Annotated in this window: 34 protein-coding genes; 17 read left to right on the forward strand and 17 right to left on the reverse strand. The window is 73.8% G+C overall.

Annotated features, from left to right (window positions below; genetic code table 11):
- Positions 1–61: 61 nt before the first annotated feature.
- Complete coding sequence (locus tag K7787_RS24750; protein WP_223003000.1) at positions 62–871, reverse strand: Fpg/Nei family DNA glycosylase; 810 nt, start codon at positions 869–871, stop codon at positions 62–64.
- 563 nt (positions 872–1,434) lie between these two features.
- Complete coding sequence (locus tag K7787_RS24755) at positions 1,435–1,920, reverse strand: ribose-5-phosphate isomerase (protein WP_027758391.1); 486 nt, start codon at positions 1,918–1,920, stop codon at positions 1,435–1,437.
- Between the two features lie 216 nt (positions 1,921–2,136).
- Between K7787_RS24755 and K7787_RS24760 the strand changes: the two genes are divergently transcribed.
- Positions 2,137–3,630 carry an amino acid permease gene (locus tag K7787_RS24760; protein WP_043260832.1) on the forward strand — a complete coding sequence of 498 codons (1,494 nt, stop codon included), beginning with the start codon at positions 2,137–2,139 and terminating at the stop codon, positions 3,628–3,630.
- Between the two features lie 124 nt (positions 3,631–3,754).
- On the opposite strand, the gene K7787_RS24765 is transcribed toward K7787_RS24760, so the two are convergent.
- Complete coding sequence (locus tag K7787_RS24765) at positions 3,755–4,339, reverse strand: biotin transporter BioY (RefSeq protein WP_164388603.1); 585 nt, start codon at positions 4,337–4,339, stop codon at positions 3,755–3,757.
- 588 nt (positions 4,340–4,927) lie between these two features.
- On the opposite strand from K7787_RS24765, the gene K7787_RS24770 reads away from it, so the two are divergent.
- The 7 genes from K7787_RS24770 (at position 4,928) to K7787_RS24800 (ending at position 12,950) form a co-directional block, all read left to right on the forward strand.
- Positions 4,928–6,139: an ROK family transcriptional regulator gene (locus tag K7787_RS24770; protein ID WP_223003001.1), complete on the forward strand. Its 1,212-nt coding sequence runs from the start codon at positions 4,928–4,930 to the stop codon at positions 6,137–6,139.
- A 333-nt stretch (positions 6,140–6,472) separates the two neighbouring features.
- On the forward strand, positions 6,473–7,540 hold the full coding sequence (locus tag K7787_RS24775; protein ID WP_223003002.1) for an ABC transporter substrate-binding protein: 1,068 nt from the start codon (positions 6,473–6,475) through the stop codon (positions 7,538–7,540).
- A gap of 5 nt (positions 7,541–7,545) precedes the next feature.
- Positions 7,546–8,433: an ABC transporter permease gene (locus K7787_RS24780; protein WP_223003003.1), complete on the forward strand. Its 888-nt coding sequence runs from the start codon at positions 7,546–7,548 to the stop codon at positions 8,431–8,433.
- The gene (locus K7787_RS24785) at positions 8,409–9,143 is read left to right on the forward strand and encodes an ABC transporter ATP-binding protein (RefSeq protein WP_223003004.1); all 735 of its coding nucleotides are present in this window, start codon (positions 8,409–8,411) and stop codon (positions 9,141–9,143) included. Before K7787_RS24780 ends, K7787_RS24785 begins: the two co-directional genes overlap by 25 nt.
- Positions 9,140–10,489, forward strand: coding sequence for an LLM class flavin-dependent oxidoreductase (locus tag K7787_RS24790; protein WP_223003005.1), 1,350 nt, complete (start codon positions 9,140–9,142; stop codon positions 10,487–10,489). Before K7787_RS24785 ends, K7787_RS24790 begins: the two co-directional genes overlap by 4 nt.
- Positions 10,490–10,520: 31 nt before the next feature.
- Positions 10,521–11,423, forward strand: coding sequence for a TauD/TfdA dioxygenase family protein (locus K7787_RS24795; protein WP_164390370.1), 903 nt, complete (start codon positions 10,521–10,523; stop codon positions 11,421–11,423).
- A gap of 123 nt (positions 11,424–11,546) precedes the next feature.
- Positions 11,547–12,950 (forward strand): amino acid permease, encoded by a 1,404-nt coding sequence (locus K7787_RS24800; protein ID WP_223003006.1) that lies wholly within the window; start codon positions 11,547–11,549, stop codon positions 12,948–12,950.
- Between the two features lie 434 nt (positions 12,951–13,384).
- Here the strand turns inward: K7787_RS24800 and K7787_RS24805 are convergent, their stop codons facing one another.
- On the reverse strand, positions 13,385–14,053 hold the full coding sequence (locus K7787_RS24805; RefSeq protein ID WP_009188624.1) for a mycothiol-dependent nitroreductase Rv2466c family protein: 669 nt from the start codon (positions 14,051–14,053) through the stop codon (positions 13,385–13,387).
- Between the two features lie 168 nt (positions 14,054–14,221).
- Between K7787_RS24805 and pepN (K7787_RS24810) the strand changes: the two genes are divergently transcribed.
- Both pepN (K7787_RS24810) and K7787_RS24815 read left to right on the forward strand, forming a co-directional pair.
- Entirely contained in the window at positions 14,222–16,804 is a 2,583-nt protein-coding gene (gene pepN, locus K7787_RS24810; protein WP_223003007.1) for an aminopeptidase N, read from the forward strand.
- A 460-nt stretch (positions 16,805–17,264) separates the two neighbouring features.
- Positions 17,265–18,311, forward strand: a complete 1,047-nt coding sequence (locus K7787_RS24815) for a hypothetical protein (protein WP_223003008.1) — start codon at positions 17,265–17,267, stop codon at positions 18,309–18,311.
- 213 nt (positions 18,312–18,524) lie between these two features.
- Here K7787_RS24815 and K7787_RS24820 read toward each other — a convergent pair whose 3' ends face one another.
- The gene (locus tag K7787_RS24820; protein ID WP_164388390.1) at positions 18,525–18,983 is read right to left on the reverse strand and encodes an NUDIX hydrolase; all 459 of its coding nucleotides are present in this window, start codon (positions 18,981–18,983) and stop codon (positions 18,525–18,527) included.
- Positions 18,984–19,378: 395 nt separating this feature from the next.
- Here K7787_RS24820 and K7787_RS24825 point away from each other — a divergent pair, with 395 nt between their 5' ends.
- Positions 19,379–22,681, forward strand: a complete 3,303-nt coding sequence (locus K7787_RS24825; RefSeq protein ID WP_223003009.1) for a S8 family serine peptidase — start codon at positions 19,379–19,381, stop codon at positions 22,679–22,681.
- Between the two features lie 67 nt (positions 22,682–22,748).
- On the opposite strand, the gene K7787_RS24830 is transcribed toward K7787_RS24825, so the two are convergent.
- Complete coding sequence (locus K7787_RS24830) at positions 22,749–23,534, reverse strand: hypothetical protein (RefSeq protein WP_223003010.1); 786 nt, start codon at positions 23,532–23,534, stop codon at positions 22,749–22,751.
- Positions 23,535–24,372: 838 nt separating this feature from the next.
- Positions 24,373–24,918: a sigma-70 family RNA polymerase sigma factor gene (locus tag K7787_RS24835; RefSeq protein ID WP_169439347.1), complete on the reverse strand. Its 546-nt coding sequence runs from the start codon at positions 24,916–24,918 to the stop codon at positions 24,373–24,375.
- Positions 24,919–25,294: 376 nt separating this feature from the next.
- Between K7787_RS24835 and K7787_RS24840 the strand changes: the two genes are divergently transcribed.
- Together K7787_RS24840 and pepN (K7787_RS24845) are read left to right on the forward strand one after the other, a co-directional pair.
- Positions 25,295–26,311: an aspartate-semialdehyde dehydrogenase gene (locus K7787_RS24840; protein WP_009188630.1), complete on the forward strand. Its 1,017-nt coding sequence runs from the start codon at positions 25,295–25,297 to the stop codon at positions 26,309–26,311.
- Positions 26,312–26,473: 162 nt separating this feature from the next.
- Positions 26,474–29,053, forward strand: coding sequence for an aminopeptidase N (gene pepN, locus K7787_RS24845; protein ID WP_164391778.1), 2,580 nt, complete (start codon positions 26,474–26,476; stop codon positions 29,051–29,053).
- 221 nt (positions 29,054–29,274) lie between these two features.
- Here pepN (K7787_RS24845) and K7787_RS24850 read toward each other — a convergent pair whose 3' ends face one another.
- From K7787_RS24850 to K7787_RS24875, 6 genes are all read right to left on the reverse strand, one after another.
- Complete coding sequence (locus K7787_RS24850) at positions 29,275–30,210, reverse strand: LysR family transcriptional regulator (protein WP_164391775.1); 936 nt, start codon at positions 30,208–30,210, stop codon at positions 29,275–29,277.
- A gap of 19 nt (positions 30,211–30,229) precedes the next feature.
- The gene (locus K7787_RS24855) at positions 30,230–31,111 is read right to left on the reverse strand and encodes a DMT family transporter (protein WP_223003018.1); all 882 of its coding nucleotides are present in this window, start codon (positions 31,109–31,111) and stop codon (positions 30,230–30,232) included.
- Positions 31,112–31,781: 670 nt separating this feature from the next.
- A complete protein-coding gene (locus tag K7787_RS24860; protein WP_043261312.1) occupies positions 31,782–32,285 on the reverse strand; it encodes an ATP-binding protein in 504 nt (167 codons plus the stop codon).
- 291 nt (positions 32,286–32,576) lie between these two features.
- The gene (locus K7787_RS24865; protein WP_009190718.1) at positions 32,577–33,344 is read right to left on the reverse strand and encodes an enoyl-CoA hydratase/isomerase family protein; all 768 of its coding nucleotides are present in this window, start codon (positions 33,342–33,344) and stop codon (positions 32,577–32,579) included.
- A 146-nt stretch (positions 33,345–33,490) separates the two neighbouring features.
- Positions 33,491–34,750 (reverse strand): L,D-transpeptidase, encoded by a 1,260-nt coding sequence (locus K7787_RS24870; RefSeq protein ID WP_223003011.1) that lies wholly within the window; start codon positions 34,748–34,750, stop codon positions 33,491–33,493.
- A gap of 211 nt (positions 34,751–34,961) precedes the next feature.
- Positions 34,962–36,149 (reverse strand): L,D-transpeptidase, encoded by a 1,188-nt coding sequence (locus K7787_RS24875; RefSeq protein WP_050790767.1) that lies wholly within the window; start codon positions 36,147–36,149, stop codon positions 34,962–34,964.
- 961 nt (positions 36,150–37,110) lie between these two features.
- Between K7787_RS24875 and glgX the strand changes: the two genes are divergently transcribed.
- The gene (glgX, locus tag K7787_RS24880; RefSeq protein ID WP_223003019.1) at positions 37,111–39,294 is read left to right on the forward strand and encodes a glycogen debranching protein GlgX; all 2,184 of its coding nucleotides are present in this window, start codon (positions 37,111–37,113) and stop codon (positions 39,292–39,294) included.
- 34 nt (positions 39,295–39,328) lie between these two features.
- Here glgX and K7787_RS24885 read toward each other — a convergent pair whose 3' ends face one another.
- Genes K7787_RS24885 through K7787_RS24900 form a run of 4 tightly spaced genes read right to left on the reverse strand, consistent with a single transcriptional unit; the run spans position 39,329 to position 42,884 of the window.
- Positions 39,329–39,970, reverse strand: a complete 642-nt coding sequence (locus tag K7787_RS24885) for a response regulator (protein ID WP_169439502.1) — start codon at positions 39,968–39,970, stop codon at positions 39,329–39,331.
- Positions 39,960–41,210 carry a sensor histidine kinase gene (locus tag K7787_RS24890; protein ID WP_223003012.1) on the reverse strand — a complete coding sequence of 417 codons (1,251 nt, stop codon included), beginning with the start codon at positions 41,208–41,210 and terminating at the stop codon, positions 39,960–39,962. The genes K7787_RS24885 and K7787_RS24890 overlap by 11 nt, the downstream gene beginning before the upstream one ends.
- A gap of 25 nt (positions 41,211–41,235) precedes the next feature.
- A complete protein-coding gene (locus tag K7787_RS24895; RefSeq protein WP_223003013.1) occupies positions 41,236–41,985 on the reverse strand; it encodes an ABC transporter permease in 750 nt (249 codons plus the stop codon).
- Positions 41,982–42,884 carry an ABC transporter ATP-binding protein gene (locus K7787_RS24900; RefSeq protein ID WP_223003014.1) on the reverse strand — a complete coding sequence of 301 codons (903 nt, stop codon included), beginning with the start codon at positions 42,882–42,884 and terminating at the stop codon, positions 41,982–41,984. The genes K7787_RS24895 and K7787_RS24900 overlap by 4 nt, the downstream gene beginning before the upstream one ends.
- Positions 42,885–43,092: 208 nt before the next feature.
- Here K7787_RS24900 and K7787_RS24905 point away from each other — a divergent pair, with 208 nt between their 5' ends.
- From K7787_RS24905 to K7787_RS24915, 3 genes are all read left to right on the forward strand, one after another.
- The gene (locus tag K7787_RS24905) at positions 43,093–45,048 is read left to right on the forward strand and encodes an ABC transporter ATP-binding protein (RefSeq protein ID WP_223003015.1); all 1,956 of its coding nucleotides are present in this window, start codon (positions 43,093–43,095) and stop codon (positions 45,046–45,048) included.
- Positions 45,045–46,907 carry an ABC transporter ATP-binding protein gene (locus tag K7787_RS24910; RefSeq protein WP_223003016.1) on the forward strand — a complete coding sequence of 621 codons (1,863 nt, stop codon included), beginning with the start codon at positions 45,045–45,047 and terminating at the stop codon, positions 46,905–46,907. Before K7787_RS24905 ends, K7787_RS24910 begins: the two co-directional genes overlap by 4 nt.
- Positions 46,908–46,976: 69 nt before the next feature.
- Positions 46,977–48,728 carry an ABC transporter transmembrane domain-containing protein gene (locus tag K7787_RS24915; RefSeq protein WP_223003017.1) on the forward strand — a complete coding sequence of 584 codons (1,752 nt, stop codon included), beginning with the start codon at positions 46,977–46,979 and terminating at the stop codon, positions 48,726–48,728.
- Positions 48,729–48,963: the final 235 nt, after the last annotated feature.

The raw sequence follows: 48,963 nt of genomic DNA on the forward strand, positions 1-48,963 counted from the left end.
GGGGCCGGAGGGCGGGGCCGGGCGGGGGTCCCGAGGGCGGGGCCGGGCGGGTGGGCGTGGGTCAGGGGCGCTGGCAGGTGGGGCACCAGAAGAGGTTGCGGGCGGCGAGGTCGGCGGTGCGGACCTCGGTGCCGCAGATGTGGCAGGGCAGGGCGGTGCGGCGGTAGACGTACACCTCGCCGCCGTGGTCGTCCACGCGGGGCGGGCGGCCCATCGCCTCGGGGGTGTGCTCGGGGCGGACGGTGTCGATGCGGTTGGCGCGGACTCCGTCGCGCATGAGGGCGACGAGGTCGGCCCACATCGCCTGCCACTCGTCGGCGGTGATGTCCCGGCCGGGGCGGTACGGGTCGATGCCGTGCCGGAAGAGGACCTCGGCGCGGTAGACGTTGCCGACGCCCGCGATGACCTTCTGGTCCATCAGCAGGGCGGCGATCGTCGTACGGCTGCGGCGGATGCGGGCGTAGGCGGCGGCCGGGTCCGCGTCGGGGCGCAGGGGGTCGGGGCCGAGGCGGTCGTGTATCGCCTGCTTCTCGGCGCCGGTGATCAGGGCGCAGGTGGTGGGGCCGCGGAGGTCCACGTACGCGGTGGTGTCGGCGAGGCGGAGGCGGACGGTGTCCGTGGGCGGGGGCGCGGGGGCGTCGCCGAAGGTGACCTTGCCGAAGAGGCCGAGGTGGATGTGGACCCAGTCCGCTTCCCGGAAGCGGAGGAAGAGGTGCTTGCCGTGGGCCTCGGTACGGGTGAGTTCGCCTCCGGTGAGGAGGGCGGCGGCGTCGGAGAACTTGCCCTGGGGGCTGGTGACGGTGGGGCGGCTGCCCTGGAAGCGGGCGGCGTAGTCCTGGGCGAGGCGGTGGATGGTGTGCCCTTCTGGCACGGTGCGGTGTCCTTTTCTGCCGTGGTTGTTCGCCCACCCGCCCGCCCGACTCGGTGGGGTGGGAGGGCACCGTCCCGGGGCTCCGCCCCGGACCCCCTTCGCCCACCCGCCCGCCCGACTCGGTGGCGGCAGAGGGCGCCGTCCCCCGGGGCTCCGCCCCGGACCCCCCTCTCCCACCCACCCACCCGACTCGGTGAGTGAAAAGGTGAGCATTCCGGGGCTCCGCCCCGGCCCCCGGCGGGGGCTCCGCCCCCTGCACCCCCGGGCGTCCCGGAGGGGATCGGGGTGCCCCCCGGGACGCCGCCCGGAGGGGTCCCAGAGACCCGGCGGTCCCGGAGGGGGCCGGGGCGCAGGGGGCCCGGGGGTCCCGGAGGCCCGGCGGTCCCGGGGTGCAGGGGCCCGGAGGCCCGGCGGTCGCGGGACCCGGGGGCCCCTCCGGGGGGCGTCCCGGGGTGCTCGGTGCGAGGGGTCCCGAGGGTGCTCCGAGCAGGGCTGCCCGGGGGCACGCCGAGAGGCGCCCCGCGAGGGGTGCCCGTTGTTCGTCGGGCGGGTGGCCCGGAGGGCTACTGCTGGGGGTGGTGGGGCGGGATCGGGGGGAGGTCGCCTGTCGTCTCGTAGGACGTGAGCATGTCGATGCGGCGGATGTGGCGCTCGTCGCCCGAGAACGGGGTGGCGAGGAAGGTCTCGACGAACTTCGTCGCCTCCTCCTGGCTGTGCATGCGCGCGCCCACGGCGACGACGTTCGCGTTGTTGTGCTGGCGGCCGAGGGCCGCCGTCTCCTCGCTCCAGGCGAGGGCCGCGCGGACCCCCTTGACCTTGTTCGCGGCGATCTGCTCGCCGTTGCCCGAGCCGCCGATCACGATGCCGAGGGAGTCCGGGTCGCCGGCCGTGCGCTCGGCGGCGCGGAGGCAGAAGGGCGGGTAGTCGTCCTGGGCGTCGTAGATGTGCGGCCCGCAGTCGACGGGCTCGTGTCCCGCCGTCTTGAGCCACTCGACGAGGTGGTTCTTGAGTTCGAAGCCCGCATGGTCGGAGCCGAGATACACGCGCATGCTCCGAGTGTGTCACGCCGGGTCGGGGGCAGACGCCTCGGGTGGTGACATAACACACTCCTCACGGGAATGTGAGCGAAACTACAGACCTCAAGGAAACCTCAAGTAACAATTACGTTTCGAAGGTTCACGAATTCCTTGGCCTCGGATTCACTGGACCGACTCGTACACCGCTCGTACGGGAACTCGCTCACCCGGCGTAAGGAATAACCGTCCATGACCTCGCAGTCGACCCTGCCGAAGGCTGGAAACGGCCAGCCAAGCCCCGACGGACACGGCTCGGGACTTCAGGCCGGACTCAAGAACCGCCACCTTTCGATGATCGCCATCGGCGGCGTCATCGGCGCCGGCCTCTTCGTCGGCTCCGCCACCGGCATCGCCACCGCCGGCCCCGGCATCCTGCTGTCGTACGCCCTCGTCGGCACGCTCGTCGTCCTCGTGATGCGCATGCTCGGCGAGATGTCCGCCGCCAACCCGACCTCGGGCTCCTTCTCCGCGCACGCCGACCGCGCGCTCGGCAACTGGGCCGGTTTCTCCATCGGCTGGCTCTACTGGTTCTTCTGGGTCGTCGTGCTCGCGGTGGAGGCCACCGCCGGCGCCAAGATCCTCTCCGACTGGGTCCCCGGCGTCCCGCAGTGGGGCTGGGCCCTCATCGTGATGGTGGTGCTGACCGCCACCAACCTGATCTCCGTCGGCTCCTACGGCGAGTTCGAGTTCTGGTTCGCCGGGATCAAGGTCGTGGCGATCGGCGCGTTCATCGTCGTCGGCCTGCTCGCCATCTTCGGCGTGCTGCCCGGCGTCCACACCGACCAGGCGTCCTTCAGCAACCTGACGGACCACGGCGGGTTCCTGCCGCACGGGCCCGGCTCCATCCTCACCGGTGTGCTGCTCGTCGTCTTCTCCTTCATGGGCAGCGAGATCGCCACCCTCGCGGCCGGCGAGTCCGAGGACCCGCAGCGCGCGGTCACCAAGTCGACCAACAGCATCATCTGGCGCATCGGCGTCTTCTACCTCGGCTCGATCCTCGTCGTCGTCTCCCTGATCCCCTGGGACGACAAGGCGGTCACCGACAAGGGCTCCTACGTCGCCGCCCTGGACTCGCTCGGCGTCGCGCACACCGGTCAGATCATGAACTTCATCGTGCTGACCTCGGTGCTGTCCTGTCTCAACTCCGGTCTCTACACCGCCTCCCGCATGGCGTTCTCGCTCGGCGAGCGCGGTGACGCGCCCAGGGCGTTCGCGCGCACCACCGGGCGCGGTGTGCCGAGGACCGCGATCCTCGTGTCGGTGGCCTTCGGCTTCGTGGCCGTGTTCTTCAACTACAAGTTCCCGGACACCGTCTTCCTCTTCCTGGTCAACTCCTCCGGCGCCGTCGCCCTGTTCGTGTGGCTGGTGATCTGCTTCTCGCAGCTGCGGATGCGGCGGATCATCCAGCGCGAGGCGCCCGAGAAGCTGGTCGTGAAGATGTGGCTGTACCCGTACCTGACCTGGGCGGCGGCCGCGGTGATCGTCTTCGTCCTCGGGTACATGCTGACCGACACCGAGCACGACGGGCGCGAGACCGTGCTGCTGTCGCTGCTGGTGGCGGCCGTGGTGCTGGCGATCGCCTTCGTCAAGCAGAAGCTCGACCGCGACCGCCGGGCGGCGACCGCCGGGGCCGTGGCCGCCGAGGCCGTGCCCGCCGGGGCCGAGGAGATCTCGGCCGACTGACGCACGCCGACGCTCCCTGACGGAGCATGCATCGGTACGAAGCAGTGGAGGGAGCCCCCGGCCGGGGGCTCCCTCCACTGCTTCGTCCGGTACCGCTCAGCTGCTTCGTCCGGTATCGCTCAGCTCAGCGCTTGCCGGCCAGCTTCCAGGCCGTGGGCAGCGCGCCCATCGCCAGCGCGGCCTTCAGGGCGTCGCCGATCAGGAACGGGGTGAGGCCCGCGGCGATCGCGGCGGACGCGGACATCCCGGTGGACAGGGCCAGGTAGGGCACGCCGACGGCGTAGATGACCGCCTCGCCGAGGATCATGGTGCCGGCCGTGCGCCAGACGCCGCGGTCCGCGCCGCGGCGGGCCAGCGCGCCCACGACGGTGGCGGCGAGCAGCATGCCGAGGACGTAACCGAAGGACGGGGCGCCCGCGCCCGAGCCGCCCTGAGCGAACCACGGCACGCCCGCGACGCCCGCGACCGCGTACAGGACGAGGGAGAGCAGGCCGCGGCCGGCGCCGAGCGAGGTGCCCACCAGCAGCGCGGCGAAGGTCTGGCCGGTCACCGGGACCGGGGAGCCCGGCACGGGGACGGCGATCTGCGCGGCGATCCCGGTGAGCGCGGCGCCGCCGAGCACGAGAGCGAGGTCCCGGACACGGGAGGCGGGCAGCAGGTCGGCGAGGACCTGCCCGGTGCGGGCGGGGGCAGCGGCGGCGGTGCTCATGGGGACTCCGCGGGGTGAGGGACAGTCGGGGAACACCGTGACGCTATCCCAGCGCACCGTGACGGATCACCGTCAACGCTCGACAAAGGGCCGCGCGCGGCGTTGGTCGGCTCCGTACAAAGGCGACCGGTTACACCCGGCCCGGAGTGACGCCGGTCACTGAGGTGGAGTGGCCGAGACGACGTACGTCTCGTCCGTCCCTTCTGTAGGGACCCGCCAAAGCCGTCGGCGAGGAATCGGTGGGGGCGGGCGCGAGACCGGCCGGGGGCCGGGGAGGGACCGGTCGGGGACCGACGACGGACCGGTCGGGGCCGATGACGGACCGGCCGGGGGCTGATGACGGACCGGTCGGGGGCCGGCGCGTGGCCGGTGGCCCGTCTCGCCCGTCGGTCGCCGTCTGGGCACCGCGGGGAGCGTTTGCTAGCTTCGAACGCATGGTTGCCCAGGCCCGGTACTTCTCGTCGCGTCGCTATGTCGACCTGCGACGCCAGGGCACGGCCACCTGTCGCCGCCCCCGGTAGGGGCGGGCTCCGCGCGCCCCTGCCTCCTCGCAGGCGCAGCGTCGGCCCCGTCCCCGGGAGATCCCCCATGCCCCGTACCGCGGCACCCACCCACACCCCCGTCCTGTCCTCCCCCGTTCCCCGGCTCGCCGATCCCGACCGGCGGCGCACCAGTGCCAGCGTCGTGCTGCGTTCGGTGCTGGCGCACGGGCCGGTGGCGCGCAGCACCATCGCCCGGCTGACCGGGCTGTCCCCGGCCTCCGTGACGGACCACTGCGCCCGGCTGGCCCGGCTCGGGCTGATCCGGGAGGCCGCCGTGCCCCGGCAGTCGGGCGGGGTGGGCCGGCCGCATGTGCCCGTGGACGTGGACGACTCGCGGTTCCTGGTGGGCGCCGTGCACGTGGCGGTGCCGTACACCACGGTCGCGCTGCTGGACCTGCGCGGCCGGGTGGTGGCCGAGCGGCGGCTCAAGCACGCCGGTACGGAGCCGGCGCGGGTCCTGGCACGGGCCGGTGACGGGATCGCCGCGCTGCTGGCCGGGGCGCGGGGCGGCACGCCGCTCGCGGTGGGGTTCGCGGCCGGGGGCTGGGTGGACCGGGACTCGGGGACCGTGGTGCGCCATCCGCTGCTGGGCTGGCGGGACGTGCCGGTGCGGGAGGTGATCGGCGCGCGCACCGGGCTGCCGGTGCACGTGGACGGGCACGCCCGGTCGCTGGTCAACGCCGAGCGGCTGTTCGGCGGGGCGCGGGGCAGCCGCAGCGTGCTGCATCTGTTCGTGGGCAACGTGGTCGACGCGGCGTTCGCCACCAACGACGAGGTGCACTACGGGCCGCGCTCGCAGGCGGGCGCGATCGCGCATCTGCCGGTGCCGGGCGGCACGGAGCCCTGCGACTGCGGCCGGGTGGGCTGCCTGCAGGCCGAGTTGAGCGAGCGGACGCTGTGCCGGCGGGCGCGGGCGGCCGGGGTGCACGCCGGGGTGAACCCGATGCGGGTGCTGGACGCGGCGGCGGCCGGCGATCCGGCGGCCGTAGGGCTGCTGGTGGCCCGTTCCCGGATGACCGGGCGGGCGGTGGGGATGCTGCTGGCGGTGCTCAACCCGGAGACGGTGGTGGTGACCGAGGTCGGCGCCATGCACCGGGAGGACTGTCTGGCGGCGCTCAGGCAGGCGGTCGGGGCGGACCGGGCGGACGATGTGAAACCGAGCGCGTTCGCCGATGCGGTGCTGGCGGTGGCGGGCGGCGCGGTGGCCCTGGACGTGCTCTACCGGGACCCGCTGACCGTGTCACCTGAAGTTAATTAATTCGGAAACTCCGAATGTTGACAGGGGTTGCGCGGGACCGGGAGCATTCCTTGCATGAACCCGCTCACGAGCTGTCGCACTTTCTGTTGCTGACCCGTTGAAGCGCCCCGGAGCGCCTTTCCCTCCGGTTCTCCACCGCGTATCCGGGCATCCGGCCGCCGACGGCTCCCGCCGTCTTGCGTCATCTTCCGCCGTGTGCCCGGCGTCCGGTCTTCCCCGCGTGAATTCCCCCATGGAACAACGGACTTCACGGAATTACCGACTTCGTCGTCGTCCGTAATCCGGTACGCGTTCCGCCGCCCTGTGCACCCTGTGATCCCACGGAGTCCCGTCATGCCTTCCGCCCCCGTGTCCGGCCCGGACCGGCGCCTGTTCCTCTCCTCCCTGCTGGGTGTCGCCGCGGCGACGGCCGGGCTGAGCGGCTGCGCCGGATCGAGCGCCGCCGCCAAGTCGGACGCCGACCTGTCGGCTCCGCTGTCGGCCAAGGTGCCGCCCGGCACCAGTCTGAAGATCGCGTCGTACCAGGATGTCCAGCAGCTCCAGTTCAAACTGGCGAAACTGCCCAAGCTGCCGTTCACGGTGTCGCAGTGGCTGAACATAGGCGCCGGCCCGGACGTCATCAACGCGTTCCGCGCCCATTCCCTGGACGTCGCCAACAACGCGGGCATCCCGCCGATCCAGGCGCACTACCAGGGCTACGACGCGCGGATCGTCGCCATCAACGTCACCCGCAAACCGAACTACCTCTTCGCCACCAAGCCGGGCAGCGACATCCGCACCACCCATGACTTCGCGGGCAAGCGGCTCGCCTTCTCGCAGGGGCAGGCGCAGGGCGTCGTCCTGCTGCGGGCGCTGAAGGAGGCGGGGCTGACGTACGACGACGTGAAGCTGGTGCCGCTGACCAGCAACCAGTTCCTCACCGCGCTGCAGTCCGGACAGGTGGACGTCGCCCCGCTCGCCAACAGCCAGGCGCCCGCCTATCTCAAGCAGTACGGCGCGAAGGGCGCGCACACCATCCCGACCGATGTCGTGGACCTGCTGAGCCTGCTGTGGGCGCCGGTCTCGGTGCTCGCCGACAAGGCGAAGGCCGCCGCGGTCGCCGCGTACATCCCGCAGTGGGCGCAGGGCCTGGTGTGGCAGTGGGAGCACCCGGACGAATGGAACCGGGAGTTCTACGTCAAGACGCAGAACCTGACCCTCGCGCAGGCGGAGTCCATCACGAAGCTCGCCAACAAGCCGCTGTTCCCGCCGAGCTGGGACGAGGCGATCAGGTGGGAGCAGGAGACCGCCGACCTGCTCGCCGAGGGCGGCTTCGTGAAGAAGTTCAAGGTCGACTCGCTCTTCGACCGGCGGTTCGAGTCCATCGCGGCCAGGGCCGTAGCGGCCGAGTACCGGAGGTGAGCGCCGTGACGACCTCGGCGACCGAGAAGAGCACGACCACCGCGGCCACGGCCACCGCGCAGAGCGCCGGCGCGGACGCCGGCGCACCGGCCACCGCCCGCACGGCCCGCAGGGGCCGCCGCGCCCTGTCCCCCGGCAAACGGCTGCCGGCCGCCCGGCTGGTCGGCCCCCTGGTGCTGCTGGCGCTGTGGGCCGCCGCCTCGGCGGCCGGGCGGCTCGACCCGGGCGCGATCCCGGCGCCCTGGACGGTGCTGAAGACCGCCGGGCACCTGTGGACCGACGGCACGCTGCCCACCGACGTGGCGACCTCGCTGCGCCGGGCCGCCTACGGCTTCGCCATCGGGCTCGGCGCGGGAGTGCTGCTGGCGCTGGCCGCCGGGCTGAGCCGGACCGGCGAGGCGCTGATCGACGGGACGGTGAACCTCAACCGGGCGATCCCCACCCTCGGTCTGATCCCGCTGTTCATCCTGTGGCTGGGCATCGGCGAGACCTTCAAGGTCGCGATCATCGCGATCGTCGTCTACATCCCGGTCTATCTGAACACGCACGCCGCGCTGGCCGGCATCGACACCCGGTTCGTGGAGCTGGCCGAGGTGCAGGGCCTGTCCCGCTATCGGTTCATCCGGCAGATCGTGATCCCCGGCGCGCTGCCCGGCTTCTTCGTCGGCCTGCGGCTCGGCGTGACCGGGTCCTGGCTGGGGCTGGTGGTGCTGGAGCAGATCAACGCCACCAGCGGCCTCGGCTACATGATGTTCCAGGCCCAGAACTACGGCCAGACCGACGTCATCCTGGTCGGCCTGCTGGTCTACGGCGTCTTCGGCCTGGTCTCCGACAGCGTGGTCCGTCTGATCGAACGGAGGGTGCTGTCATGGCGCCGCACACTGAGCAGCTGACCCGGCCGGCCGTACGGCTGACCGGTCTGACCCGGTCGTTCGAGGGCCGTACGGTCCTCGACGGCATCGACCTCGATCTGCCGGCCGGCTCGTTCACCGCGCTGCTCGGGCACAGCGGCTCCGGCAAGAGCACCCTGCTGCGGGCCATCGCCGGACTCGACCACCGGGTGACGGGCAGCGGCGAACTCGAGGCGCCCGACCGGGTGTCGGTGGTCTTCCAGGACTCCCGGCTGCTGCCCTGGCGGCGGGTGCTGGACAACGTGCTGCTGGGCACCGACGGCAAGGACGCCGCCGCCCGCGGCCGGGCCGCCCTCGCCGAGGTGGGCCTCGGCGGCCGGGAGCGGGCCTGGCCGAGCGAGCTGTCCGGCGGCGAGGCGCAGCGCGCCGCCCTCGCCCGCTCCCTGGTCCGCGAGCCCGAACTGCTGCTGGCCGACGAGCCGTTCGGCGCGCTCGACGCGCTCACCCGGATCCGGATGCACGGGCTGCTGCGCGAGCTGTGGCAGCGGCACCGGCCGTCGGTGCTGCTCGTCACCCACGACGTGGACGAGGCGATCGTGCTCGCCGACCGTGTCCTCGTCCTCGACAACGGCCGTATCGGCCTCGACCTGACCATCGACCGCCCGCACCCGCGCTCCTACCGGGACCCGCTGCTCGGCGAGTACCGGGAGCGGCTGCTGGCCGCGCTGGGCGTCACGGAGGACCTCGCATGACCCGCCAGTTGCACCTGAACGCGTTCCTGATGAACACCGGCCACCACGAGGCGTCGTGGCGGCTGCCGGAGAGCGACCCGTACGCGCACACCGACCTCGCCCACTACGTGAACCTCGCGAAGATCGCCGAACGCGGCACGTTCGACTCGCTGTTCCTGGCCGACGGGCCGCAGCTGTGGAACACCGTCGCGCAGCGCCCGGCCGGCGCGCTGGAGCCGCTGACGCTGCTCACCGCGCTGGCCACGGCGACCGAGCACATCGGCCTGATCGCCACCGCGTCCACCTCCTACAACTCGCCCTACAACCTGGCCCGCAAGTTCGCCTCGCTGGACATCATCAGCGGCGGCCGGGCGGGCTGGAACATCGTCACGACCGCGGGCGAGGAGGCGGCGCGCAACTTCGGTCTGGCGGCCGAGCCGGCGCACGCCGAACGGTACGCGCGGGCCGCGGAGTTCACGGAGGTCGCCCTCAAGCTGTGGGACAGCTGGGAGGACGACACGATCGTCGCCGACAAGGCGGCCGGGGTGTGGGGCGACGACGCCAAGATCCATCCGCCGCGCCACGAGGGCAGGTTCTTCAGCGTGGCCGGGGCGCTGAACGTGCCGCGCACCCCGCAGGGCTACCCGCTGCTCGTGCAGGCCGGCTCCTCCGAGGACGGCAAGGCGTTCGCGGCGCGGTACGCGGAGGCGGTGTTCACCGCGCAGCAGACCCTCGCCGACGCGCAGGCCTTCTACGCCGACCTCAAGGCCCGCACCGGGAAGGCCGGGCGCGATCCCGAGCACATCAAGGTGCTGCCCGGGATCGTGCCGGTGCTCGGCTCCACCGAGGCCGAGGCGCGGGCGAACGAGCAGTTGCTGGACGACCACATCGTGCCCGAGCACGGCCGCACCCGGCTGGAGAACCTGCTGCGCCTGCCGCCCGGCGCCCTCGACCTGGACCGGGAGCTGCCCGGCGACCTGCCGCCGGAGTCGGCGATCGAGGGCGCCAAGAGCCGCTACACGCTCGTGGTGGAACTGGCCCGGCGCGAACGGCTCACCGTGCGGCAGCTGATCGGCCGGCTCGGCGGCGGACGCGGGCACCTCACCTTCGCGGGCACCCCCGAGCAGGTCGCCGACGCCATCGGGACCTGGTTCACCCAGGGCGCGGCCGACGGCTTCAACATCATGCCCGCGGTGCTGCCGTCCGGCCTGGACGCCTTCGTGGAGCACGTCGTCCCGCTGCTGCGCGCCCGCGGCCTGCTGCGCACGCGATACGGGCCGCGCCAGACCCTGCGGGAGCGCTACGGCCTGCCCCGCCCCGCCAACCAGCACGTCCGGCACGTCACGCCCGCACTCGCCACCGCCTGACCCGCACCCGCCACCGCCTGGAAGGAACCCCATGTCCATCGAGATCCGCAAGGTCACCGCGCGCATCGGCGCCCAGGTCCTCGGCGCCGACCTGTCCCGGCCGCTGGACGCGGCGACGGTCGCCGCGATCCGCGAGGCCCTCAACACCCACAAGGCGCTCGTCTTCGACGACGTGCACCTGGACGACGCCGGGCAGGAGGCCTTCGCCCGCCACTTCGGCGACCTGACCACCGCCCACCCGACCGTGCCGGCCGTCGAGGGCGCCCCGAACGTGCTGCCCGTGGACAGCGAGCGCGGCCGGGCCAACCACTGGCACACCGACGTCACCTTCGTGCTGAACCCGCCGCAGGCCAGCACCCTGCGCAGCATCACGATCCCGCCGTACGGCGGCGAGACGCTGATCGCCGACGCCGCTGCCGCCTACCGCGACCTGCCCGAGCCGCTGCGGCGGCTGGCCGACACGCTGTGGGCCGAGCACACCAACGACTACGACTACGCGGTCCCCGAGGAGTCGATCGACGAGGACAAGGCGGCCCAGCGCGCCCAGTTCACGTCCATCACGTACCGCACCGCGCACCCGGTGGTCCGGGTGCACCCGCTGACCGGTGAGCGGGGCCTGTTCATCGGCGGGTTCGCGCAGCGCGTCGTCGGCCTGTCGGTGCCGGAGTCCCGCAAGATCCTCGACCTGCTCCAGTCCTACGTCACCCGCCCGGAGAACGTCCTGCGCTGGCGCTGGTCGGAGAACCAGCTCGTCCTGTTCGACAACCGCATCACCCAGCACTACGCGATCGACAACTACGACGGCCTGCCCCGCCGCCTGAACCGGGTGACCGTCGCCGGCGACGTGCCGGTGGGCGTGGAGGGCAAGGAGAGCTACTCCATCGAGGGCGACGCCTCGCACTACACGAGCGTCGCCACCGCGCTCGCCGCGTAGCCGCCCCGCCACCCTGCGCGCAGGGCGCGTCCGGATAATGGGCAGCCCGTCCCCGTGAGCGGACGGGCTGCCCACACTGTGGGCACTCTTGCCCCACCCCCCACACCCCGGACGAGCGCGCCCATGCCAAGCAGCCCCCTCCGCACCACCACCGGCTCAGAGACCCAGGCGCCGCCCGATGCGGGCGGCGCCTCCCTCGGCCACGGCCTCAAGCAGCGCCATCTGTCGATGATCGCCCTCGGCGGGGTGATCGGCGCCGGTCTGTTCGTCGGCTCCGGCGCGGGCATCGCCGCCGCCGGTCCGTCCATCGTGATCGCCTACGCCCTGTCCGGCGTCCTCGTGATGCTGGTGATGCGGATGCTGGGCGAGATGTCGGCCGCCCACCCGTCCTCGGGCTCCTTCTCCGCGCACGCCGAGCGCGCGTTCGGGCCGTGGGCCGGTTTCACGGCCGGCTGGTCGTTCTGGGTGCTGCTGTGCACGGCGGTCGGCCTGGAGGGCATGGGCGCCGCCAAGATCGTCACGGGCTGGCTGCCGGGCACCCCGGACTGGCTGTGGGTGGCGCTGTTCATGGTGGTGTTCTGCGGCGCGAACCTGGCCGCGGTGAAGAACTTCGGCGAGTTCGAGTTCTGGTTCGCGGCCCTGAAGGTCGGCGCGATCAGCCTGTTCCTGGTGCTCGGCGTCCTCGCGGTCGCCGGGGTGCTGCCCGGCACCGACTCGCCGGGCGCCTCGAACCTCTCCGACTTCCTGCCGCACGGCGGCCAGGGCCTGATCGTCGGCCTGCTCGCCTCGGTCTTCGCCTACGGCGGCCTGGAGACGGTCACCATCGCGGCGGCCGAGTCCGAGGACCCGGTCAAGGGCGTGGCGAGCGCGGTGCGCACCGCCATGTGGCGCATCGCGTTGTTCTACATCGGCTCCATGGCGGTCATCGTCACCCTGGTCCCGTGGAACTCCCCGGCCGTCGTGGACAAGGGCCCCTACGTGGCCGCCCTGGACCGGCTCGGCATCCCGGGCGCGGGCCAGCTGATGAACGTGGTGGTGCTGGTCGCGCTGCTGAGCGCGATGAACGCCAACATCTACGGCTCCTCACGGATCGCGTACTCGCTGGTGCGGCGCGGTCAGGGGCCGCGGGCGCTGGCGAAGGTCTCCGGCGGGGTGCCGCGGGCGGCGGTGCTGGTGTCGTGCCTGTTCGGGTTCGGGTGCGTGCTGCTGAGCTACTGGCGGCCCGACGACGTCTTCCCCTGGCTGCTGAACATGATCGGCGCGGTGATCCTGGTCGTCTGGATCTTCATCGCCGTCTCCCAGCTGAAGCTGCGGCGCCGCCTGGAGCGGGAGGCGCCGGAAAAGCTGGTGGTGCGGATGTGGGCGTTCCCGTGGCTCACCTGGGTGGCGCTGGCCGGGATGGCGGCGGTCTTCGTGCTGATGGCCCGGGAGGGCGACACCCGGGTGCAGCTGTACTCGACGGGGGCGATGACGCTGGTCCTGGCGGCGATCGGGTACGCCCGGCAGCGCGGCAGCGCCCGGAGCTGACGTATCCGGCAACCGGCGGAAGGCCCTCGCGTGACGCACGCGGGGGCCTTCCGGCGTGTACGGGCACCTGTCCCGGGCTCGGCGCCTTCCGGGGCTCGGCGGCTTTTCCGGGCTCGGTGGCCTTCCGGGGCTCGGTGGCCTTCCGAGGGTTCTGTGGCCTTCCGGGGGTTCGGGGGCTTTTCTGGGGGCTCGGGGGTTTTCGGCGGCGGCGCTCTTGCTCGTACGCGGTCTCTTGTTGGTAAGTTGTAGTTGCAAGCCATTCGCAATAACGTGTCGCCGTGTCCGTGCCCGCCGAATGCGGACCGGCACGCGCACCCCACAGCGTCCCGCCTCGTGATCGTCTTCTCACCCTTCACGCCGGCGGGCGGAAAGAAGGAAGACCCCCGCGAGGACGTGACTCGCGGGGGTCTTCCCGTAGGGGGCGGCGCCGGGGCCTACAGGTTGCTGAAGTCCGGGCCGGCCGTGCGGGTGCGCTTGATCTCGTAGAAGCCGGGGACCGAGGCGACCGCGATCGTGCCGTCCCACAGGCGGGCCGCCTCCTCGCCCTTGGGCGCCGGGGTGACGACCGGGCCGAAGAAGGCGATCTGCTCGCCGTCGGCGCCGGGCAGCGCGATGACCGGGGTGCCGACCTCCTGGCCGACCTTGTCGATGCCCTCCTTGTGGGAGGCGCGCAGCTCGGCGTCGAACTCGAAGTCCTCCTGGTCGGCGTAGTCGATCAGGTCGGCGGGCAGGCCCGCCTCCGCCAGCGCGCCGGCGATCGCCTCGCGGGTGGGGCCCTCGCCCCGGTTGTGGAAGCGGGTGCCGAGCGCGGTGTAGAGGGGGCCGAGGACGTCGTCGCCGTGCTTCTGCCAGGCCGCGGTGACCACGCGGACCGGCGCCCACGCCTTGGTGGACAGCAGCTCGCGGTACTCCTCGGGCAGGGTGTCGAGCTTGGGCTCGTTGAGCACCGCGAGGCTCATGATGTGCCAGCGCACCTCGATGTCCCGCACCTTCTCGACCTCCAGCACCCACCGGGAGGTCATCCAGGCCCACGGGCACAGCGGGTCGAACCAGAAGTCGACGGGCGTCTTCCCGGCGGCGGTGGCGGAGACGTTCTCGGACATGGCTCTCCTCGGTGTACGGGTCTTCCCGGTATCGGGTCGTGGCTTCGTCGCACTTTCAACGGGCCAACCCGATCGTCTCCCAGGGCATTCCCTAATGCCGCCCGTCAGGGCCGCATGGCAGGATCGGTGCTGTCCGCATGCTGATCAAGACACAAGGGAGTGCCGTCCGTGCCCGGTGAGAATCTGACCCGCGAAGAGGCCCGGGAGCGGGCCGCGCTGCTGTCCGTCGACGGGTACGAGGTGTCCCTCGACGTCCGCTCGGCGGTCGGCGGGCCGGAGGGCGACGGGCCGCGCACCTTCCGTTCCGTCACCACCATCCGCTTCCGCTGCAACGAGCCCGGGGCGAGCAGCTTCGCGGACCTGGTCGCGCCGGGCGTCACCGCCGTCTCGCTCAACGGCCGGGACCTGGACCCGGGCGAGGTGTTCGACGGCTCCCGCATCCTCCTGGAGGACCTGGCCGCCGACAACGAACTGGTCGTGGACGCGCAGTGCGCCTACTCGCGCACCGGCGAGGGCATGCACCGCTTCGTCGACCCGGAGGACGGCGAGGTCTACCTCTACACGCAGTACGAGCCGGCCGACTCCCGCCGGGTCTTCGCGAACTTCGAGCAGCCCGACCTCAAGGCCCCGTTCCGCTTCGAGGTGCGGGCGCCCGAGGGCTGGACGGTGTGGAGCAACGGCGTCGGCGAGCAGCACGACGGGGTGTGGCGGTTCGCGGAGACGAAGCCGATCTCGACGTACATCACCTGTGTGGTGGCGGGGCCGTACCACTACGTCACCGACACCTACGCGCGCGAGCTGCCGGACGGGACGCGGCTGGAGACCCCGCTCGGGGCGCTGTGCCGCAAGGGGCTGGCCCGGCACTTCGACGCCGACGACGTCTTCCTGATCACCAAGCAGGGCCTGGACTTCTTCCACGAGCACTTCGACTACCCGTACCCGTTCGGCAAGTACGACCAGGCGTTCGTGCCGGAGTACAACCTCGGCGCGATGGAGAACCCGGGCCTGGTGACCTTCCGCGAGGAGTACATCTTCCGCGGCAAGGTGACGCAGGCGTCCTACGAGGCGCGGGCCAACGTCATCCTGCACGAGATGGCGCACATGTGGTTCGGCGACCTGGTCACCATGGTGTGGTGGGACGACCTGTGGCTGAAGGAGTCCTTCGCGGACTTCATGGGCACCTTCGCCAACGTCGGCGCGACCCGCTTCGAGGACGCCTGGATCACGTTCGCCAACCGCCGCAAGGCGTGGGCGTACCGGGCCGACCAGCTGCCCTCCACGCACCCGATCACCGCGGACATCCGCGATCTGCAGGACGCCAAGCTGAACTTCGACGGCATCACCTACGCCAAGGGCGCCAGCGTCCTGAAGCAACTGGTGGCGTACGTCGGCCAGGACGCGTTCCTGGAGGGCGCGCGCCGCTACTTCAAGCGGCACGCCTACGGCAACACGCGCCTGGGCGACCTGCTGGCGGTGCTGGGCGAGACCAGCGGCCGGGACATGGGCGCGTGGGCGCGGTCCTGGCTCCAGACGGCGGGCGTCAACGCGCTGACCCCGCAGGTGCTGCTGGACGCGGACGGCCGGATCGACGAGCTGGCGGTGGTGCAGGAGGCCGCCGAGTCGCACCCGGAGCTGCGCCCGCACCGGGTCGCGGTGGGCCTGTACCGGCGCTCGCAGGTCGGCGCGCTGGAGCGGTACGCGCGCGCCGAGGTGGACGTGGACGGCGCCCGTACGGTGGTCGCCGAGCTGGCCGGGCAGGACGCGCCGGAACTGGTGCTGGTCAACGACGACGACCTCACCTTCTGCAAGATCCGCTTCGACGACACCTCGCTGGCGACGCTGCGCGAGCACCTCGGCGCGCTGACCGATCCGCTGGCCCGCGCCCTGTGCTGGTCGGCGCTGTGGAACCTGACCCGGGACGCGCTGCTGCCGGCGCGGGAGTTCGTCGACCTGGTGCTGCGGTTCGGGGGCCGCGAGACGGACATCGGCGTGCTCCAGATGCTGCACGCGTGGGCCCAGTCGGCGCTCGTGCACTACGTCGCGCCCGAGTGGCGCGCGGCGGCCGGCACGGCGCTCGCGCAGGGCGCGCTGGCCGAGTTGCGGCAGGCCGAGCCGGGCAGCGAGCACCAGTTGGCGTGGGCGCGGTTCTTCGCCGCGACGGCGTCGGCGCCGGCCGATCTGGAGCTGCTGCGCGGTCTGCTGGAGGGCACGGAGGAGATCGCCGGGCTCGACGTCGACCAGGAGCTGCGGTGGGCGTTCCTGGAGCCGCTGGCGACCTACGGGGCGGCCGACGAGAAGGTGCTCGCGGCCGAACTGGCCCGCGACGACACGGCCTCCGGCAAGCGCCACCAGGTGCGGTGCCTGGCCGCCCGGCCGTCGGCCGCGGTGAAGGCGCAGGCGTGGGCGCAGGTGGTGGAGTCGGACGCGCTGTCGAACGCGCTGGTGGAGGCGACGATCGCGGGCTTCGAGCGGCCCTCGCAGCGGGAACTGCTCGCGCCGTACGCGGAGAAGTACTTCGCGGCGATCGGGCGGGTGTGGCGGGAGCGGTCGATCCAGATCGGGATGGACGTGGTGCGGGGACTGTTCCCGGCGCTCCAGGACTCCCCGGAGACGCTGGCGGCGACCGACGCCTGGCTCACCGCGCACGAGGACGCGCCGCCCGCCCTGCGCCGCCTGGTCCTGGAGGCCCGGGACGACCTGGCGCGGGCGCTGCGGGGGCAGGAGTGCGACGCGGCGGTGGGCGCGGCGTGAGCCGCCGCCCGGCGGGCTGAGCCTCCACCGCCTTCGGCCGCGGCTGCGGTGCGGCTGAAAGCGACGGCTGCGGTAGCGGTGCGGCTGCGGTAGCGGTGCGGCTGAAGGCGGCGGCGATGCGGCGGCTGCGGCTGTGGGGGGGCGACTGCGGTTGCTTCGCCTGCGGGCTGCGGCGGCGGGCGGCGACTGCTGTGCGGCGGCGGCGATGCGGCTGCGGCTGCGGCTGCGGCTGCGGCTGCGGCTGCGGCTGCGGCTCGATCTTTGGCCATGGCATGAGCTTTGGCCAGGGGTCGGGCGTGGAGTAACTGTTACAAGATGCCCCGTAACCCCTGGTCCGGCCCAGGCCGACCAGGGGTTTTCGGCATCCGAACACCCGTCCTTTAGTGCTGTCTTGTCCGGCTTTGTCGACGGACGTGTAACAGCGGTTAGCGGATGGTGCGGGTGCGGGAAGTTCCCCGGCATGAACCACAACACCCCGCTCTCCCCCCGCCCCCTGAGCCACCTGGCCGAGACGCACCGCCGGGTGCTGACCACCGCTCAACTGCGCGCTCACGGCGTGTCGGCGGCGGAGACGACCGAGCAGTGCCGCGCCGGCGGGCCCTGGCAGCAGTTCCTGCCGGGCGTGTTCCTGCTGCATCCGGGCCCGCCGACCAGCGAGGAACGGCTGCACGCGGTCCTCATGTACGCGGCGCGCGGCCCGGTGCCGCAGCCGGCCGGGGTGCCGGCGCAGCCCACCGCCCGGCAGCCGCGCCGCCCGGTCCCCGCCGATGTGATGATCACCGGCCTCGCCGCGCTCACCCTGCACGGCTTCGCCGCCGCGCCCGCGCTGCCGGCGCTGGAGAAGATCGACGTGCTGGTGCCGCGGCTGCGCCGGCTGCGGTCGGCGGGCTGCGCCCGGGTGCGGCGGACGGCCGAACTGCCGGCGCCCGAGATGGTCACGGGGCTGCCGGTGGCCCCGGTGCCGCGCGCCCTGGCGGACGCGGTGGCCGGGCTGCGGGACGCGGCGGTGGTGCAGCGGCTGCTGACGGAGGCGGTGCGCGGCGGGCACTGCGAACCGGCCGCGGTGGTCCGCGAACTGTCCCGGCAGCGGCTGCTGAACCGGCCGCACGTGGTGGACGCGGTGGACTCGCTGCTGGCCGAGAGCCGCTCGATCGCCGAGGACCGGCTGTACCGGATGGTCGCCGAGCACGGCCTGCCCGACCCGGTGTGGAACGTGGACCTGCGGCTGCCGGGCGGCCCGCACCTGGGCGGTCTCGACGCGTACTGGCCCGACGAGGCGGTCGCGCTGGAACTGGACACGCGGGCGCCCCGCCAGAACGACGACGCGCTGTGGACGGAGTACGCCCGCAAGCGCGAACTGCTGGAGCGGCTGGGCATCACGGTCGTCCACGTCACCCCGAAGAAGCTCCGCGACGCCCCGGCGCAGCAGGCGACGGTGATCCGCACCGCCCTGATGGCCGCGGCGGACCGCGACCCGGCGGTGTACGTGGTGGTACTGCCCCGGTAGCCACCGGGGGGCGCCGGGCACCGCGGGGGGCGGAACCGGTTCAGGAGGGGAGCGGAGGGGCCGCCGGGCACAGAACCCGGCGGCCCCTGCGCACGCACGCGGTCGCACACCGGCGCCGGCCGCCCGCCGTCCTCCGGCGCCGCACGGGGCGCGGGCGCCCGCGCCGCCGCCCCTCGGCCGCCCCGCCGCCCCTCGGCCGCCCCGCCGGGGGCGCTACGCCTTCTCCCCCAGGAGCCTTCCCGCCCCCGGCCGCTCGCGCCACAGTCTCAGGCCGACGTCGACCAGTTCGACGCGTTGCAGGTCGGGGACCGTCTCCAGGGGGTGCCAGGCGGCCAGGTCGGTGGAACCGTCGGTCTCGTTGCGCAGTTCGCCGCCGGTGACCCGGCCCTCGTAGACGATGCGCAGGCCGTGGAAGTCGGCCTGGGCGCCGAGGGGGCGGGGGTAGGTGCGGCGGATCGAGTCCAGGCCGAGCAGGGTGACCGGTTCGACGGTGTAGCCGGTCTCCTCCTCCGCCTCGCGCACCACGGTGTCGTAGGGGTCCTCGCCGTGCTCCATGCCGCCGCCCGGCAGGGTCCAGCGGCGCGCGCCGTCCCGCGCGACCCACCGCGCCAGCAGCATCTGTCCGTCCCGCACACACACGGCGTAGGCCGCCACCCGCAACTCCTCACGCATGAGGAGACGTTACGGCAGCGAGGGCCCGGCCGGCGCGGGTTCGGGCGGACCCCGGCGCGGCGGGGCGGCGCTCGGCCCGGCGCGGCCGCCGCCGGTGCGCGCCGGGCCCCGGTGGCGGGGCAGGACGGCGGCCGGCCGTGGCGACCGTGCGCAGGCGGGCCGCCACGGCGTGCGGTCGGGCGCGCCGACCGCCGTGCGGTATAGGGGAGTTCGGCATGGTGCGTCCCCGGTGGCGCATGGCGGAAGTACGCCATGCGTCCATCCCGCCACGGTCAACTCTCCACAAACATCTTCCCCTTGGGTAAAGCTGAGCGATCGTCCGGCTCCGAAATCCGGACGGCCGCGATCGAACCCGATCGCATCTCGCCTGGTTCCTTTATCTGCAAGGGATGCCGATGACCTCCGACTCCCAGCGCGCCCCCGGCGCGAGACGCCTGGCCCGCATAGCCGTGGCCGCCGGCGTGGTGGCCGCGCTCTCCGCGGCCGGGCCGATACCCCTGGCCGTCGCCGCGCAGGGCGACGGCCCCGCGCCCGCCGACCCGGCCGTCAAGTCGGCGAGCGCCAAGCTCGGTCCGGACGACGCCGACCTGCTCGCCTCGGCCAAGGCCGACGGCGCCAAGAACGTCACGATGATGATCGCGACCGCGCCGGGCCAGACCGAGCAGGTCGCCGCGCAGCTGGACGCGGTCAAGGGCGGCTCGGTGGGCCGCACCTACGACCAGGTCGGCTACGTCCGCGCGACCGTGCCGACCGCGAAGGCGGACGCGGCGATCGCCGCCGCCGAGAAGCTGTCCTCCGTGCACGCCATCGACCTGCGGCAGGAGATCCAGCTCGACGACCCGACGCCGGCCGGGGACACCGCGAAGGGCGCGAGCGGCAAGAAGAGCGCCACGTACCCCGCCCCGGGCAAGAACACCCCGGCGGAGAACCCGTACAACCCGTCCTTCGAGACGGGCGCCGTCGATTTCGTGAAGCAGAACCCGAAGGCCGACGGCCGCGGGGTCACCATCGGCATCCTCGACTCCGGCGTGGACCTCGGCCACCCGGCCCTGCAGAAGACCACCACCGGCGAGCGCAAGATCGTCGACTGGGTGACCGCCACCGACCCGATCCTCGACGGCGACGCCACCTGGCGCCCGATGGTCAACGCCGTCTCCGGACCGCAGTTCGGCTACGGCGGCCAGACCTGGACGGCCCCGGCGGGCTCGTACCAGATCAGCACGTTCAAGGAGTCCGCGACCGCCGGTGGCGACGCCAAGGGCGACGCCAACCGCGACGGCGACACCACCGACTCCTGGGGCGTCCTCTACGACCCGGCGGCCGGCACGGTCCGCGTCGACCTGAACAACAACAACGACTTCACCGACGACACGCCGATGAAGCCGTACAAGGAGGACCACCAGGTCGGGTACTTCGGCACCGACGACCCGAAGACCGACGTCGCCGAGCGGCAGCCGTTCGTCGTGCAGATCCGCAAGGACGTGCCGATGGACCCCTACGGCGGCTCCTGGGTCGGCAAGAAGGCCGACTTCGTCAACATCGGCGTCATCGAGTCCGAGCACGGCACCCACGTCGCCGGCATCACCGCCGCCAACGGCCTGTTCGGCGGCCGGATGAACGGCGCGGCCCCCGGCGCGAAGATCGTCTCCTCGCGCGCCTGCACCTGGACCGGCGGCTGCACCAACGTCGCGCTCACCGAGGGCATGATCGACCTCGTCGCCAACCGCGGCGTGGACATCGTCAACATGTCCATCGGCGGTCTGCCGGCGCTCAACGACGGCAACAACGCGCGCGCCGAGCTGTACACCCGCCTCATCGACACCTACGGCGTCCAGCTGGTGATCTCCGCGGGCAACTCCGGCCCCGGCGCGAACACCATCGGCGACCCGGGCCTGGCCGACAAGGTCATCTCGGTCGGCGCGTCCGTCTCCAGGGAGACCTGGGCGGCGAACTACGGCTCCGAGGTGAAGACCAAGTACCAGATGATGCCGTTCTCCTCGCGCGGACCGCGTGAGGACGGCGGGTTCACCCCGACGCTGACCGCGCCCGGCGCGGCCGTCAACACCACGCAGACCTGGCTGCCCGGTTCGCCGGTCGCCGAGGCGGGCTACTCCCTGCCGGCCGGCTACTCGATGCTCCAGGGCACCTCGATGGCCTCCCCGCAGGCGGCCGGCGCCTCCGCGCTGCTGCTGAGCGCGGCCAAGGAGAAGGGCGTCGACCTCACCCCGGCCGTCCTGCGCACGGCGCTCACCTCGACCGCCGACCACATCAAGGGCGCGCAGGCCTACGAGGAGGGCGCGGGCCTGATCAACGTCGTGGACGCCTGGAAGTCGATCCGCAAGGGCGCCTCCGCGCACGACTACACCGTCAAGGCCCCCGTCGACACCGCGATCGACTACGCGCTGAAGACGCCCGGCTTCGGCACGGGCCTCTACGACCGCGAGGGCGGCCTGAAGGCCGGTCAGAGCAGGACGTACGACATCACGCTGACCCGTACCTCCGGTCCGGACAAGGCGGTCCGGCACGAGCTGCACTTCGAGAACAACACGGAGGGCACCTTCAAGGTCGTCGGCTCCGACGAGGTGAAGCTGCCGCTGAACCAGCCGGTGACCGTCAAGGTCCGCGCCACCCCGAAGTCGGCCGGCCTCAAGAGCGCGATCCTCGAACTGGACGACCCGAGGACCGAGGGCATCGACCGGCAGATCCTCACCACGGTCGTGGTCGCCGCGCCGGTGCACTACACCTACACGGCCTCCGGCAGCGTGCAGCGCAACAGCACGAAGTCGTACTTCGTGACCGTGCCCGAGGGCGCGAAGTCGCTGGAGGTGGCCATCGGCGGGCTGAAGGGCGAGAGCCAGACCCGGTTCATCGCCATCCACCCCTACGGCGTCCCGGTGGACAACACCTCGACCCCGTACTGCTACCCGCACTACCTGGACGGCAACGGCTGCAAGCCCGACGTCCGCTCCTACGCCGACCCGCAGGCGGGCGTGTGGGAGATCGAGGTCGAGGCGCGCCGCACCTCGCCGCTGCTCGACAACCCCTACCGGCTGGACGTCACCGTGCTCGGCGCGGCGTTCGACCCGGCGACCGTGACCGTGCCCGAGGCGAAGGTCGGCGCCCCGGCCACCGCCTCCTGGACGGTGACCAACAAGTACGCGGCGCTGGACGGCAAGCTCGTGGGCGGCCCGCTCGGCTCGGCGGAGTCGGCCCGGCCGACCGTGAAGTCCGGTGAGAAGCGGACCACGACGGTGACCGTGCCCGAGGGCGCGCAGTCGCTGGACGTCGCGATCGGCGGCGTCTCCGACAAGTCGGCCGACCTGGACCTGACGGTCTACGACGCCAAGGGCGCGCAGGTCGCGCAGTCCGCCGACGGCGACTCGGAGGAGGCGGTGTCGATCGCCAAGCCCGCCGCCGGCGTCTACACGATCGAGGTCGCCGCCTACTCGGTGCCGTCCGGTTCGACCGAGTACGACTACCGGGACGTGTTCTTCTCCCCCGCGCTCGGCGCGGTGACCGTGGACGACGCGGCCCCGGTGAAGCTGGGCACGGGCGCCACGGCCACGGTGACCGGGACGGTCACGGCGGCCGCCGCCGCGCCGGAGGGCCGTGAGTTCTTCGGCCAGGTGCAGCTGGTGAACGCGCGCGGCACGGTCGCGGGCCTCGGCAGCGTGCGGATCGAGAAGGTCGTGCAGTAAGGAACGCCGTGTGACGGCGTGTTGAGGGAGGCGGGCGTCCGGTGGGCGCCCGCCTCTTCGTGTCACATCACCCGCAGGCGGTGGCGCGGGATGCGGGCAGCGCACGGGCGATGCGGTCCCGCTGCGGGGCGATGGCCCGCTCTCCGACGAGCCAGGCGCCGGTCCCGTCGGCGCGGCGCGGGACGGCCACGAGCACGTGGTCGCCTACGCCGAACCCCAGGGGGCCGGTCAGGGCGACCACGGCCTCCTTCCCCGGCCGGTCGGCCTTGTAGGTGTGGGTCACCCGCAGGGTGACCCACACCTCGGCGCCACCGCTCACGGGCGCCACCCGGGTCACCTCGCCCTCGACCACGAGCCGGGCGCAGCCGAGATACCCGGAATCACCGAACACCCCGGCCCCTCCGGTCGCCCCGCTCCCGGCGGTCTCCCCGCCGGGCGCTCCGCTCGCGGTGGGGTCGCCGCCGGGCGCCCCGCTCGCCGTGGGGTCGCCGCCGGGCGCCCCGCTCGCCGTGGGGTCGCCGCCGGGCGCCCCGCTTGCGGCCGTCTCGCCATCGGCCGCCGCCCCGCTCTCGGCCGGGTCGCCCGGGCGGGCCTTGGCGGCGCTCGCCCTGTCGGCGCTCCTGGCCGCGTCGTCGCCCGCGCCGCCCTGCACGGCGAGCCACCCGAACCCCAGCGCGACGGCGACGACACCGGCGGCGACCAGCCCGCGCAGGGCGACGACCCGCGCCCGGCGCGCCCCACGGGGCGGCCGGGACGGCCGCTCCGGGCCGCCCGGAGCGGTGCGGGACGCGGTCCCCCGCCCGGCGGGGCCGCCCCGGCCGGGCTGCCGGTCCGGTCCGACCGACCGCCCCACACCCGGGGCCGAGCCCTGTGGCGGTGCCGTGCCCGGGGCGGGGCGAGGGGCGCTCACCCTCCCCGCGGGACCGCCCCGGCCGGGCTGCCGGTCCGCTCCGACCGCCCGCCCCACACCCGGAGCCGAGCCCTGTGGCGGTGCCGTGCCCGGGGCGGGGCGAGGGGCGCTCACCCTCCCCGCGGGACCGCCCCGGCCGGGCTGCCGGTCCGCTCCGACCGCCCGCCCCACACCCGGGGCCGGGACCGGGGCCGGGGCCGAGCCCGGCTCCGAGTCGGGGCGCGGCGCGGAGGGCGGTCCCGAAGTCGCGGCCGATCCCCGTCCCAGCGCCGAGCCAGACACCGGAGCCGGCTCCGACGCCGAGTGCGGTCCCGGTCCCGACGCCGAAGCCGAGCCCCGTCCCGAGGCCCAGGCCGGTCCCGACGCCGGGTCACGGCCCGAGTCCGGGGCCGGACCCGAGTCCGGGGCCGGACCCGAGTCCGACGCCGGACCCCGTCCCGAGTCCGTAGGCGGTGCCGAAGCCGCGGCCGACACCGAGCCCGACGCCGAGGCCGGGCCCGACGCCGACGCCGACACCGAGCCCGATGCCGACACCGAGCCCGACACCGAGCCCGAGGCCGGGGCCGGGGCCGGGGCCGGTCCCTGTGGCGGGGCCGGGCCCAGGGGGTCCGCCGTCAAGGTGTCCGCCAGGAGGTTCAGGTGTTTCCGGAGGGTTGCCAGGTCGGTGCGGGCCGCTTCGTACTCGGTCAGGTAGGCGGCGTCGTGGGCCGCCGGGTCCGGGGGCGGTTCGTCCAGGATCGCGGCCAGCAGCGGGTCGTCGCCGTCATGGGGGGCCGTCACGTCACACCACCTCGTTCTCGTGCAGCCGGGTCCGCAGCGCGCGGACGGCGGTGTGCAGGCGGCTCTTGACCGTGCCCTCGGGCACGCCGAGCTGCTCGGCGATGTCCCGCACCGGCAGGTCGGCGTAGAAGCGCAGGACCAGCACCTGGCGTTGCGGGCCGGGCAGCTCGTCCAGGCCCTGGGCGACGGCGAGGGAGAGCAGCCGGGTGTCCTCGCCGGAGGCGGTGTGCCCGGGCGGGCGCTGGGCGGCCAGGCGCTCCCCCAGCCGGTCCTGGCGGGCCCGGGCGCGGTGCCAGTCCATGGCGAGGCGGGAGGCGACGACCGCCGCCCACGCGGAGACGTCCCGCGGCGCCTCCTGGCCGCTCGCGGCGCGTTCCAGCAGCCGCAGGCGGACCTGCTGCACCCCGTCCGGCAGGTCCGCCTGCGGCACGCCGCCGAGCGCGAGCACCGCCCGCACCCGGCGTTCCTGGGCCGCGTCCAGCGGATCGTCGCCGCCGTGGCCCCCGTGGTCCGCCTCCCGGCCCCGGCGCACCCTTCCGCGCAGCACAAGCCCTCCCCTCCCCCGCTTCCGTCCTACGACGCCGGCGGCGCCCGGAACGTTCGGCGCGGGCGGCGGGAAATTCCTCGGCGCGGCGCGGGAAAGGCACGGCGCGGGCAGAGGCGTACATCACATCGCCGTATGAGCCGGGGACGGGCGGGCAGGCACGCGGCAGCACAGCTTGCGGCACGGGGGCCTCGCCGGGTGAATTCCTGCAGCTCAACCGGGGTGCGCACGGCAGTTCCGCAGGCCGTGTGCGGGCAGGGCGCGTCTCGTTCCTCGGGCCGGGGCGCAAAGAATTGGACACGTGGGTCGGGGTCGGCCGCATGATGGAAAGGCCTCGACCGAGCGCACAGCAGCTACAGCACACGCAGAGGGAGACACCGTGAGGGTCGGAATCGTCGGAGCCACCGGTCAGGTCGGCACGGTCATGCGCAGGATCCTCACCGAGCGCGACTTCCCGGTCACCGAGCTGCGCCTGTTCGCCTCGGCCCGCTCGGCCGGCACGGTGCTGGACGGCGTGACGGTGGAGGACGCCTCGACGGCCGACTACACCGGCCTGGACATCGTGCTGTTCTCCGCGGGCGGCGCGACCTCGAAGGCGCTGGCCGAAAAGGTCGCCTCGCAGGGCGCGGTCGTGATCGACAACTCCTCGGCCTGGCGCCGCGACCCGGACGTGCCGCTGGTGGTGTCCGAGGTGAACCCGCACGCGATCGCCGACCGCCCCAAGGGCATCATCGCCAACCCGAACTGCACCACGATGGCCGCGATGCCCGTCCTCAGGCCGCTGCACGCCGAGGCCGGTCTCGAAGCCCTCGTCGTGGCGACCTACCAGGCCGTGTCCGGTTCCGGCCTCGCGGGCGTCGCCGAGCTGCACGGCCAGACCCAGAAGGTCGTCGCGGACGCCGACAAGCTGACCCACGACGGCGCGGCGGTGGACTTCCCCGAGCCGGCCGTCTACAAGCGCCCCATCGCCTTCAACGTGCTGCCCTTCGCCGGCAACCTCGTGGACGACGGCCTGAACGAGACGGACGAGGAGCAGAAGCTCCGCAACGAGTCCCGCAAGATCCTGGAGATCCCCGGCCTCAAGGTCTCCGGCACCTGTGTGCGCGTGCCGGTCTTCTCCGGCCACTCGCTCCAGATCAACGCCCGCTTCGCGCGCCCGATCAGCCCGGAGCGCGCCACCGAGCTGCTGGCCGGCGCGCCCGGCGTCGCCCTCTCCGACATCCCGACCCCGCTCCAGGCGGCCGGCCAGGACCCGTCCTACGTGGGCCGCATCCGCCGCGACGAGACCGTGGACAACGGCCTCGCGCTGTTCGTCTCCAACGACAACCTCCGCAAGGGCGCGGCCCTGAACGCGGTGCAGATCGCGGAGCTGGTGGCGGCCGAGCTGAGCGCGTAGACCGCGGCGCGGGGCGGCTTCGCCCCGCGGGGACGCAGAGGCGCACGACCCGTACGGACGCGTACGGGGGACGGGCGGTCGCCGTGAGTCGGCGACCGCCCGTTCGTATCGCGCGCGACGTGGAAGGATGACCGCACCCACACATCACGAGGAGATGACCGCGTGCCTGGCACAAACCTGACTCGCGAAGAGGCGCAGCAGCGGGCGAAGCTGCTCACCGTTGACTCGTACGAGATCGATCTCGACCTCTCCGGCGCGCAGGAGGGCGGCACCTACCGGTCCGTGACCACGGTGCGCTTCGACGTCGCCGAGGACGGCGCCGCCTCCTTCATCGACCTGGTCGCGCCGGCCGTCCACGAGGTCACGCTCAACGGCGACGCGCTGGACGCGGCCGAGGTCTTCCAGGACTCCCGGATCGCCCTGCCGGGGCTGCTGAAGGGCCGCAACATCCTGCGGGTCGTCGCCGACTGCGCGTACACCAACACCGGTGAGGGCCTGCACCGGTTCGTCGACCCGGTCGACGACCAGGCCTACCTCTACACGCAGTTCGAGGTGCCGGACGCCCGCCGGGTGTTCGCCTCCTTCGAGCAGCCGGACCTGAAGGCCACCTTCCAGTTCACCGTGAAGGCGCCCGCGGGCTGGACCGTCGTGTCCAACTCGCCGACCCCCGAACCGCAGGACGACGTCTGGGTGTTCGAGCCGACCCCGCGCATCTCGTCGTACATCACGGCGCTGATCGTCGGCCCGTACCACTCGGTGCACAGCGTGTACGAGAAGGACGGCCGGTCCGTGCCGCTCGGCATCTACTGCCGGCCCTCGCTCGCCGAGTTCCTCGACGCGGACGCGATCTTCGACGTGACCCGGCAGGGCTTCGACTGGTTCCAGGAGAAGTTCGACTACGCCTACCCGTTCGCCAAGTACGACCAGCTGTTCGTGCCGGAGTTCAACGCGGGCGCGATGGAGAACGCGGGCGCGGTCACCATCCGCGACCAGTACGTCTTCCGGTCCAAGGTGACCGACGCGGCGTACGAGGTGCGGGCCGAGACGATCCTGCACGAGCTGGCCCACATGTGGTTCGGCGACCTGGTCACCATGGAGTGGTGGAACGACCTGTGGCTGAACGAGTCGTTCGCCACCTACACCTCCATCGCCTGCCAGGCGCACGCCCCCGGCTCGCGCTGGCCGCACTCGTGGACGACGTTCGCCAACTCCATGAAGACGTGGGCCTACCGGCAGGACCAGCTGCCGTCCACCCACCCGATCATGGCGGACATCAACGACCTGGACGACGTCCTCGTCAACTTCGACGGCATCACCTACGCCAAGGGCGCCAGCGTCCTCAAGCAGCTGGTGGCGTACGTCGGCATGGACGAGTTCTTCCGCGGCGTGCAGGCGTACTTCAAGCGGCACGCGTTCGGCAACACGCGCCTGTCCGACCTGCTCGGCGCGCTGGAGGAGACCTCCGGGCGCGATCTGAAGACCTGGTCGAAGAAGTGGCTGGAGACGGCCGGCATCAACATCCTGCGCCCGGAGATCGAGACCGGCGCCGACGGCGTCATCACCTCCTTCGCCGTCCGCCAGGAGGCCCCCGCGCTGCCGGCCGGCGCCAAGGGCGAGCCCACGCTGCGCCCGCACCGCATCGCGATCGGCCTGTACGACCTGGACGAGGCGAGCGGCAAGCTGGTGCGCGCCGAGGACGGCCGGATCGAGCTGGACGTGGACGGCGAGCTGACCGCCGTGCCGCAGCTGGCCGGCCGGCGCCGCCCGGCGGTCGTCCTGCTCAACGACGACGATCTGTCGTACGCCAAGGTCCGCCTGGACGAGGAGTCGCTGGCCTTCGTCACCGAGCACCTGGGCGACTTCGAGTCCTCGCTGCCGCGCGCCCTGTGCTGGGCCTCGGCGTGGGACATGACCCGCGACGGCGAGCTGGCCACCCGCGACTACCTGTCGCTGGTGCTGTCCGGCATCGGCAAGGAGTCCGACATCGGCGTGGTGCAGTCGCTGCACCGCCAGGTGAAGCTGGCCATCGACCTGTACGCCGACCCGGCCGCCCGCGACACGCTGCTGACCCGCTGGACGGACGCGACGCTGGCGCATCTGCGCGCCGCCGAGCCGGGCAGCGACCACCAGCTGGCCTGGGCGCGCGCCTTCGCGGCGACCGCCCGTACGCCGGAGCAGCTGGACCTGCTGAACGCGCTGCTGGAGGGCTCCGAGTCGATCGAGGGCCTGGCCGTGGACACGGAGCTGCGGTGGGCGTTCGTGCAGCGGCTGGCGGCGGTCGGCCGGTTCGACGAGGCGGAGATCGCCGGCGAGTACGAGCGGGACAAGACCGCGGCCGGTGAGCGGCACGCGGCCACCGCCCGCGCCGCCCGCCCCACCGAGGAGGCCAAGGCCGAGGCGTGGGCGGCGGTCGTCGAGTCGGACAAGCTGCCGAACGCCGTGCAGGAGGCGGTCATCGCGGGCTTCGTCCAGACCGACCAGCGTGAACTGCTGGCGCCGTACACCGACCGGTACTTCGAGGTGCTGAAGGGCGTCTGGGAGTCCCGTTCGCACGAGATCGCCCAGCAGATCGCGGTCGGTCTGTACCCGGCGGTCCAGGTCTCGCAGGAGACGCTGCGCAAGACGGACGCGTGGCTGTCCTCCGCCGAGCCCAACGCGGCCCTGCGCCGCCTGGTCTCCGAGGCCCGCGCGGGCGTCGAACGCTCCCTGAAGGCCCAGGCGGCGGACGCGGCGGCCAAGTAGCCGCACCCCGGCACGACACGACACGAAGGGCGCCCGGTGTCCCACCGGGCGCCCTTCCCTGTGCCCGGGCACTGACTCTTCGGCGTGTCGGCATGTCGGCATGTCCGGGTGCCCTGCGGGTGTCCGGGCAGGCGAGGGGGGCCGGGGGGCATGGGGACCGGCCGGTCACGCCTTGGCGTGCGGGCGGGCCTTCCTCCGGGCGGGCGGGCGAGTGCCGTCGGTCAGGCGTGTGCGTCCCCGTCCGCGAGGGCGGCCGCGGCGGCGCGCAGGGCGGACAGGACGCGTTTCAGGGTCGGGGCCTCCTCCGCGCCCTTGCGGACGGCCGTGACGACGTGGCGGCAGGGGCGGTCCTCGGTGAGGGCGCGCATCACCACGTCCGGTCCGCCGCCGCCCCGGCCGCGCACGGCGGCCATGCGGGGCACCAGCGCCACGCCCATTCCCGCCTCCACCATCGCCAGGATCGCCGTCCATCCGGCCGCCGAGTGTCCCTGGTGCGGGCGGAAGCCGGCCGCCTCGCAGGCGGCGCGGGTGATGTCCGACCAGGGGCCGCTGCCGCCGAAGATCCACTCCTCGTGGGCGAGATCGGCGAGCCGGACGCGGTCCGCCGCCGCCAGCGGGTGGTCCGGCGGCAGGGCGAGGTCGAGCGGGTCGGCGAGCAGCGGCGCCCGGGTGAAGCCGGGGTCGCCCGCGCCGGGCGCGTGCGCGGCCAGCGACAGCGCGAGGTCCACCTCCCCGGCGGCCAGCAGCTCGTACGCCTGCCGCGCCTCCGCCTCCCGCACCCGTACGGTCACCCCGGGGTGCCGCTCGCGCAGGGCCAGGACGGCCGGGACGACGAGGGCGGGCACCGCCGTGGAGAACGCCCCGATCCGCACCTCGCCGGCCTCGCCGCGCCGGTGGGCCGCCAGCCGGGCGTCGGCGCGCTCCAGTTCCTCGAAGACCGCGTCGGCGTGCCGCAGCACCAGGCGGGCCGCGTCGGTGAGCCGTACCCGGCGGCCGTGCGGTTCCAGGAGGGTGACGCCGAGCTGCCGGGCGAGGTTGGTGAGCTGCTGGGAGACCGCGGAGGGCGTCATGTGCAGGGCCTCGGCGGTCGCGGTGACGGTGCCCCGCTCGTCCAGGACGCGCAGGATCCGCAGCTTCCTCAGATCCCACTCGGCCATGCGGGCACGCTACCGGACGTCACCGGGCCGATCGTGCCGAGCCCGCGCCCGAGCCCGCGCCCAGGACGACGCCGCCGAGGATCAGCGCCATGCACAGCGCCTGCGGCAGACCCAGCGACTCGCCGAGCAGCAGCCGGGACAGCAGGGCCACCAGGACGGGCTGGAGGTAGTAGACGAGGCCCGCGCGGGCGGCGCCGATCAGGGCGATGGCCCGGCTCCAGGCGAAGAAGGCGACCGCGGAGGAGGCCACGCCGACGTACAGCAGCGGCAGGAACGTGCCGGGGGTGGGCCGGAAGCCGCCCTGGACGGCGAGGCTCGCGGCCTGCACGGGCAGCAACAGGACGGTCCCGACCAGGAACGTGGTGAACAGGAAGGCCACGCCGTCCAGTTCGGCGGGGCGGCGGCGCAGCAGGGCGCTGTAGCCCGCGAAGCAGCAGGCGGCGGCGATCATCCACAGTCCGCCGCCGGTGAGGCCCGTGCCGCCGCCGGCGCCGAGGGTCAGCAGCAGTACGCCCGCGCAGGCCGTCAGCAGTCCGGCGGTGCGCCGCAGGCCCAGCCGGGTCCCGCCCAGCCGTTCGAACACCGCCATCAGCACCGGTGAGGCGGCCATGATCATGCCCATGGTGGCGGCCGGGGTGGTCAGCCCGGCCTGGTTGACGAGGGTGTTGTAGACGGCCACGCCGAGCAGCGAGGCGAGCAGGACGTAGCGGCCGTGGCGGCGGATCAGGCGCCGCTGCCGCCAGGCGCGCCGGGCGCCGAACGGGGCGACGACGCCGAGGGCGATCACCCAGCGCCAGAAGGCGTGCTGGACGGGCGGCACGCTGTCGTGCAGCGCGCGGGAGGTGACGAAGCTGCCGGACCAGACGGCCGTGGCGAGGACGGCGAGGGCGAGACCGAGCAGGGCGGCGGCCCGGCGGGAGCCGGGAGGGGGCGCGGTGCCCGGGGCGGGGGGGGGGGGCGGGGGGGGGGGGGGGGGGGGGGGGGGGGGGGGGGGGGGGGGGGGGGGGGGGGGGGGGGGGGGGGGGGGGGGGGGGGGGGGGGGGGGGGGGGGGGGGGGGGGGGGGGGGGGGGGGGGGGGGGGGGGGGGGGGGGGGGGCGCCCGTGGGGGGGGCGTCGGGCGCGGCGGGGTGCGGGGCGGCGCCGGTGGCGGAACACCCGGCCGCGAGCGCGCCCCCGGCGACGAGCCCGGCGCCGGCCCGCAGCACGCCGCGACGATCAGTGGTGGTCACCCGCACCATTTAAGGGGCGCAAGGTAAGAAAACGGGCGATTCACACGTGTGGCCACCGGGTGAGCGTCGGTCGGCCGAAGGGGCCATGGGCGGGGCCGATCGGGTGTCGCACGGACCTGATCGGGTGTCATGGAGAGCGGCCCGATCGGGTGCCACCGTGTCGCCCGCCCTCGTGCGCTCGGGTGTCGCCACGTCACCCGCCCCCATGCGCCCGGGTGTCACTGCGTCACCCGCCCCCGCATGCTCGGGTGTCGCCACGTCACCCGCCCCCGCATGCTCGGGCGTCGCCACGTCACCCGCCCGCACGTGCTCGGGTGTCGCCACCTCACCCGCGCCCCCGCGTCAGCGGTCCGCCACGCGCATCTCGAACCAGGTGGTCTTGCCGCGCGGCAGCAGGTCCACGCCCCAGCGGTCGGCGAGCTTGTCGACCAGGAACAGGCCCCGGCCGCTGATGTCCAGCTCCTGCACCGGCATCAGGCACGGCAGCCCCCGGGAGGGGTCGCGCACCTCCACGCGGATCCAGCCCCGGCGGCGGCGCAGCCGTAACCCGAACACCCGGGCGCCGGTGTGCCGGACGGCGTTGCCGACGAGTTCGGAGACGAGCAGGACCGCGTCCTCGGTCAGCTTGGGGCTCAGTCCCCAGTGGCGCAGGACGACGACCTGGACGAGCCGGCGGGCGGTGGCCGCGGACTCGGGCCGGGACGGCAGCGCGACCTCCGCGTCCGTGGGGTTGCCGTACAACTCCAGCGCGGTCAGCGCCCGTTCGTCCTCGACCGCGGGCGACCAGCGTGCCGCGGACGCGTGCCCCTGTCCCCGCGGCTGTTCCATGCCCTCCAGCCCCGCCATGCCCCCCATCATGGCGGCCCGGACCGCGCCGTGTGGCCGTTCCGGTGGAATACGCCCCCCGTACGCCCCCGTCGTCCGGCCCCGCGCCGGCATATGCCCCGAGCCCTTCGGGCGCCGGTCCGGCCGTGCCGACCTGCGGGGACGGGATGGCCTGCGGCGAAGGGCCGGCCGTCGCGGCGGCCGGCCTTGAGGTTGCCTTAAGGCTCCCCTAAACCGCCCCTTCGGGGGACACGCGAGCGGACGCCGCGTCAACCACGTGTGACCCCCGGGGCGTCGGGGACGCGGCGGGCGTCAGAGGAACTTCGCCTTGCCCGGCCCCTCCTCGACGAAGCTGCGCATCCCGCGCTCGCGGTCCTCGGTGGCGAACAGCCCCGCGAACCAGCTCCGCTCGACGGCGAGCCCGGTCTCGAGGTCGGTCTCCAGACCGGTGTCGATCGCCTCCTTGGCGGCGCGCAGCGCGAGCGCCGGCCCCTTGGCGAGCCGCGCCGCCCAGGCGTGCGCCGCCTCGTACACCTCGGCGGCCGGCACCACGCGGTCCACCAGCCCGAGCGCCAGGGCCTCGTCGGCCTTGACCTGGCGGCCGGTGAAGATGAGGTCCTTGGCCTTGGCGGGGCCGATCAGCCGGGACAGCCGCTGGGTGCCGCCGGCGCCGGGGATCAGGCCGAGCAGGATCTCCGGCTGGCCGAGCTTGGCGTTGTCCCCGGCGATGCGGTAGTCGGCGCAGAGCGCCAGCTCGCAGCCGCCGCCGAGCGCGTAGCCGGTGACCGCGGCGACCACCGGCTTGGGGATGCGGGCCACGGCGGTGAAGGAGTCCTGGAGCGCGCGGGCCCGCAGCACCATCGCCGCGTGGTCCATCAGCTGCATCTCCTTGATGTCCGCGCCGGCCGCGAACACCTTCTCGCCGCCGTAGATCACCACGGCGCGCACGTCCTCGCGGCGGGCGGCCTCCTCGGCCAGCTCCTTGATCCGGTCCTGCGTCGCGACGTCCAGCGCGTTCATGGGCGGGCGGTCCAGGCGCAGCGTGCCGACGCCGTCGGCGACTTCCAGAGTTACGGTCATGGCAAGCAGGTTAACCACCACTAACGGCAACCGGCCCGGTGTGGTCGATCACACCGGGCCGGTTCCCGCGGACCCGGGGGCGCTCAGGCCGTTCCGGGGAACCGCTGGTGACGCTCACACGTCGGCGGGGCCGTCCCCGCGGGCCGTCACGCCTTCCACTCGCTCCAGGACATGTTCCAGCCGTTGAGGCCGTTGTCCGGGGCGACGGTCTTGTCGTGGGAGTTCTTGACCTCCACCACGTCGCCGATCATGGAGTGGTTGAAGAACCAGGCGGCCGGCACCCCGCTGTCGTAGCCGCCGCGCACGTCGCGCAGGCCGACGCAGCCGTGGCTGGCGTTGTAGTTGCCGAAGGCGTCGCCGCCCCAGTAGTTGCCGTGGATGAAGGTGCCCGAGGTGGTCAGGCGCATGGCGTGCGGGACGTCCTTGATGTCGTACTCGCCGCCGTAGCCGACCGTCTCGCCGTTCATCCGGGTCACCGCGAGCTTCTCGCTGATGACCATCCGGCCGTTCCAGGTGTCGTAGCCGGGCTTGCCGGTGGTGACCGGGAGCGTCTTGACGACCTTGCCGTCGTGCATGACCTTCATCGTGTGCTTCTTGGCGTCCACGACGGACACCTGGTTGCGGCCGATGGTGAAGGAGACGGTCTTGGTCTGCTTGCCGTAGACGCCGGGGCGGCCCTCGACGCCGTCCAGGTCGATCTCGACGGTGACCTTGGTGCCGGCCTTCCAGTACTGCTCGGGCCGGAAGTCGAGGCGGTCGTTGCCGAACCAGTGGCCCTCGACGTCGACGGCCGGCTCGGTCTTGATCCGGATGGCCTTCTCGACGGCGTCCGGATGCGTGATGCCGCGGGTGAAGTTGACGGAGAACGGCATTCCGACGCCGACCGTGGAGCCGTCCTCGGGCGTGAAGCTGCCGACGAAGGTGTTCTTCGGCGTCAGCGTGGTGAAGCTGGAGTCCTCGGCGGCCTCGCGGCCGGCGGAGTCCTTCGCGACCGCGTGGACCGTGTACTTGGTCGAGGCCGCGAGATGGGAGGACGGCGTCCAGGTGGCGCCGCCGCCGGTTATCTCCCCCGATATCCGCGTGCCCTTGGGGTCCTTGACGACGACCTGGGTGAGCTTGCCCCGGCTGGCGGCGACCTTGAGGGCACCGCTGGTGTCGACGGACTTGGCGCCGTCCTTGGGCGCGATGGTGACGACGGCCTGCGACTGCTCGCTCTGCGCCGTGTCCGCGCCCTTGCCCGCGCTCTTGCCGGACTCCGCGTCGGCGTCCCCTCCGCCGCACGCGGTGACGGCGAGCAGCAGTGCCCCGCAGGACAGTGCGAGCACTCCCCTGCCCGCCCTGCGCCCCGGCCGCCCCCCGCGTCCGCGCGCGTCAACCGACGCCCCCGATATCGGCCGCACGTTCAACGTGACTCCCCTCCCCGGGCCGGTCCGACCCGTGCCCCAGCGCGTCCCACGCGCACATTGGCGCATAGTAACCACAAGGTCAGGGGGCTGGTCGCCGGCCGAATGTCACTGTTCCGTCCCAACTTCGACAGCCGCCGGAAACCGCTTGTCCGCCGTCCCGAAACCGGGTCATGGACGACCACTTGAGCACGCGCGCCGGGGGCGCGTCCGGCTACCCGAGTGCGCTGCCCGCCGTCCAGTCGGCCCAGCTCATGTTCCAGCCGCCGAGTCCGTTGCTCGGGGAGACCGTGCGGTCGTCGCTGTTGACGACCTCGACCACGTCGCCGACGAGGCTGCGGTCGAAGAACCAGCCCGCCGGGGTGCCGGAGCTGCCGCCCTTGACGTCCTTCAGCCCGACGCAGCCGTGGCTGACGTTGGTCCGCCCGAACGTGGTCGGCGCCGACCAGTAGTTGCCGTGCAGGAAGGTGCCGGAGTCGGTCAGGCGCATGGCGTGCGGGACGTCGGGGATGTCGTACTCGCCGCCGAAGCCGACCGTGCGGCTGTTCATGCGGGTGACCTCCAGCATCTCCATCACCACCATCTTCCCGTTGTAGGTGGTGGACTTGGGCGCGCCGGCCGTGACGGGGACGGTGGCCAGCAGTTCGCCGTCGCGGCGCACCTCCATGGTGTGGGCGGCGGCGTCGACCAGGGAGACCTGGCTGCGGCCGACGGTGAAGGAGAAGGTCTTGTACTGGAGCCCGTAGACGCCGGGCGCGCCCTGCACGTCCCGCAGGCGCAGATCGACGGTGACGCGGGTGCCGGGCCGCCAGTAGGCGCGGGGCCGGAAGTCGAGGCGGTCCTTGCCGAACCAGTGCGGGCGGATCTCCACGGGCGGGTCGGCGGTGACGCGGACGGCGCGCTCGACGGCGGCGCGGTCGGCGACCGGGCGGCTGAAGGAGAGGGAGACGATCATCCCGGTGCCGACGACGGAGCGGTTCTCGGGGGTGACGTAGCCGATGAAGCGCTCGGCGGGGACGTAGGTCGTGAAGGTGGTGTGCCGGGCGGCGCGGTGCCCGTCCTCGTCCACGGCGACCGCGTCCACGGTGTACTTGGCGGCGAGGGCGAGCCGGTCGTCGTCGGGCCGCCAGGTGCGGCCGTCGCGGGAGAGGCGGCCGGGCACCGGGGTGTCCTGCGCGTCCTGCGCCTTGACGACCTTCACGGACTCCAGGCGTCCGCCGGCCACCCGCACCCGCAGCCTGGTCCCCGGGCGGACGTCCTTGCTGCCGTCGGCCGGGGCGACGCGGACCACGTCCTCGGGCGCGGGGGGCTTGCCGAAGACCCGGCCGAGGGACTCCGGGCCGCCCGCGGTGCAGCCGGTGGCCCCGGCCAGTAGTCCTGCCCATGCCAGTACGGCGGCCATCACGGCCCTCGCGCGCCGTGCGCGCCGTTGTACGTGCCTCACGGGCTGCCCAACGACCGGCCCGCTCCCGGGAAACGTGAGTGCGACCCCGCCTCTGGGCAGAACAGTGGGGAGGAGCACACGCCGGGGAGCCGCGCCCGGGGGGACAAGCCGCAGGAGCGGACCGGAGCCGAACGAGCCGCAGCAGCCGAAAAAAGGGGCCGACCAGGTGTCCAGCGCAGCCGAGCAGGAGGCGGTGGCGAGCGGGCGCGCCACCGCGAAGGGGCCGACGACCGACGCCGGGTCGACGACCGGCGCCCGTCAGCCGCCCGACGCCGACCACCCGGCCGAGGCCGGTCCGCCGCCCCCCGCCGACCGCCCGGCCGATGCCGCCCGCCCGCCCGAGCCCGACCACCCGGCCGCCCCCGGGACCGCGTCCCCGGACGGGCCCACGCCCGCGCCCGCACCCGCACCCGCACCCGGGGAGCCGACCGGGAACGGTCGGGTGCCCGCGGGCAGACGGACGACCGACGACGGCGGATCGAGCGGGCTCGCGACCGAGGACGGCGGGTCGGGCGGCCGGACGGCCGGGAGTGGCCGCCCGGGCGGGAACGGGCGGGTGCCCCGCGACAGGCGGACGCCCGAGGACGGCCGGCCGGGCGCGCACGGCGTCGCGGACGGCGACCCCGGACCGACCACCGAGGACACACAGCCGGACAGACAGACAGCCGAGAAGGCGCAGCCCGCCGAGGACGGACACGGCCTCGCGGACGGCGGCCATGCACAGCCCACCGAGGACGGACACGGCCTCACGGGCGCCAACCACGCGCAGCCCACCGAGGACGGGCGCGGCCTCGCGGGCGGCGGTCACGCGCAGCCCGCCGAGGACGGACACGGCCTCGCGGGTGGCGGGCGTGGGCTGGCGAACGGGCGTGCCGGGCGTCGTGGCGTCGTCGCTCCCGCGTCCGCCGCCGCCGTCGCCGTGGCCGGCGGGCGGCGCGTCGCCCCGGCGGCGGCCCCCGTGCCCGTGTGGCCGGGCGCGGCCACCCCGCTGGGCGCCCGGTTCCGGACCGGGCCGGACGGGGTCGCGGGCACCAACTTCGCGCTGTGGGCCGGCGGCGCGGAGGCGGTGGAGCTGTGTCTGTTCGACGAGGCGGGCAAGGAGACCCGCGCCCGGCTGACCGAACTGACGCACGAGATATGGCACGGCTTCGTGCCGGGCGTGCTGCCGGGGCAGCGCTACGGCTACCGCGTGCACGGCCGCTGGGACCCGTGGACCGGCGCCCGCTGGAACCCGGCCAAGCTGCTCCTCGACCCGTACGCGCGCGCGGTGGACGGCGCGTTCCGGCTGCCGCCCGAGGTCTACGGGCACGTCCGCGACTGGCCGGACCAGCACGTCGCCGACACGGTGCGCGACGACCGCGACTCCGCGCCGTACGTGCCCAAGGGCGTCGTCGTGCACGATGACGACGACTGGTCGGACGACCGCCGCCCCAAGACGCCGTGGGCGGACTCGGTCATCTACGAGCTGCACGTGCGCGGCTTCACCATGCGCCACCCCGGCATCCCCGAGGAGCTGCGGGGGACGTACGCCGGGCTCGCCCACCCGGCGGCGGTCGAGCACCTGACGCGGCTCGGCGTGACGGCGGTGGAGCTGCTGCCGGTGCACCAGTTCGCCCACGAGGACCACCTGCTCAGGCGGGGCCTGCGCAACTACTGGGGCTACAACTCCATCGGCTACTTCGCCCCGCACGCCGCCTACGCGGCCTCCGGCACCGCCGGACAGCAGGTGGGCGAGTTCAAGCGGATGGTGCGCGCGCTGCACGCGGCCGGCATCGAGGTCGTCCTCGACGTGGTCTACAACCACACCGCCGAGGCCGGCGAGTACGGCCCGACGCTGTCCCTGAAGGGCATCGACAACCAGCGCTACTACCGTCTCCAGGCCGACGCCCGCCGCTACGCCGACTACACCGGCTGCGGCAACACCCTGCACGTCGTCCAGCCGCACGTGCTGCGCCTGATCACCGACTCGCTGCGCTACTGGGTGACCGAGATGGGCGTGGACGGCTTCCGGTTCGACCTGGCCGCCGCGCTGGCCCGCTCCATGCACGACGTGGACATGCTCTCGCCGTTCCTCGCCGTGATCGCCCAGGACCCGGTGCTGCGCCGGGTCAAGCTGATCGCCGAGCCGTGGGACGTGGGCGCGGGCGGCTACCAGGTGGGCGCGTTCCCGCCGTTGTGGGCGGAGTGGAACGACCGCTACCGCGACGCCGTACGGGACTTCTGGCGGCACGCGCTGCCGGACGTGCGGGAGATGGGCTACCGGCTGTCCGGCTCCAGCGACCTGTACGCCTGGGGCGGCCGGCGGCCGTACGCCTCCGTCAACTTCGTCACCGCGCACGACGGTTTCACCCTGCGCGACCTGGTCAGCTACGACCGCAAGCACAACGAGGCCAACGGCGAGGGCAACCGGGACGGCACGGACGACAACCGGTCCTGGAACTGCGGCGCGGAGGGCGAGACCGACGACGCGGCGATACGGGCGCTGCGCCGCCGCCAGCTGCGCAACCTGCTCACCACGCTGCTGCTGTCCACGGGGGTGCCGATGCTGGTGGCCGGCGACGAGATGGGCCGCACCCAGCACGGCAACAACAACGCCTACTGCCAGGACAACGAGACCGGCTGGCTGGACTGGTCGCTGCTGGACGATCCCGGGTGGCGGGCGCTGTCCGAGCTGACGGCCCGGCTGATCGGGCTGCGCCACCGCCATCCGGTGCTGCGCCGCCGGGCGTTCTTCTCGGGCAGCGCGCACTCGGCGGACGGGCTGCGGGACCTGGCGTGGTTCACCGCGCGCGGGACGGAGATGACCGAGGAGGACTGGTACGCCCCGGCGGCCACCCTCGGCATGTATCTGTCGGGGCGGGACATCCCGGGCCGCGACGAGCGGGGCGCGCCGGTGCTGGACGAGAGTTTCCTGGCCGTCCTGCACGCCGGGGAGGACCCGGCCGGCTTCGTCCTGCCGGGGCCGCCGTGGGCGGAGCGCTACGAGGTGGTGGTGGACACCTCGCTGGAGGAGCAGGCCGAGGCGCCGGGCACGGTGCACCGGGCGGGCGCCGTGATCACGGTGCCGGGCCGCTCGGTGCTGCTGCTGCGGGTGGCCGGCTGACCCGGGACGCCCCGCACCCGCCGGGCCGGGGGACTCAGCCGAGGATGCCCCGGTCGTAGGCGACGGCCACCGCCGCCGCCCGGTCGTTGACGCCGAGCTTGGCGTACAGGTGGGTGAGGTGGGTCTTCACGGTGGCCTCGCTGATGAACAGCTCGCGGGCGATCTCCCGGTTGGAGGTGCCGCGGGCGACCAGGACCAGCACCTCGCGCTCGCGGGCCGACAGCGGCTCGTTGCCCCGGGCGGGGGCGCGGACGGCACAGACCAGGCGGGAGGCCACGGCCGGGGAGAGGACGGTGCGGCCCTCCGCGGCGGCGCGCACGGCGGTGAACAGCTCGTCGCGCGGGGCGTCCTTGAGGAGGTAGCCGGTCGCGCCCGCCTCGATGGCCGGCAGCGTGTCGGAGTCGGTGTCGTACGTCGTCAGGACCAGCACCCTCGCGCGGGCGCCGCGCCGGGTCAGCTCGCGGATCGCGTCCACGCCCGCGCCGCCCGGCATCCGCAGGTCCATCAGGATCACGTCCGGGTCGAGCGCCGCGGCCTTCTCGACGGCCTCCACGCCGTTCGCGGCCTCGGCGAGGACCGTGAAGCCGGGCGCGGACTCGAACATGCCGCGCAGACCGTCCCGCACCACGGGATGGTCGTCGACGATCAGCAGGGAGACGGTCGGGTCATCGGTCATGGCGCACCAACGGTACGCGAGCGGAGACCGCCGTGCCCTGCCCCGGCTCGGACTCGACGGTCACCGACCCGGCGATGCGCTCGGCGCGGGCGCGCATGCCGGCCAGGCCGAAGCCGCCGGCGCGGGTGCGGGCGGGCACGGCGGCCGGGTCGAAGCCGGCGCCGTCGTCGCGGATGTCGAGGATCACCTCGTCGCCCATGTAGGACAGGGTGACCCCGACCCGGGCGGCGCGGGCGTGCCGGGCGGCGTTGGACAGGGCCTCCTGCGCGATGCGCAGCAGGGTGGCGGACACCTCGTCGTGGAGCTGTTCGGCGGTGCCGGTGACGGTGAAGTCGGCGCGCGCTCCGGTGCGTTCGCCCCACACGGCGACCGTGGACTTCAGCGCCTCGGGCAGTGCGGTGTCCTCCAGCTCGACGGGGGCGAGGTTGTGCACGGAGCGGCGGGCCTCGCCGAGGCTGTGCCGGGCGAGGGCCGCGGCCCGCTCCAGATGGGTGCGGGCGGTGGTCAGATCGGGGGCGCTGGACACCACCTGGAGCTGGGCGATGATCCCGGTCAGGCCCTGGGCGAGGGTGTCGTGGATCTCGGCGGCCAGCCGTCGCCGCTCGTCGGCGACCCCGGCCTCGCGGGCCTGGACGAGGAGCTGTGCGTGCAGGGCCGCGTTCTCGTCCAGGGCCTGCTGGAGGGCCGTGTTGGTGCGCTCCAGCTCGGCGATGGTCTCGGCCTGGGCGACGGCGCGGCGCTGCTCCTGGTCGGCGAAGCGCGTGAACAGCGAGACGATGGCGATGTTGACGCCGAGCACCACGGCGAAGCCGAACCAGGCGACCGTGCCGCGGGGCGGCATGCCGCCGATCTCGCTGCCCGCCATGGTGACGGCGGTCAGGGCGAGGCCGGCCCGCACCAGGCGGCGGGGCAGTTGCACCGTGGCCGTGTAGTAGCCGATGACGGCGTAGAAGGCGAAGAAGGGGTTGAGCCAGGTGAGGACGAAGCCGAACGCCCAGCGCAGGAAGTAGAGGCAGGCGGCGGCACCGCCCCGCGGCGGCCGGTGGCGCAGTACCCACGGCCGTCCCAGCTCCAGCGCCAGGGCCGCGACCACCAGGGCGGCCGACAGGTACATGTCGCTCCCGGACATGCCGACCACGCCGGCCGAGCCGGCCGCCGTCAGGACGCCCACGGCCAGCAGTCCGTACGGTCCCCAGGCGGCGAAGCCGACCCGCAGCGGCGTCCACTCGGCGTTCGTCATGGATTCAGTCTCCGGCACGGCCGGTTCACTCCCAGCGGAACCAGCGCGCGGCCCCGGCGGTCAGCAGCACCGTCCAGACGGCGAGCACCGCCAGGTGGGTCCAGCCCGGCCAGTCGCCCCCGGCGGCCTGGTTCAGCGCCTGCGCGGCGGCGCCGAAGGGCGTGTACCCGACGATCCGGGCCATCAGGTCGGGCATGGCCTGCACCGGCACCCACAGGCCCGCGCAGAACATCATCGGGAAGAGCACCGCGCTGCCGACCGCGCCCGCGATCTTCGTGGTGCGCGACAGCGCGGAGACCACCGAGCCCAGCGCGAGGGCGACCAGCACCGCCGGCACCAGGGCGACGGCGTACCCGAGGGGCTGCTTCGGCAGCCGCACGTGGAAGGCGAGGCGGCCGACGAGCAGGGCGAGCAGCGCGGAGACGAGGGCCGCGCCCGCGAAGACCGCCATGTGGGCGGTGAGCAGGGCGATGGGCCTGACCGGAGTGGTGGACATCCGGCGCAGGATGCCGCGCTCGCGGTAGCCGGTGAGGACCTGCGGCATGCCCTGGAGCCCGCCGAGGATCATGCCGAGCAGCACGGTGATCGGCACATACGTGTCGACCAGCCTGAGGCCGCCGAGCGAGTCGTCGGGCTGCCGGAAGGACGGGATGGAGCCGAGGATCACCAGCAGCAAAGTCGGGAAGAGCAGGATCCAGAAGATCGCGCCCGGCTCGCGGCCGAAGAGGCGGATCTCGGTGCGCAGCACGGCGCCGTCGACGACCGGGGTGTTCATGCGGCGGCCTCCGTGAGGTCCAGGAACGCGTCGTCGAGCGTGGCGTCGCTGACGCGGAGCTGGTGGGCGGTGATGTGGTGGCGGGCGAGGAGGGTGATCACGGCGTTGACGGTGGCGTCGGTGCCCGACAGCGTGACCCGGCCGTCCTTGTACGCGACCGAGGCCACCTCGGGCAGCGCGTTCAGGTCGTGCTCGTCCAGCGGCGCGGACGGCGTGAAGCTGATCACGGTGGCGCCGGCCGAGCGGCGGATCAGGCCCTGCGGGGTGTCCAGCGCGGCGATCCGGCCCTTGTCGATGACCGCGATCCGGTCGCACAGCCGCTGCGCCTCCTCCATGAAGTGCGTCACCAGCAGCACGGTGACCCCGCCGGCGCGGACGTCCTCGATCAGCTGCCAGGTGTCGCGGCGGGCGCGCGGGTCGAGTCCGGTGGTCAGCTCGTCCAGGACCACGACCCGGGGGTTGCCGATGAGGGCGAGCGCGATGAACAGGCGCTGCTTCTGCCCGCCGGACAGCTTGCCGAAGCGGGTGGTCAGCCTGTCGGTCAGACCGAGGCGTTCGGCGAGGGGCCGCCAGTCCGCCGGGTGCGGGTAGAAGGAGGCGTACAGCTCCAGGGCCTCGCGGACGGTGAGCTTGGCCTGCAGCTCGCTCTGCTGGAGCTGGGCGCCGAGGACGCGGGCCACCTGCTCGTGGTCGGCGACCGGGTCCAGGCCGGTGACCCGGACCCGGCCCGCATCCGGCACGCGCAGCCCCTCCACGCACTCCACGGTGGTGGTCTTCCCGGCGCCGTTCGGCCCCAGGACGCCGAAGATCTCGCCCTCCTCGACGGAGAACGAGACGCCGTCCACGACGGCCCGGCCGCCGTAGGACTTGCGCAGTTCGCTGACTTCGATGACTGACATGACCCCAGAATCCCGGCGCGCGCCCCGTCCGCACATCGCCCGACGCGCTCGAGGCGGCATCAGCCGATCGGTTGATGCCGCGCTACGACCGGACCGGCCGGCCCCTCCCCCGGGCGGCCGAACGCGCAGGTCGTAGGACCAGGGGCGGACCGCGGTCCGGCCGAAACTCGGTGGGCGATGTCAGTGCCGATCCGTACGCTCGCTCCTGATGCCCACGACACCCGCTCCCGCCGAGGAGACCACCGAGGAAGGCGCCGGGGAGAGCCCCGCGAGCGCCGGACAGAGCCCTGCGGACGCCGGGAAGAGCCCCGGCGGCGACGCCCCCGCCGGGCGCTCGGCCGTGCGCGCCCTGCTGCGCCTGTGGCCGTACGTGCGCCCGGTGCGCGCCCGGCTGGCCGTCGCCGCGGCCGTCGCGATCGTCGCCTCCTGTGTGGGGCTGGTGATCCCGCTGGTCCTGAAGTGGCTGGTGGACGGGCCGGTCGCCGACCGGGACACCGGGGGCGTCTGGCTCGGCGCGCTGTACGTGCTGCTGCTCGGCCTCGCCGAGGCGGTGCTGTTCGGGCTGCGGCGGTGGCTGGTGGCCCGGCCGCTGTCGCGGGTCGAGGCGGAGATGCGGGCGGCCCTCTACCGGCACCTGCAGCGCCTCCCGGTCGCCTTCCACGACCGGTGGGCCTCGGGCCAGTTGCTCTCGCGCGGCACCACCGACCTGATGCTGCTGCGCATGTTCCTCGCCTTCCCGCTGACCTTCCTCCTGGTCAACGGCGTGACCATCCTGGTGGGCCTGGCCATCATGCTGGTCCAGGACTGGACGCTGGGGCTGGTGATGCTGGCCCCGGCCGTGCCGCTGATCGCGCTCAGCGCGTACTTCGAGAAGCGGTACGCGCATGTGGCGCGGCTCGCGCAGGACCAGGTCGGCGATCTGACGACGGTGGTCGAGGAGAGCGTCCTCGGCATCCGCGTCGTCAAGGGGTTCGGCCGGCACCGCAGCCAGGCGCGGGCGTTCCGCGCGCTGTCGAAGACCCTGCGCGGCACGGAGCTGCGCAAGGCGCGGCTGCTGGCGACGATCTGGGCGGTCATCATGGCGCTGCCCGAGGTGGCCATCGGGGCGACGCTGGTGGCGGGCGCGATGCGGGTGGCCGACGGCGCGCTGTCGGCGGGGACGCTGGTCGCGTTCCTGTCCACGGCGCTGGCGCTGCGCTGGCCGGTGGAGTCGATCGGCTTCCTCCTGGCGATGAGCCAGGAGGCGGCGACGGCCACGGAACGGTACTTCGAGGTGATGGACGCGGAACCGGAGGAACCGTCGGTTCCCGGTGACCGCGGGCCGGCGGCTCCGCGCCCCGGAGGAGGCACGACTGCCCGCGGGACGACCGGGGCGGCCGACCGCGGCGTCACCGAGGGCGGGCTGCGGTTCGAGGACGTCCGCTTCCGCTACCCCGACGCCCCCGAGGACTCCCCGCCCCTCCTCGACGGAGTCGACCTGCACGTCCGCCCCGGCGAATCCGTCGCCCTCGTCGGCGCGACCGGCAGCGGCAAGACCACCCTCACCGCCCTCGTCCCCCGCCTGCACGAGATCACCTCGGGCCGCATCACCCTCGACGGCGAGGACATCACCGCCATGGACCGCGACCGCCTGCGCTCCCTGGTCGCCGTCGCCTTCGAGGAACCCACCCTGTTCTCGGCGAGCGTCGGCGAGAACGTCCTGATGGGCGCCCCGCACACCGCGGGCGCGGCCGACCTGGACCGCGCCCTCGCCGTCGCCCAGGCCGACTTCGCGCACGCGCTCCCCGAGGGCACCGACACCCAGGTCGGCGAGCAGGGCCTGAGCCTGTCCGGCGGCCAGCGCCAGCGCCTCGCCCTGGCCCGCGCGGTCGTCGGCCGCCCCCGCTTCCTCGTCCTGGACGACCCGCTGTCCGCCCTCGACGTGCACACGGAGGCCGCGGTGGAGGCCGCGCTGCGCCGAGTCCTGGCCGACACCACCGCCCTGATCGTGGCGCACCGCCCCTCCACGGTGCTGCTGGCCGACCGGGTCGCCCTGCTCTCCGGCGGCCGGATCGCCGCCGTCGGCGCCCACCAGGAACTCCTGCGCACCCACCCCGAGTACGCCCATCTGATGGCGGGCGGCGCGACGCCGTCCGAGCCGACCGAGGAGGACCAGGACCGATGACGGCCTCCACCGCGCCCGTCCCCGCCGCCGAGGACGAGACGGACGAACCGCCGCGCCCGAAGGACTGCGGCGACCCCTTCGACCGGGACGTCCTGCCCACTCCCCCGGGCGCCACGGCCGCGCTGCTGCGTTCGCTGCTCGCCCCGCTGAAGGCCCGCGTCGCCGGGACGACGCTCCTGCTGCTGCTCCAGCAGGCGGCGGCGCAGGCGGGCCCGCTGCTGGTGGCGTACGCGATCGACACCGCCGTACCGGCGCTGCGCGCGCACGAGAGGGGGCCGCTGATCGCGGTGGCCGTCGGCTATCTGCTGTGCGCGCTGGCCTCCGGCGCGTTCCAGTGGGCGTTCATCGTGGGCGCGGCCCGGGTGAACCAGGACGTGCTGCTGGATCTGCGCGGCCGGATCTTCCGGCACGCCCAGGCGCTGAGCGTCGACTTCCACGAGCGCTACACCTCGGGCCGGCTGATCTCCCGTTCCACCACGGACGTGGAGTCGCTGCGGGAGCTGCTGAGCGAGGGCCTCCAGGAACTGGTCGCGGTCGTCCTGTCGTTCGTCTACATCTCGGCGATGCTGCTGTGGCTGGACCTCGGGATCGGCGCGGTCGCGGTGGCCTCGTTCGTGCCGCTGTACCTGCTGGTACGGCTCTACCAGCGGCGCGCGGTCCGGGTGTACGGGGAGCGGTCCACGGCGATCGCGGCGGTGATCGTGAAGTTCGTGGAGACGATGAACGGCATCCGCCCGGTGCGGGCGTTCCGTCGCGAGGCGGTCAACGACGCCGACTTCGCCGTCCTCAACCGCCGTCACGAACGCGCCAACGGCGACGCGCTGCTGGAGATGGCCCGCTATGTGGTCGGCTCCCGGCTGGTGGCCAACACGGCGGTCGCGGCGATGGTGCTGTGGGGCGCCTACCGGGTGACGGACGGTTCGCTGGAGCTGGGCGTGCTGGCGGCGGCGGTGCTGTACCTGCGGCGCCTGTACGACCCGATCGACCGCCTGGGCATGTTCCTCAACTCCTACCAGTCGGCGGCCGCGTCCCTGGAGAAGATCGCGGGCCTGCTGGCGCAGACGCCGTCGGTCCCCGAGCCGTCCTCGCCGCGTCCGCTGCCGCCGCTCGCATCCGAACTGCCGGGCCGCGAGGTGGTGTTCGACGCGGTCGGCTTCGGCTACCGCACCGGCGGCGAGGTGCTGCCCCGGTTCGACCTGACCCTCCCGGCCGGGCAGACCGTCGCCGTGGTCGGCTCCACCGGCGCCGGCAAGTCCACCCTGGCCAAGCTGCTGGCCCGCTTCTACGACCCGACGGCCGGGCGGGTCCTGCTGGACGGCGTGGACCTGCGCGAGCTGGCCCTGCCCGAACTGCGGCGCGGGGTGGTGATGGTGACCCAGGAGGCGTTCCTGTTCTCGGGCACGGTCGCCGACAACATCGCCATCGGCCGCCCGGAGGCGAGCCGTACGGAGATCGAGGCCGCCGCGAAGGCGATCGGCGCCCACGACTTCATCAGCGCCCTGCCCGACGGCTACGACACGGACGTCCGCAGGCGCGGCGGCCGCATCTCGGCGGGTCAGCGCCAACTGGTCGCGTTCGCGCGGGCGTTGCTCGCCGATCCGGCCGTGCTGATCCTGGACGAGGCGACCAGCTCGCTGGACGTCCCGGGCGAGCAGGCGGTGCAGCGCGCGATGGCCACGGTGCTGCGGGGCCGTACGGCGGTGGTGATCGCGCACCGGCTGTCCACCGTGGAGATCGCCGACCGGGTGCTGGTGATGGAGCGGGGCCGGATCGTGGAGGACGGCCGCCCGGCCGAACTGATCGCCGGGACGGGCCGCTTCGCCGAGCTGCACCGGGCCTGGCGCGACAGTCTCGCCTGAGGCGGCAGTCTCGCCTGAGGCGCCGGTCCCGCCCGAGCGGCGGAGAGCCAGAAACGGAACGGGGAAGAAGTGATCGACGCGTACGAGGACCCGGGGACGCCCGACCGGCGCGGCGGGTGGCACTACCTGTGGTGGCTGGTGCTGCGCCAGCCGGGCCGCTCGGTGGCCGGGGCGGTCCTGTCCATGGTGTGGATGGTGCTGCTGGCGGCGACGCCGTATCTGATGGCGCGGGCGGTGGACGACGGGCTGCAGCGGGACGACACGGCGGCGCTGGCCGGCTGGACGGGCGCGCTGGTCGTGGCCGGCGCGGTCAACTCCTGGGTGGGCGTCATGCGGCACCGCACGATGACCCGGGTGCGGATGGACGCCAACTTCCGCACGGTCAAGGTGGTCGTGGACCATGTGGTGCGGCTCGGCGCCGCGCTGCCGCGCCGGGTGGGGGCCGGGGAGGTCGTCACGATCGGCGTGGGCGACGTGCAGACCGTCAGCAGGGCGCTCACCGTCATCGGGCCGGGCGTCGGCTCGGTCGTCGTGTACGTGGTGGTGGCCGGGCTGCTGCTGTCCGTCTCGCCGGTGCTGGCGGTGGTGGTGCTACTGGGGCTGCCGGTGATCGCGGTGCTGGTCGGGCCGCTGATGCGGCGGCTGCAGGGCGCCGAGGGCGAGTACCGGGAGCGGCAGAGCGTGCTGACCGCCCGGATCGGCGACCTCGCGGGCGGGCTGCGCGTCCTCAACGGCCTGGGCGGCAAGGACCTGTTCGCGGACGCCTTCCGCCGGGACTCGCAGCGGCTGCGCGCGCAGGGCTACCGGGTCGGCGCGGTCACCAGCTGGATGCAGGCGCTTGGGGTGGGCCTGCCGACGCTGTTCCTCGCGGTGGTGGCCTGGCTCGCCGCCCGGCTGGCCGCCCGGGGCGAGCTGACCGTGGGCGAGCTGGTGTCGGTGTACGGCTGGACCGCGGTCCTGGTCGGCCCGGTGGCCTTCCTGGTGGAGATGGGCTACGACCTCAGCCGCGGCGTGGTGGCGGCCCGCCGGGTCGTACGGCTGCTGCGGGTGGAGCCGGAGGCGGACACCGGCGTCCTCGACGGGCCGGCCGAACCGTCCGTGCTGCACGACCCGGACTCGGGCGTGCGGGTGCCGCCGGGGCGGCTGACGGCCCTGGTGTGCGCCCGCCCGGCGGACGCGGCGGCGGTCGTGGACCGGCTCGGCCGGTACGAGCCGTCCGACGTCACCTGGGGCGGACGGCGGCTGGACGCGATCCGGCTGCGCGAGGTCCGCGCACGCGTCCTCGTCGCGGACAACGAGGCCGACCTGTTCGCCGGCGCCCTGCGGGAGCTGCTGTCGGGGCGGGCGGAGCACGCGGACGCGGAGATCGCGCGGGCGCTGCGCGCGGCCGTCGCCGAGGACGTCGTACGGGGGCTGCCGGACGGGCTGGACTCGCCGGTGGCCGCGCAGGGGCGCAGCCTGTCCGGCGGGCAGCGGCAGCGGGTGCGGCTGGCGCGGGCGCTGCTGGCCGACCCGGAGGTGCTGCTGGCGGTCGAGCCGACCTCGGCGCTCGACGCGCACACCGAGGCGGCCGTCGCCGACCGGCTGTACGCGGCCCGGGCGGGCCGTACGACGCTGGTGACCACCACCTCGCCGCTGGTCCTGGACCGCGCCGACCTCGTGCACCACCTGGTCGACGGCAAGGTCGCGGCGAGCGGCGCCCACCGCGACCTGCTCACCCACGACCCGGGCTACCGGAACCTGGTGGCCCGGGACACCGGGACACCCGACACCGAGCCACGGCCCGACGAGACACCGAACACACGAGAGGCGGTCCGGTGACGGGGACGGAAGAGGGACGGGGGCCGGACGGCGGGCTTGCGGAGGGGCGGGGGCCGGACGGCGGGCTTGCGGAGGGGCGGGGGCCGGATGACGGCCCTGCGGAGGGGCGGGGGCCGGGTGACGGCTCGCCCGAGGGACGGGGGCCGGGTGACGGCTCACCCGAGGGACGGGGGCCGGGTGACGGCTCACCCGAGGGACGGGGGCCGGGTGACGGCTCACCCGAGGGACGGGGGCC

Origin of the sequence: Streptomyces sennicomposti, from assembly GCF_019890635.1 — a bacterium.
Lineage (GTDB): Bacteria > Actinomycetota > Actinomycetes > Streptomycetales > Streptomycetaceae > Streptomyces > Streptomyces sennicomposti.

Coding starts and splice junctions, on each gene's coding strand:
- K7787_RS24755 (WP_027758391.1), bottom strand. CDS start 1,920: ATGCGCGTGTATCTCGGCTCCGACCATGCGGGCTTCGAACTCAAGAAC.
- K7787_RS24760 (WP_043260832.1), top strand. CDS start 2,137: ATGACCTCGCAGTCGACCCTGCCGAAGGCTGGAAACGGCCAGCCAAGC.
- K7787_RS24765 (WP_164388603.1), bottom strand. CDS start 4,339: ATGAGCACCGCCGCCGCTGCCCCCGCCCGCACCGGGCAGGTCCTCGCC.
- K7787_RS24770 (WP_223003001.1), top strand. CDS start 4,928: ATGCCCCGTACCGCGGCACCCACCCACACCCCCGTCCTGTCCTCCCCC.
- K7787_RS24775 (WP_223003002.1), top strand. CDS start 6,473: ATGCCTTCCGCCCCCGTGTCCGGCCCGGACCGGCGCCTGTTCCTCTCC.
- K7787_RS24785 (WP_223003004.1), top strand. CDS start 8,409: ATGGCGCCGCACACTGAGCAGCTGACCCGGCCGGCCGTACGGCTGACC.
- K7787_RS24790 (WP_223003005.1), top strand. CDS start 9,140: ATGACCCGCCAGTTGCACCTGAACGCGTTCCTGATGAACACCGGCCAC.
- K7787_RS24795 (WP_164390370.1), top strand. CDS start 10,521: ATGTCCATCGAGATCCGCAAGGTCACCGCGCGCATCGGCGCCCAGGTC.
- K7787_RS24800 (WP_223003006.1), top strand. CDS start 11,547: ATGCCAAGCAGCCCCCTCCGCACCACCACCGGCTCAGAGACCCAGGCG.
- K7787_RS24805 (WP_009188624.1), bottom strand. CDS start 14,053: ATGTCCGAGAACGTCTCCGCCACCGCCGCCGGGAAGACGCCCGTCGAC.
- K7787_RS24815 (WP_223003008.1), top strand. CDS start 17,265: ATGAACCACAACACCCCGCTCTCCCCCCGCCCCCTGAGCCACCTGGCC.
- K7787_RS24820 (WP_164388390.1), bottom strand. CDS start 18,983: ATGCGTGAGGAGTTGCGGGTGGCGGCCTACGCCGTGTGTGTGCGGGAC.
- K7787_RS24825 (WP_223003009.1), top strand. CDS start 19,379: ATGACCTCCGACTCCCAGCGCGCCCCCGGCGCGAGACGCCTGGCCCGC.
- K7787_RS24850 (WP_164391775.1), bottom strand. CDS start 30,210: ATGGCCGAGTGGGATCTGAGGAAGCTGCGGATCCTGCGCGTCCTGGAC.
- K7787_RS24860 (WP_043261312.1), bottom strand. CDS start 32,285: ATGGCGGGGCTGGAGGGCATGGAACAGCCGCGGGGACAGGGGCACGCG.
- K7787_RS24865 (WP_009190718.1), bottom strand. CDS start 33,344: ATGACCGTAACTCTGGAAGTCGCCGACGGCGTCGGCACGCTGCGCCTG.
- K7787_RS24875 (WP_050790767.1), bottom strand. CDS start 36,149: ATGGCCGCCGTACTGGCATGGGCAGGACTACTGGCCGGGGCCACCGGC.
- K7787_RS24885 (WP_169439502.1), bottom strand. CDS start 39,970: ATGACCGATGACCCGACCGTCTCCCTGCTGATCGTCGACGACCATCCC.
- K7787_RS24890 (WP_223003012.1), bottom strand. CDS start 41,210: ATGACGAACGCCGAGTGGACGCCGCTGCGGGTCGGCTTCGCCGCCTGG.
- K7787_RS24895 (WP_223003013.1), bottom strand. CDS start 41,985: ATGAACACCCCGGTCGTCGACGGCGCCGTGCTGCGCACCGAGATCCGC.
- K7787_RS24900 (WP_223003014.1), bottom strand. CDS start 42,884: ATGTCAGTCATCGAAGTCAGCGAACTGCGCAAGTCCTACGGCGGCCGG.
- K7787_RS24905 (WP_223003015.1), top strand. CDS start 43,093: ATGCCCACGACACCCGCTCCCGCCGAGGAGACCACCGAGGAAGGCGCC.
- K7787_RS24910 (WP_223003016.1), top strand. CDS start 45,045: ATGACGGCCTCCACCGCGCCCGTCCCCGCCGCCGAGGACGAGACGGAC.